Source organism: Collinsella sp. (genome assembly GCF_052346665.1).
Classification (GTDB): domain Bacteria; phylum Actinomycetota; class Coriobacteriia; order Coriobacteriales; family Coriobacteriaceae; genus Collinsella.
On sequence record NZ_DAWDUX010000002.1, the window covers coordinates 31,161 to 73,443 of the forward strand.

General features: G+C 59.9%; 31 protein-coding genes, 1 tRNA gene and 2 pseudogenes. 8 read left to right on the forward strand and 26 right to left on the reverse strand.

What is annotated here, in order from left to right; genetic code table 11:
- Both leuS and ACT8II_RS00745 read right to left on the reverse strand, forming a co-directional pair.
- On the reverse strand, positions 1-2,365 hold a 2,365-nt coding region (gene leuS / locus ACT8II_RS00740; RefSeq protein ID WP_443812791.1), incomplete at its 3' end, for a leucine--tRNA ligase.
- Positions 2,366-2,548: 183 nt separating this feature from the next.
- Positions 2,549-4,060 carry an IMP dehydrogenase gene (locus ACT8II_RS00745; protein WP_412108131.1) on the reverse strand — a complete coding sequence of 504 codons (1,512 nt, stop codon included), beginning with the start codon at positions 4,058-4,060 and terminating at the stop codon, positions 2,549-2,551.
- A 228-nt stretch (positions 4,061-4,288) separates the two neighbouring features.
- Between ACT8II_RS00745 and ACT8II_RS00750 the strand changes: the two genes are divergently transcribed.
- Positions 4,289-4,624 (forward strand): winged helix-turn-helix domain-containing protein, encoded by a 336-nt coding sequence (locus ACT8II_RS00750; protein ID WP_118653709.1) that lies wholly within the window; start codon positions 4,289-4,291, stop codon positions 4,622-4,624.
- Positions 4,625-4,831: 207 nt separating this feature from the next.
- On the opposite strand, the gene ACT8II_RS00755 is transcribed toward ACT8II_RS00750, so the two are convergent.
- The 8 genes from ACT8II_RS00755 to ACT8II_RS00790 all read right to left on the reverse strand — a co-directional run bounded on the left by ACT8II_RS00755 (position 4,832) and on the right by ACT8II_RS00790 (position 14,708).
- Complete coding sequence (locus ACT8II_RS00755; protein WP_443812792.1) at positions 4,832-5,791, reverse strand: hypothetical protein; 960 nt, start codon at positions 5,789-5,791, stop codon at positions 4,832-4,834.
- Between the two features lie 571 nt (positions 5,792-6,362).
- Positions 6,363-6,938 (reverse strand): manganese efflux pump MntP, encoded by a 576-nt coding sequence (locus tag ACT8II_RS00760; protein ID WP_443812793.1) that lies wholly within the window; start codon positions 6,936-6,938, stop codon positions 6,363-6,365.
- Positions 6,939-7,142: 204 nt separating this feature from the next.
- Positions 7,143-7,952 (reverse strand): PLP-dependent transferase, encoded by an 810-nt coding sequence (locus tag ACT8II_RS00765; protein WP_118653712.1) that lies wholly within the window; start codon positions 7,950-7,952, stop codon positions 7,143-7,145.
- Positions 7,953-8,138: 186 nt separating this feature from the next.
- A complete protein-coding gene (gene thrS, locus ACT8II_RS00770) occupies positions 8,139-9,899 on the reverse strand; it encodes a threonine--tRNA ligase (protein WP_294121924.1) in 1,761 nt (586 codons plus the stop codon).
- 217 nt (positions 9,900-10,116) lie between these two features.
- Positions 10,117-10,548 (reverse strand): double zinc ribbon domain-containing protein, encoded by a 432-nt coding sequence (locus tag ACT8II_RS00775; RefSeq protein ID WP_294121923.1) that lies wholly within the window; start codon positions 10,546-10,548, stop codon positions 10,117-10,119.
- A 458-nt stretch (positions 10,549-11,006) separates the two neighbouring features.
- Positions 11,007-12,449 (reverse strand): glycoside hydrolase family 1 protein, encoded by a 1,443-nt coding sequence (locus tag ACT8II_RS00780; protein WP_294121922.1) that lies wholly within the window; start codon positions 12,447-12,449, stop codon positions 11,007-11,009.
- Positions 12,450-12,453: 4 nt separating this feature from the next.
- Positions 12,454-13,830, reverse strand: coding sequence for a PTS transporter subunit EIIC (locus tag ACT8II_RS00785; RefSeq protein WP_006721515.1), 1,377 nt, complete (start codon positions 13,828-13,830; stop codon positions 12,454-12,456).
- Between the two features lie 38 nt (positions 13,831-13,868).
- A complete protein-coding gene (locus tag ACT8II_RS00790; RefSeq protein WP_294121921.1) occupies positions 13,869-14,708 on the reverse strand; it encodes a PRD domain-containing protein in 840 nt (279 codons plus the stop codon).
- 169 nt (positions 14,709-14,877) lie between these two features.
- Between ACT8II_RS00790 and ACT8II_RS00795 the strand changes: the two genes are divergently transcribed.
- The 5 genes and pseudogenes from ACT8II_RS00795 to ACT8II_RS00815 all read left to right on the forward strand — a co-directional run bounded on the left by ACT8II_RS00795 (position 14,878) and on the right by ACT8II_RS00815 (position 21,100).
- Positions 14,878-15,726, forward strand: coding sequence for a hypothetical protein (locus ACT8II_RS00795; RefSeq protein WP_443812794.1), 849 nt, complete (start codon positions 14,878-14,880; stop codon positions 15,724-15,726).
- A gap of 141 nt (positions 15,727-15,867) precedes the next feature.
- A pseudogene (locus ACT8II_RS00800) lies at positions 15,868-17,289 on the forward strand (NAD(P)/FAD-dependent oxidoreductase); the annotation flags it as partial.
- Positions 17,290-18,876, forward strand: coding sequence for an NAD(P)/FAD-dependent oxidoreductase (locus ACT8II_RS00805; RefSeq protein ID WP_294121918.1), 1,587 nt, complete (start codon positions 17,290-17,292; stop codon positions 18,874-18,876).
- A 3-nt stretch (positions 18,877-18,879) separates the two neighbouring features.
- Positions 18,880-19,464 carry a DUF1667 domain-containing protein gene (locus ACT8II_RS00810; RefSeq protein ID WP_294121917.1) on the forward strand — a complete coding sequence of 195 codons (585 nt, stop codon included), beginning with the start codon at positions 18,880-18,882 and terminating at the stop codon, positions 19,462-19,464.
- 469 nt (positions 19,465-19,933) lie between these two features.
- Positions 19,934-21,100: a septal ring lytic transglycosylase RlpA family protein gene (locus ACT8II_RS00815; protein WP_294121916.1), complete on the forward strand. Its 1,167-nt coding sequence runs from the start codon at positions 19,934-19,936 to the stop codon at positions 21,098-21,100.
- 516 nt (positions 21,101-21,616) lie between these two features.
- Here the strand turns inward: ACT8II_RS00815 and ACT8II_RS00820 are convergent.
- The 8 genes from ACT8II_RS00820 to ACT8II_RS00855 all read right to left on the reverse strand — a co-directional run bounded on the left by ACT8II_RS00820 (position 21,617) and on the right by ACT8II_RS00855 (position 30,642).
- A complete protein-coding gene (locus ACT8II_RS00820) occupies positions 21,617-23,080 on the reverse strand; it encodes a sulfatase (protein WP_294121915.1) in 1,464 nt (487 codons plus the stop codon).
- Between the two features lie 78 nt (positions 23,081-23,158).
- Positions 23,159-25,084, reverse strand: coding sequence for a beta-glucoside-specific PTS transporter subunit IIABC (locus ACT8II_RS00825; RefSeq protein ID WP_443812795.1), 1,926 nt, complete (start codon positions 25,082-25,084; stop codon positions 23,159-23,161).
- Between the two features lie 15 nt (positions 25,085-25,099).
- Positions 25,100-25,933 (reverse strand): PRD domain-containing protein, encoded by an 834-nt coding sequence (locus tag ACT8II_RS00830; protein ID WP_294121913.1) that lies wholly within the window; start codon positions 25,931-25,933, stop codon positions 25,100-25,102.
- Positions 25,934-26,261: 328 nt separating this feature from the next.
- Positions 26,262-26,564, reverse strand: a complete 303-nt coding sequence (locus ACT8II_RS00835) for a PTS sugar transporter subunit IIB (protein ID WP_443812796.1) — start codon at positions 26,562-26,564, stop codon at positions 26,262-26,264.
- On the reverse strand, positions 26,557-26,889 hold the full coding sequence (locus tag ACT8II_RS00840) for a PTS lactose/cellobiose transporter subunit IIA (protein ID WP_407495489.1): 333 nt from the start codon (positions 26,887-26,889) through the stop codon (positions 26,557-26,559). Before ACT8II_RS00840 ends, ACT8II_RS00835 begins: the two co-directional genes overlap by 8 nt.
- Before the next feature lie 8 nt (positions 26,890-26,897).
- Positions 26,898-28,388 (reverse strand): sulfatase-like hydrolase/transferase, encoded by a 1,491-nt coding sequence (locus ACT8II_RS00845; protein WP_302742841.1) that lies wholly within the window; start codon positions 28,386-28,388, stop codon positions 26,898-26,900.
- Between the two features lie 6 nt (positions 28,389-28,394).
- A complete protein-coding gene (locus ACT8II_RS00850; RefSeq protein WP_118653725.1) occupies positions 28,395-29,693 on the reverse strand; it encodes a PTS sugar transporter subunit IIC in 1,299 nt (432 codons plus the stop codon).
- 181 nt (positions 29,694-29,874) lie between these two features.
- The gene (locus ACT8II_RS00855) at positions 29,875-30,642 is read right to left on the reverse strand and encodes a MurR/RpiR family transcriptional regulator (RefSeq protein ID WP_118653726.1); all 768 of its coding nucleotides are present in this window, start codon (positions 30,640-30,642) and stop codon (positions 29,875-29,877) included.
- 115 nt (positions 30,643-30,757) lie between these two features.
- Between ACT8II_RS00855 and ACT8II_RS00860 the strand changes: the two genes are divergently transcribed.
- Positions 30,758-31,846 (forward strand): radical SAM protein, encoded by a 1,089-nt coding sequence (locus ACT8II_RS00860; RefSeq protein ID WP_443812797.1) that lies wholly within the window; start codon positions 30,758-30,760, stop codon positions 31,844-31,846.
- Positions 31,847-31,957: 111 nt separating this feature from the next.
- On the opposite strand, the gene ACT8II_RS00865 is transcribed toward ACT8II_RS00860, so the two are convergent.
- The 8 genes from ACT8II_RS00865 to ACT8II_RS00900 form a co-directional block, all read right to left on the reverse strand.
- Entirely contained in the window at positions 31,958-32,758 is an 801-nt protein-coding gene (locus tag ACT8II_RS00865) for a sulfite exporter TauE/SafE family protein (protein WP_118653728.1), read from the reverse strand.
- Positions 32,759-32,905: 147 nt separating this feature from the next.
- Positions 32,906-34,276, reverse strand: coding sequence for a bifunctional folylpolyglutamate synthase/dihydrofolate synthase (locus tag ACT8II_RS00870; protein ID WP_443812798.1), 1,371 nt, complete (start codon positions 34,274-34,276; stop codon positions 32,906-32,908).
- 9 nt (positions 34,277-34,285) lie between these two features.
- Positions 34,286-35,095 carry a formate/nitrite transporter family protein gene (locus ACT8II_RS00875; protein ID WP_443812799.1) on the reverse strand — a complete coding sequence of 270 codons (810 nt, stop codon included), beginning with the start codon at positions 35,093-35,095 and terminating at the stop codon, positions 34,286-34,288.
- A 191-nt stretch (positions 35,096-35,286) separates the two neighbouring features.
- Positions 35,287-37,998: a valine--tRNA ligase gene (locus ACT8II_RS00880; protein WP_330006412.1), complete on the reverse strand. Its 2,712-nt coding sequence runs from the start codon at positions 37,996-37,998 to the stop codon at positions 35,287-35,289.
- Positions 37,999-38,020: 22 nt separating this feature from the next.
- Positions 38,021-39,439 (reverse strand): ATP-dependent Clp protease ATP-binding subunit ClpX, encoded by a 1,419-nt coding sequence (clpX, locus tag ACT8II_RS00885; protein WP_118653732.1) that lies wholly within the window; start codon positions 39,437-39,439, stop codon positions 38,021-38,023.
- The gene (locus tag ACT8II_RS00890; protein WP_118653733.1) at positions 39,439-40,059 is read right to left on the reverse strand and encodes an ATP-dependent Clp protease proteolytic subunit; all 621 of its coding nucleotides are present in this window, start codon (positions 40,057-40,059) and stop codon (positions 39,439-39,441) included. The genes clpX and ACT8II_RS00890 overlap by 1 nt, the downstream gene beginning before the upstream one ends.
- 229 nt (positions 40,060-40,288) lie before the next feature.
- Positions 40,289-41,584 carry a trigger factor gene (tig, locus tag ACT8II_RS00895; protein WP_443812800.1) on the reverse strand — a complete coding sequence of 432 codons (1,296 nt, stop codon included), beginning with the start codon at positions 41,582-41,584 and terminating at the stop codon, positions 40,289-40,291.
- Positions 41,585-41,653: 69 nt separating this feature from the next.
- Positions 41,654-41,737: transfer RNA gene (locus ACT8II_RS00900), tRNA-Leu, on the reverse strand.
- A gap of 121 nt (positions 41,738-41,858) precedes the next feature.
- Between ACT8II_RS00900 and ACT8II_RS00905 the strand changes: the two are divergent.
- Positions 41,859-42,283 (forward strand): annotated as a pseudogene (locus tag ACT8II_RS00905) (hypothetical protein); the annotation flags it as partial.

Sequence of the window (42,283 nt, forward strand, 5' to 3'; positions counted from 1 at the left end):
CGGTGTAGACACTCCCCTCGCGGCCGAGTGCCGCGTGCCAGAGCTCCTCACAGGCAAACGGGCAGATCGGAGCCAGGACCGAGACGATGTCGCAGGCGACGAGTGCGGTGAGGGCGACGTCGCGCTCGGTCGCAGGCACAGCGTTGAGGTAGGCGTTCGCGGCGTTCACGAGCTCCATCATCGCCGAGATCGCGGTGTTGAACTGGCCGCGGTCGAAGTCCTCGGTGCACTTGGCAAGGGTGCGATGGCGTTCACGGTAGAGCTCGAGAGCGGGCTTGGAAAGCGTCGACTTGTCGAGAGCAGTCGCATCGCCGGCGGTTTCGGCGAGCTGCCACACGGTGCGCCACGCGCGCTTGATGAAGCGGTTCGCACCCTCGACGGCGTTGGGGTCCCAGTCGAAGTCCTTCTCGGGCGGGGCGATGAACAGGATCGCGAGGCGCATGGTGTCGGCGCCAAAGGGCTCGATGACCGAGCTCGGCGGGACGACATTGCCCTTCGACTTGGACATGGTGTCGCCGTTCTCGTCCTTCACCATGCCCTGGCACAGCAGGTTGGTGAAGGGCTCATCGACGTCGAGCAGCCCCATGTCGCGCAGAGCCTTGGTAAAGAAGCGGCTGTAGAGCAGGTGCAGGATAGCATGCTCGATGCCACCGATGTAGTTATCGACCGGCATGAAGCGGTTGGCGGCCTCGCGGGAGAACGGGAGCTCGGTGTTATGTGGGTCGGTGTAACGCAGGTAGTACCAGCTGGAGCACGTGAAGGTGTCCATGGTGTCAGTCTCGCGGCGGGCCGGGGCTCCGCACACGGGGCAGGTGGTCACGTAAAACTCGCGGCACTCGGCGAGCGTCTCACCTGCGCCGAGGTCGAGGTTCTCGGGCAGGGTCACCGGCAGCCGGTCCTCGGGCACGGGGACGATGCCGCAGTGCTCGCAGTGGATGGCCGGAATGGGGTTGCCCCAGTAGCGCTGGCGGGAGATGAGCCAGTCGCGCAAACGGTACTGCACGGAGCGGCGTCCGGTGCCGGCAGCCTCAAGGTCGGCAACGATGGCGGCCTCGCCCTCGGAATGCTTGCCGCCCGTCATGCCGGTGTACTTACCGGACTGCACCAGGGTGCCCTCGCACGTAAGTGCCTCGTCCCAGTCGACGGAAGTCACGCGCGTGGCGCGCTCGTCCTTGAGGTCCCCGTACAGCGGGTCGTCCTCGGTGAGGATGATCGGAACGATGGGAAGGTCGTACTTCTTGGCGAACTCGAAGTCGCGCTGGTCGCCACAGGGAACAGCCATGACGGCGCCGGTGCCGTAGTCGGAGATGACGTAGTCGGCCACCCACACGGGCACCTTCGCCCCGGAGACGGGGTTGACGACGTAACGACCTGTGAACGCGCCGTGCTTCTCGAGGGTGCCCTGGGCGCGCTCGACGGCGGAGATGTGCTTGGCACCCTCGACGACCTCGCGGACGGCTGCCTCGTACTCGGTGCCCTCGACAAGCTCCATAAGGCCCTTGTACTCGGGGGCGAGCAGGAAGAACGTGTTGCCGAACAGTGTGTCGGCGCGCGTAGTGAAGACGGTAATCTTACCCTCGTCGCCCGGGATGGGGTCACCCTCGGCATCGCACAGGGTGAAATCGACCTCGGCGCCCTCGGAGCGCCCGATCCAGTTCGCCTGCATCTGCTTGACGCGCTCGGGCCAACCGGGCAGCTTCTCGAGGTCATCGAGGAGCTCCTGGGCGTACTCGGTGATCTTGATGTACCACTGCTCGAGGTCGCGCTTCTCCACCTCCGAGTCGCAGCGCCAGCAGCGGCCCTCGGTCACTTGCTCGTTGGCGAGCACGGTCTCGCACGTGGGGCACCAGTTGACTGGGTTCTTCTTGCGATACACCAGGCCGCGCTCCCACAGCTTCTCGAAGATCCACTGGCCCCAGCGGTAGTAGTCGGGGCTGCAGGTCTTCACGAGACGGTCCATGTCGTAGGAGAAGCCCATACGCTTCATAGTGGCGAGAGCCTGGTCCATGTTCTTGTACGTCCAAGCCGCCGCCTGGGTGTTGTGCTTGATGGCGGCGTTCTCGGCGGGCAGGCCGAAGGCGTCGAAGCCGATGGGATGCAGCACGTCGTAGCCGCGCATACGAGCCTGACGGGCCATGGCGTCGCCGATGGTGTAGTTGCGCGCGTGCCCCATGTGCAGGTCACCGGAAGGATACGGGAACATCTCGAGGATGTACTTCTTCGGCTTGGTGGAGTCGGTGTCCACGGCAAAGAGATTCTGCTCCTCCCAGGACTTCATCCACTTCTCCTCGATGGCCCGAGCGTCGTAGAACGGGATCTCCCCCGCCTGGCGCTCGGTGCCGCAATGCTCGTGGCAATCGCACATGGTTGGCTCCTATCGTTCAAGCGCAGCGGTCAATCAAGACCCGCCGCGCCGCGTCGGTAACGCTCAAGATTCTAACAGGTCTTGCAGGTGAGACCGACCTCACCCGCTCCCCTATCACAGCGGGGCCCGCGCAGAACTTGTCCGCGCGGGCCCCGCTCGTGGTCCGTGTCGTCGATCGGCCGCTTAGTTGTAGCTCACCGTCTGCTGCGAGTCCTTGACCACGACGTCGTGGGCACCGCCCTCGACGATGGAGGTGGCGGACACGAGCGTGAGGCGAGCCTTGTCCTGCAGCTCGGGGATGGAGAGCGCGCCACAGTTGCACATAGTGGACTTGACCTTGTACAGGGTACCGTTCACGCCATCCTTGAGCGAGCCGGCGTAAGGCACATAGGAGTCGACGCCCTCGACGAAGGACAACTTCTGGGCGCCGCCCAGATCGTAGCGCTGCCAGTTGCGGGCGCGCGCGGAGCCCTCGCCCCAGTACTCTTTCATATACTGGCCGTTGACGTTCACGCGGGAGGTCGGGGACTCATCGAAGCGGGCAAAGTAGCGACCGAGCATGAGGAAGTCGGCGCCCATGGCGAGCGCAAGGGTCATGTGGTAGTCGTAGACGATGCCGCCGTCGGAGCACACGGGCACGTAGACGCCGGTCTCCTCGAAGTACTCGTCGCGGGCGCGGCAGACGTCGATCAGCGCGGTGGCCTGGCCGCGGCCGATGCCCTTGGTCTCTCGGGTGATGCAGATGGAGCCGCCGCCGATGCCGACCTTGATGAAGTCGGCGCCGCAGTCGGCCAAAAAGCGGAAGCCGTCGGCGTCGACGACGTTGCCGGCACCGACCTTGACGGAATCGCCGTAGTTGGCGCGAATCCACTCGATGGTGCGCTTCTGCCACTCGGAGTAGCCCTCGGAGGAGTCGATGCACAGGACGTCCGCACCGGCCTCGACGAGCAGCGGCACACGCTCGGCGTAGTCGCGAGTGTTGATGCCGGCGCCGACCATGTAGCGCTTGTTGGCGTCGAGCAGCTCGTTGGGGTTGGTCTTGTGGGAATCGTAGTCCTTGCGGAACACGATGCCGACGAGATGGTCGTTGTCGTCCACGACGGGCAGGGCGTTGAGCTTCTTGTCCCAGATGAGGTCGTTCGCATCCTTGAGGGTGATGTCCTTGTCGCCCACGATGAGCTCGGCGCGGGGCGTCATGAACTCGGCGACCTTCTTGGAGTGGTCGTCGCGGCTGGGGCGATAATCGCGGCTCGTCACGATGCCGAGCAGCTTGCCGCGAGGCGTGCCGTCGTCGGTGACGGGCATCGTGGAGTGGCCGGTCTTCTCCTTGAGGGCGATGACCTGCTCCATCGTCATGTCGGGGGTGAGGGTGGAGTCGGACTCGACGAAACCCGCCTTGTGGTCCTTGACCGCTTTGACCATGGCGGCCTCGGACTCGGGGGTCTGAGAGCCGTAGATGAAGGAGATGCCGCCCTCGGTGGCAAGGGCGACGCCCATGTCGACGCCGGAAACGGACTGCATGATGGCGGAGACCATCGGGATGTTGAGAGTGATCTCGGGCTCCTCACCGCGCTTGAAGCGCGTCAGAGGGGTCTTGAGGGAAACATTATTGGGAATGCACTCCGAGGATGAGTACCCGGGGACGAGCAGATACTCAGAGAAAGTGTGGGACTCACCAGGGAAAAACGTTGCCATGTCGCTCCTTCGACTCATTGCTACCGGCTGACCAGACGATCCTCACATCGCCCGTGCCTTTGGCGCCCGATATAAGTGGAAGGTATTGTAGCGCAGGGGCGCTGCTACAATGACTGTCGTTGCCAGACTTCAAAGGGTCTGCCCATCTCGGCCCTTCGCAGGCGCGCGAGCGCCGCGTTTATCCGCGAGCCGCTGCAAACAAGCCCGCCCAACACACTTGGAGATTCCATGCCGCTGTCCGCCCATGCCCGACTCACCATCTCCGACGACGCGCGCGACCTCCCCGGCGCGTTCGGGGGCGGTTGCGCGGCGCTGCTCGAAGGGGTGGCGGAGGAGGGCTCGCTCAACCGTGCGGCGAAGCGCATGGGTATGGCCTACTCCAAGGCTTGGCGCATCGTGCGCGAGGCGGAGGGGCATCTGGGCTGCGAGCTCTTGGTGCGCGACGGCGCGCGTGGCTCTCGCCTCACGCCCGAGGGCGAACGCGCACTCCTGGCATATCGGACCCTCCAGAGCGAGATCGATGAGCTCATTTTGATGCGCATGCCCGAGCTGTTTAGGTCCTGACCGGAAATCATCAAAGCATCATCGCGAAATGTTGCAGTGAAATTGGGGGGCGCTGAGATATCACCCTTAATCCACTCATTGAAAGTGCAGGTAGGCAGCGCACCGACATTATACGCAATCAACACGTCCCTGCTTTACTGCAACATTTCTCCAACCTTCGATCCGAATGTGCCGCACACTTGTAATCGCTCCCGCGGTCACGCCCGATCAAAAACGAAATGCCATCACCTGACGATGGAGCTCCTTCCGCTGTTCGCAGAACGCTCGAGTCCGTGGAGCCTCCCGAAATCCGAGGACATCGGCGAACGACAGGCAAATCGTCTCGAAGCTCTCGAAATCGTCCATCTGCTCATACGCCACGTCCAAAACGCGATAGCCCATCGCCTCCAACGCGGCGCGACGGCCAGACTCGAGGGAGAATCCGCGCTCATCTGCGTGGAATGCGACGCCGTTCAGCTCGATGTCGACCTTGAGATCTGGCCACAACTCGTCGCAAGAGCACCAAGACCTGCCCGCCAGCTTCCTGAGCTCGGGCAGGAAACTCACACGCCTGTTCAGGAAGGGCCGAGGCCACGAATCGCCGCCGAGGGACACGGGAGCGAACTGCATGATGGCGAATTTCGCCTCGAGCGGCGACGCGGCGCCGTCGAGCACGAGCCTTGCCGCCTGGAGGGCCTTGCGCGCAACCGGGACTCCCCGCTCGACGCAGCGAGCGAAGTACCCCGTCAACTCATCGGCCGTCGTCAAAGGAGGGCGCGCCCACATATCGGAGCGCCGGCCGGTCGAGGTCGTCGCTTGGCGCCAGGAGTGGGACTCGCCGCCGGCATCGATAAACAAGAGACGTTTACCAGACTCGTCGTAGCAAGCATTGCAGTATGGCCCTGAACTGGCGGCGTAGACGGCACGCCCTCCCCTCTCGAGTTCGCCCTCGGCGTCCCGCAAGGCGTTGAGCACGGCACGGGACTGGGGCGTCTCATGAAACACCGCGAACAAGCCACAGGCTTCCATCATGAGAAGCCCGAGCTCCACCACGCTCCGTCCGCGTGCCAGCTCGAGAAACAGCTGCGGTACGGACGGTACCATCAAACCGCCGCCGAGGGAGATAAGCTCGTCTGGATCCTGGTGTCTGGGAAGTCTGCGCGGAATGACGAGCCCATTCGGACGCATCGAGGACGGCTCCGTCGGACACAGCTCCAGTGGCAGTGGAATTCCCATCAAGTCGCTTTCTGCCCGCAGGCGGACCATGCGCGTCGCATGGCTCTCATTCGGGCAGGGCCTGGTCAAAAGTCGATAAAGCCGCTCGCCCTCCTCCGAGCCGTCGTGGAAGACCGCTGGGTCGACCCGAGCGTGCACCACCTGCAATGGCGTCCGATAATACGAAAGCGCACTCATGCCATGCAGTACCGGCATACATTCCCCAATCCCCAAGCACTTAAAGCGCAAAGACCCGCGAGCACCCGATTGAGAAGGCCCGCGGTCGAGATAACGCACGGCAATGAGAAATGTTGCAGTTAATCAGAGGGAGGCTACGGGCAAAAGGCCGGCAGCTCGACATTATCGCAGGTAGTCGATATGCAGGGAAACGCGTGTACCTGAAAGGACGTCCATTCACTGCAACATAACGAAATATGCCGAACCGCACAGAGCCGCAAGCGCTCCCAATAGGAGTCGTATACCCGGTTCGTGAGGTGCGAAACGGAAGAATCGTGCGACGCGGTAAAGGAAAGTGCGCCCCTCGCTAGCGCCCGAGGAAAGCCTTGAGCCCAATAAAAACGAGCACGCCGCCTCCGGCGATCTCCGCACGCGGTCCGAAACGCTCTCCCAGCCTTCGGCCGACAGCCAAAACGAGCAGGCAGCATAGAAGCGTGGCCAAGCCAATCATTCCGCAGTAGAGCACAACATCTTTCCCCTCCGCGGCGAAGCTCACGCCCACCACGAACGCGTCGATCGCCGTAGCGACCGCCTCCAGGCCGATCGTTGCCCAGGTGAGCCTCGTGGCGGGGCACGACTCGGGCTCACGCAGCTCGCGCACCGACTCGACAATCATCTTGCCGCCAACAAATACGAGAATGACAAGGGAGACGATGCCGGCATAGCGCTCGATGTATTCGGCAATGAGGGTGCCGCCGAGATACCCCAAGACGGGCATACCCATCTGGAACAGGGCGAACGCGATGGGCATGCCGAGCTTTTTCGACATCGGCATGTCGGGTTCGCACAGGCTGTTGGACAGGGTGACCGCCATGGCGTCCATGGCGAGGGCGATGCCGAGGACAGCTGCCTCGATGAGGGATGCAGTGGTGATGGCAGGCATGGGAGACCTCCAAAATACACAGGCGGGTAATCGAGAAACGATGATTGGTAGCACACGTCGATAAAACTTCGCGAATCAGTGAAGCTTTATCGACGTGTGCTACCAAGGGAGCGAGACAAGCAGGCAACCGAGCTCCGCGATAGCAAAGTCGGACTGAATTCAGCCGATCAATCGGCCCGCTTGCGCTTATCTCGCCCGCCCGATTTACGGCTCAGGGGGATTGCAGAACCAGCGCATCGCCTGGTCGAGGTCATCGGCAATCACAAGAGGGTTGTCGAGACCGGCAAATATGCGAACCGCCCGACCATCCGCCCCATCGCGCGCATGGAGGCGGGTGTGACGCCCACCGGCGGGACGGGCTCGCCCGTTGAGTTCGCAACGCTCGATGAACTCCCCCGCCGTAACGCCCCACTGCTCCGGAAGCTCGAAATCGACAGCCGGGCCAAAGCCGTGCATGAGGACCCGAGTGGCCAGATCATGATCGGGGTGACACAGCAGGCCCGGATACGCAACCGAGCCGAGTCCCTCGCAACATGAGAGATATTCCGCAAGGGCGCGGGCGTGGTCGAAATGCCGCTGCATGCGCTCGGGTGCCGAATCAAGCCCTTGGGCAATTGCATCCAGATCCGCGGCGGAAAGCCGGTCCCCCGCAACGGGCAGCACCCCTCGTGAGGAAACGGCAACGACCTTGCGGCTCAAGCATCCGGCAGCAATTCGATCGAGCCCCTCGAGCTGCACATCGGCGCCAAGATCAAACGCGTGGCACCCGAAATGAGACGGCACGGTGATGTCCGCGAACAGCCTGCCGCCTGCATCGTGGACATCGGCGGCAACGGAACGAACGTCCGCCACACGCAGCCCCGCACCGCCAATCATGTCAATCAGCACGTCGCCGGAACCCATAACACCAGAGTGAGCGCAGAGGCTCGCAACATGATCGGCATAAACAAAAGCGGCGGCCTTAGCAGAGACCACCCCCGCATACCGAGCCTCGAGCTCCAGCTGGGTCGTCACTGCCAAGACCGCCTTTCGCGACACGCCGTTAAATGAGTGGACAGTATACCCCAAGCCCCACGCTGGTGAGGTCGCGGGAACGATACCTTCGATTCGAAGCACCCTTAATCGGCCAAAACGCATGCGGGCGCCAGGTGAACGCATGCCCACCGGGCGCCCGTAGAGCGAAATCTATGAACCTAACTTCTACGCGCGGGTGTCGATCTCCTCGCGAACCTTGGCGATGAACTCATCGACGCCCATGGGGACCGTCTCGTTGGAGCGGTCGCGCACGGAGATGTTGCCGGCCTCGACCTCCTTCTCGCCCAGGATCAGCATGTAGGGCACGCGGTCGGTGCTGCGGGCCTCGCGGATCTTGTAGCCGATCTTCTCGTCGCGGTTGTCGCACACGGCGCGGATGCCGGCGGCCTCGAGCTTCGCCGTGACCTCGTTCGCGTAGTCGCGGCTCTTCTCGGAGACGGGCAGGACCTTGACCTGCATCGGGGCAAGCCACACGGGGAACTTGCCCGCAAAGTGCTCGATCAAGATGCCGATGAAACGCTCGATGGAGCCGAAGCATACGCGGTGCAGCATGATCGGGCGCTTCTTCTCGCCGTCGGCATCCACGTAGGTGAGGTCGAAGTTCTGCGGCATCTGGAAATCGAGCTGCACGGTGCCGCACTGCCAGGTGCGGCCGAGGGAATCCTCGAGGTGGAAGTCGATCTTGGGTCCGTAGAATGCGCCATCGCCCTCGTTGACCTCGTAGTCCATGTGCAGCTGCTCCAGAGCGGTGCGCAGGCCCTCCTCGGCGCGAGCCCAGTCCTCGTCGGAGCCCATGGAGTCCTCGGGGCGGGTGGAAAGCTCAACGTGGTACTTAAAGCCAAACTTCTGGTACACGGAGTCGATGAGGTTGACCACGCCCACGATCTCGTCGGTCAGCTGGTCGGGACGCACAAACAGGTGGGCGTCGTCCTGGTTAAAGCAGCGCACGCGGAACAGGCCGTGCAGGGCGCCGCGCAGCTCGTGACGGTGCACCAGGCCAATCTCGCCGGCGCGGATGGGCAGCTCGCGGTAGGAGTGCGGCTTGGAGGCGTACACCAGCACGCCGCCCGGGCAGTTCATGGGCTTAATGCAATACTCTTCGTCGTCGATGACGGTGGAGTACATGTTGTCCTTGTAGTGATCCCAGTGGCCGCTGGTCTTCCACAGCTGCTTGTTCATGATGAGCGGCGTGGAGATCTCCACGTAGCCGGCCTTGTGGTGGATCTCGCGCCAGTAGTCCAGCAGCGTGTTCTTAAGGATCATGCCGTTGGGCAGGAAGAACGGGAAGCCGGGGGCCTCGTCGCGCATCATAAAGAGGTCCATCTCGCGGCCGATCTTGCGGTGGTCGCGCTTCTTGGCCTCCTCCAGCATGGTGAGGTGCGCCTCGAGCTCGTCCTTGGTGGCGAAGGCGGTGCCGTTGATGCGGGTGAGCATCTTGTTATTGGCGTCGTTCTTCCAATAGGCGCCGGACACGCCGGTGAGCTTGAACGCCTTGAGGGCCTTGGTGTAGGTGAGGTGCGGGCCGACGCACATGTCGATGTAATCGCCCTGCTGGTAGAAGGTGATACGGGCATCGTCTGCAAGGTCGCCGATGTGCTCGACCTTGTACTTCTCGCCGCGCTCCTCCATGAGGGCGATGGCCTCCTCGCGGGGCAGCTCGAAAACCTGGAACTTGAGGTTCTCCTTAACGATCTTCTTCATCTCGGCCTCGATGGCGGGCAAATCGTCCTCGGAGAGGGTCTTGTCGCCGAGATCGACGTCGTAGTAGAAACCGTTGTCGGTGGCGGGGCCGTAGGCGAAGTCGGCCTCGGGATACAGGCGCTTGATGGCCTGGGCCATGATGTGGGCGGCGGAGTGGCGGATGACGTGCAGGGCCTCGTCGCCCTCGACCTCGGCTACAGAGCCGTCGTTGAACAGAGCCTTCATATGAGTACCTTCCTTATAAGGTGTATTACCTGAATGGCTGTCTAAGTGTACCCGTTTTCATATGGGGATGCGTTTCCAAACGAAGACGTCATGCGCAAGCCGACTTCTCCCCTATTAGCTCCCCCATTTGAAAGCGCACCCGCCATCGGGATGCGATGACGGGTGCGGATCGGCGCGCGGCAAGAGACCCCATGCGCTACATGGGGCGCAGACGCGCCTATTGGATGTGAGTACGGCAGTACGGGCAAACTTTCCAATGAGCCTCGAGCGGCTTCTTGCAGGTGGGGCATACGTTGCGAACCTGCGTGTTGCAGACGGGGCACACGATAAAGTCCTTCTCGATGGTGGTACCGCAATTGGGGCAGTTGCCGTACTGGGCAAGCTGACGCTCGCGAAGAGCCATCTCGAGCTCCTGCTCCTCGCGATCGGAGGCGTACATGCTGGGACGCATGACCAGGTAGGCGATCAGACCGACAAACGGAATGAGGGCAAGCAGGCCCCACGCCCAAAATGCCTGAACACCGCGACGTTTGGCGTCGATGAAGACGTAAGCGACGGAAAGCAGGTAAAGGGCGACGACGAACGCGATGAAAACATAGACGACCATCATCAATTGAGGCGACATAAGCTCCTCGATGTACTTGGACATGCGGACATACCTTTCAGCCGGTTGCGCACGGCGCAAAGCTGGTCACAATCGTTCGGTATTGTATACCCATGCTCAGTTTCATGCACCCTTCGGATAACGCCGCGTAACGTCTCGCACGTTAATGACATAGCGAACGAGCCGGAACACCAACGTAACGTTGATTGCCCGAATACAATGGCAACCCCATATGCGGCGCTCTCAATACCTCGCCCTTCTTTAATCCCGCAAATGCACCTCGAGAGTTAACTCTCGAAGAGAAATAGACGTCAGCTCAGTGAAATTCGGCTCCGAAAGTTAACTCTCGGAGCCGAATGCCCTCACCGCCCATTGTGACCACCAAGAAGTGGCACACCTTTGAGGAAAGAGGCCCTACGCGGCAACGCCAAGGCACAACGAGCCAGCCTTGACAGTACGTATCGAAGACATACAGCGTCAACGCCCCAGAAACAGCAAGGTGCCTAGCTCAAATCCTCGCCGTTAGTCGCAATGACGCGCTTATACCAATAGAAACTGTCTTTACGAAAACGATCGAATGTGCCGTTTCCTTCATCATCCGCATCAACGTAAATAAACCCGTATCGCTTTTTCATCTCACCTGTCGACATGCTCACAAGATCGATGCAACCCCACGGCGTATAGCCAATAAGGTCCACGCCATCATCAACAGCTTTCCTCATCTCCTCAATGTGACGACGAAGATAGTCAATGCGATATTGATCGTGAATCGACCCATCAGCCTCAAAGACATCAACAGCGCCAAGACCGTTTTCCGTGATCATTACGGGAACTCGATACCGGTCGTACACCTTATTCAACGTATAGCGCAAGCCAACCGGATCAATGGGCCAATCCCAATCCGTAAGCTCCAGGTACGGGTTGCGGACACCTCCCATGATGTTGCCACCCGTCTGATCTCCAAACTCCTCAGCACGCGTTGTCTGACAGATGCTCTGGTAATACGAAAACGTGTAGAAATCGCACGTGCCTGCTTTGAGATCCGCGCGCTCCTTGTCAGTGAGTTCGAGCTCGATACCGTGCCTGCGGAAATAAGTCCAGGCATAGTACGGGTACTCGCCCCGCAACATCACGTCAGAGCACATGCAATTGCGATAGAGATCGTCCATCTGGACGAGAAGCTGGTCCTCTGGACAACACGTGCGCGGATACTGCGTGATGTGGCAAATCATCGTTCCAAAACTGAAATCACGGTTAATATCTCGACCCATCTTCACCGCTCGGGCGGAGGCAATAAGGATGTTGTTGAGAGCATTCATGCGTTCATTTGGATAATCTGGCTGCTCAGTGAAAGATTCCGTCCCATCATGATAGATACCGCCCTGACCGAATGCGCTCATCGGGAGCAGCATGTCATTGACTTCATTGAACGGAAGCCAGTACTTTACCAGCCCTCGATATCGAGAAAAAACGGCCGAGCAATAACGTACGTAAAACTCTATTACCCGCTTATTTCTCCACCCTCCATATTTTTTCACAAGGTTAAGCGGCATTTCGCTGTGCGAAAGCGTTACCACCGGCTCAATATCATGTTCGCGAAGCGCGCTGAGCAAACGTTCATAGTGGTCAAGACCAGCTTCATTTGGCTCGGCATCGTCACCATGTGGAAAGATGCGACTCCAATCGATCGAAAATCTATAAGCCTTGAACCCCATTTCCGTAAATAGCTCTATATCTTCCTCAAAACGACGGTAGCAGTCCGATCCCCATTCCGAAGGAAATGCATAAGCCGGATCTCTGTCAAGACAAATCCGACGCGGGCTGTGATGAGAGCCGCTAGATACGACATCCGAGACGCTCAGGCCCTTTCCATCGAGATCAAAGGAGCCCTCACACTGACTCGCAGATGTTGCACCACCCCACAAAAAACCTTCTTTGAATCCCATCAGATTACTCCTCATCCGTAAAATTCAAGACGCGCATAGAAATAACCGCGACGACCATCGAGAGGCATACGCCAATCATGTAGTACGGGAATGTCTCGGTCATCGCCAGAGGAAGCGTGCCAAATGGGACAAATCCAAATGAAAGATATTGCACGGTAAATAAGCCCATCACAACGCCACCGGCGGCACCGCCAATAATCGTTGCAATCATCGCCTTGCGATACTTCGCAATGAGTCCAAAGAAAACCGGCTCAGTCACGCCAATCAGAGCGGTGACACCAGTGGAGGAGCCAATCGACTTGATGTTTTTGTTCTTTGCAGTAAAGAAGATATACAATGCGCAAGCTGCCATAGCGGCATTAGAAGCAGCCGTGCAGGGATAGATGAAGTCGTATCCGAGCGTAGCCAGATTCTGCACGGTAATGGGAGACATTGCGACTTGCATACCAGTCGCAAGCATGAAGGGGTAGACGGCAGCACAAATTGCACCGCCGACGGGGCCGAGCGAAGTGTAGAGCCAAAGTATTCCCTCAGCGACAAAGGTCCCCAAGAAATTGCCCGCAGGCGCAAGGAGCGAGAAGCCAATAATTGCTGCGACCAAAAACGTTACGAACGGGGTAACGATGATGTCCAGCATTGCCGGGACCACCTTCTTGCAAGCACGCTCAATCCATGAGGCAACATACACGGTCAAAATTGCAGGAACGACCGTAGAGGAGTAATTCGCGAACGTGATAGGTATAACCCCAAACAGCTCAATGGTCTCGCCGGACATTCCGGTAAACGTAGGATGAATAAGAACTGCGCCAAGCGCCGCTGCCACATAAGGGTTGCACTTAAATCTCTTTCCAGCCGAAAATGCGATCAGTACCGGCATGAAATAGAAAGCGGTATTTGCGCAGGTGTAAAAGAAATTATATTCAACCGAATCAGCGCTAATCCAACCAAATGTCTGGATGGAGTACAAAACTCCCTGGAGCAGGCCACAAGAAACTATTGCTGGAATAAACGGGGCAAAAATGCCTGATAGCGTATCGAAAAAAAGATCGAACATATGCCTCGGCGAAAAATCGCGCTTGCCAGTGAGATTCGAGTCGAGATTCTCGTCGATTGCGTCCTCGCGCGCCAGGCCGCTGCGATCGCAAATCGCAGCATAGACCTCGCCGACCTGCTGGCCGACAATAATTTGAAGCTGGTCGCCCGACCACTGAGTGCCAATTACACCCGAAAGGCCATCAAGCTCGCCCTTATTCGCCAGACCCTTATCCTTAAGGTTGAAACGCAACCGCGTAACACAGTGAGTAAAGTAGCTGATGTTGTCCTTGCCACCCACCAAATCGATAACTCGATTGGCGAGCTCGTCGTACTTTTTCGAACCCATTCCAAGCTCCCTTGTTCGAAACCTGGGGACAGGCAGCCTTACCGTCCCGTCCCCTTAATGCAAATCCTGCTTACATGGATCACGAGATACAAACGCTCCTCATCAGTCAGATCGGCACCCCATGCATCGTGAATGTGGTCGCAAATCTTCCGAACGCATACGACCCCCTCGGGAAATTGGTCGTCCACGCCCTGATATCCACTGAGACCCTCAGCGGGCAGCACCTCGTCACTATGAATTCGAGCAAAGAGGTAATGGAGATGTGTCGCATAGCGAGAGAACGCAAACGAAGCTCGATCGACTGTTACGCCAAAGTGGTTCTCAACAATCTCAGTAATGTCCTCGAGCATGTCTTCATCTTGACGCGCCCTCGTCAGCTCCTCCTCGGTCGCAGCAGATGCGCGTGCGTTAACCAAGCTCATTGCTATACCACTCGCTTCATCATCGCGAAGTGTCACGCCGAACTCACGACATATCCTACGAACCAGCTGACGGCCCAACCGAAATTCGTCTGGATAGCTCTGCTCAACGTCATAGGCGAGTGGCATCCGAACCTGGATACCCTGCTCCGCGCGTCTAATGGCAAACGCTATGTGGTCCGCAAGAGTGAACGTGAGATTGGGGCTCAGCTGATATGGAAGCTGTCCACGAACCCTATCGACCGCAGATGCCGCAAAAGCAAGAACCTCTTGGGGAATATCCTTGACTCCCTCAAGTTGACGTTCATCTACGCAGTAATAGGTATGAGTCACCTTCGAAAGCTCAACCTCATGCGGCATCTTACCGTAGCCAATCCCCTTTCCCATGGCGATGCACTCTTGCCCTGCGCTATCTACGCACACGGCAATATTGTTGTTGATGCTGCGAATGGCTTGCATACCGGCCTCCCCTCAATTCCCTCCCGTGCATATGAACGGACTCATTCCTACGTACGCTCAAAATGAAAAACTCTCCGAAGCAACCACCCCGCGCACTTGCGCGGCTCAAACGGTGTATGCCTCGAAGAGTAACATCCCGGCTTCATATGCAACTGTAAGCAGGTGCTCGGTGCAGGCCCAAACAGGTAACCTCTCGAACGATTACGAGTATAGAACGACCTCCTTAAAACATGGGGCCACACCCGACAAACGGTTTGTATCGCTCCGCCAGTGGATTCAAGACAGCCGCCAAATGCACGAAAGCGAACAAGGCAAAGAGGGATGCAGAAAAACGACTCTACGATATGCGGACTTCCTCTGGAGGACCTGGAACCTCATCCTTGAATACGACAGCGATGCATTTCATGCATCGAAAGATAGACTGGGTTTAGATAGCGCGCGTCGAGCAGAGCTTCAAAGGGAGGGCTTTTCCGTAATCACGCTCACCAATCACCAGCTATCCTCTGTTGAGGATTTTTCCGTCGTCACAGATGCCCTCCTTGCAAAGATGAACAGAGCGGATAGGACCGCACGCATTGAACACTATGGAAACATCGAAAAGCTCTACGCAAACAAGTCTTCTCCTTTGACCCAAACCGAATCGGAATGGGATGACAGGCCTGTTCATCCACTGATGCCAATTTTGCCGCACCGATTGCAAGCATCTGCGAACCGTACGGCCCATCCCCCAACCATCGAGTCCACCACAAAATCGCTTCGAAAGTTAACTCTCGAAGCGATGTTCGGCGCAAACGACGCCAAAACTGCGGCGAAAGTTAACTCTCGCGCTTCAAAAGTGAAGGCTGGAGCAGAAGCGTCGTCCGATCACACACCGCAGTCATCCCATAATTGCCATGCAATCCTCACCTGCAGCCCAACCCACCGCAATCGCGTCCCCCAAAGCTCTGCCCTGCACCGTTGGCGGGGTGTTCGGAGCGTTCGACCGATTGGATGTGGCAAAGAAAAGCGACAGGCGTAGCATTGCTGTTGACGCTTTGTCTACAACGCCGGCCACGCATCGTCGCAAACAACCGTAATCGACCGAGCGCCGGCACGTGATAGGAGTAGGCACCATGGCAGAGAGCTTTGACATTGCCATCGTGGGCGCGGGCATCACCGGCTGCGCCATCGCACGGCAACTCGCACGCTATGAAAACTCGATCTGTGTCATAGAGGCAGGAAACGACGTCGCCCTCGGCGCATCAAAAGCCAATGGCGGACTTGTTCATGCTGGATATGACCCCGCACCAGGAACGGTAAAGGCACAGGTAAACGCACGTGGCTGCGAACTCTACTCGCAGTGGTCCAGCGAGCTGGGCTTCCTCTTTAACCGCACCGGCTCCATGGTCCTGGGTTTTTCCGCCGATGATCACGCCGCACTCGAGCGCCTCGTGCAAAACGGTCGCGCCAACGGCGTCCCCAAGCTCGAGATCGTAGGCCCCGAGCGTATTCGCCATCTGGAGCCGCGCGCTAACGAGCAGGCAACGTGCGCCCTCTGGTGCCCGTCAACCGGATACGTCGATCCATTCGACGTCGCAATCGCATGCGCGGAAAACGCCACGGCAAACGGCGTGACTTTCCTACGCGAGGCCCCCGTACAGGCCATCGACACGCTTTTGGGCAACGCCCCCTTACCCGTAGGGTCGCGCCGCCTGTCCGACCAACCCGAACGCTTTGCCATTCACACGCCCAAGGGAACCGTGCGCTGTCGCATCCTCATCAACGCCGCGGGCAACGGAGCCGCCTTGATCTCGCACATGGCGGGAGCCGAGGAATTCAAGCTCGTGTGGCGCCAGGGCAACATCGCCGTGCTCGACAAGGAGCCGCGGGCCCTCATGCCCCTCTACCCCGCGTCATCGTCACGGGAACCGTGCACGGTAACACCGTCATCACCGCGACGGCGGCGTTGCGCGAGCCCGGCGACCGCGACACCTACGCGGCAGATGTCGAGACGCTGCTCAACGGAGCCCGCAAGCTCGTGCCCGACCTTGATACCCGACGAGTCGTGCGCACGTTCGCAGGTGGCCGTGCGGTCATCGAGGGTCTGAACGATTTCATGATCGGCCCCTCCGTCGTCCTTCCCGGTATGTTCCATGCCGCGGGCATTCAATCCCCCGGCGTCGCCAGCGCGCCGGCCATCGCGGAGCACATGGATTGCGTCCTGCATGACACGGGCCTTGACCTTGAGAAACGCCCGGATTGGAGCCCCATGCGCCGCGCACCCGAGGATTTTGACCGGTCGAGCCCTCAACACCAAGCGGAGCTTATCGAGCACGACCCCGCATGGGGGCGCATCGTTTGCCGATGCGAAACCGTCCCCGAAGCGGAAATCGTGCGAGCTATCCACCGCTCACCCGGAGCTGTCTCGGTGGAAGGCGTCAAACGCCGGTGCCGTGCAGGAATGGGCAGGTGCCAAAGCGGTTTTTGCCAAAGCCGCGTGGTCCACATCCTCGCACGAGAACTCGGATGCGAACCGAGCGCCGTGCCTCTGGAGGACCGCGGCTCATGGATTGTCGACGGCACACTCAAGGAGGGCCGATAGATGGGAAGCATCCCAGCGCGCGACTTTGACGTCGCTGTCATCGGAGGAGGCCCCGCAGGCATGGGAGCCGCACTCGCGGCGCACAAGGCGGGAGCCAACGTCGTCATCATCGAGCGCAATGATCATCTCGGCGGCATCTTGCGCCAATGCATCCATCCCGGTTTTGGACTCACGCACTTCAAAGAGGAGCTCACCGGGCCCGAATATGCACAGCGCTTTATCGACCAAGTCGCTCAAACGGATATCGAGGTCATGCTCGGCAGCATGGTGCTATCGATTGATGGAACCTCCGAGGAGCCAATGCCTGGGACATCCGGCTGCGAGGCGCCCACACGCAGTAGCCGAAACCCCCGCGAGGGCGATACCCGCGCGGGGAAGCCGAGGTGCAGTGTGGACGCCCACGGGGCAACCGCGCTAAACGTGACCCACGCAGAGGCCGATGCAAGCGAACTCATGCGCACCACCGGGCACACCGTCCGCGTCATGGCCGAATCGGGTATGGTCGACGTGCACTGCCGCTCCGTGGTGCTTGCCATGGGTTGCCGCGAACGCACGCGCTCGGAAATCAAGATTCCCGGTAGCCGCCCGGCGGGCGTGTTCACCGCGGGCCTCGCCCAGCGTTACATCAACATCGAGAACCTGCGGCCCGGGCATCGCGTGGTCATTTTGGGATCGGGCGACATCGGCCTCATCATGGCACGCCGATGCGCGCTCGAGGGCATCGAGGTCGAAGGCGTCTACGAGCTTATGCCCTACGCCAACGGCTTGCACCGCAACGTCAAAAACTGCCTCGAGGACTTCGATATACCCCTGCACCTCTCCACCACCGTCACGCGCGTCATCGGGCGCAACCGCGTGGAGGGCGTCGAAGTGACGCACGTCGATGAGAACCTCGCCCCTATCCCGGGCACGGAGCGCATCGTCGCATGCGATACGCTACTGCTCTCGGTGGGCCTCATTCCCGAAAATGAGATCGCCTGTGCCGCAGGCGTTGAGCTCGACCCGCGTACCCGCGGCGCACGCGTGGACCAGGACCTGCAGACGAACGTCCCGGGCATCTTCTCCTGCGGAAACGTCCTGCATGTCCACGACCTTGCGGACAATGTGACCGCCGAAGCGGAACGCGCGGGAGCCGCCGCCGCAGCTTGGGCGGCAGCATGCACCGAAACGCAGGGCACGAACACGGACACAGAGCCCTGTGCGGTTCGTGTGGAACAGGCGGACCGGCGCGCATCGACCGATTCCGCGCCCATAGAAGAACAGTCTCGCACGGCAAACGAGAGGGCGACCACGCCGACCAAGCACGACGAGTTCCGTTCACCATTGACTGTTGAGGCTGCGGGGATGGCGGGCTACGTTGTTCCAGCTCGCATCTCCGCATGCGCCAACACCAAGCTGTTCTTCCGCGTCAAACGCCCCGTTGGCACCGCGCGTATTGTGATTTCCAGCGGAGACGAGGTTCTTTTTGCGGGAAAGCCCCGCTCGTTCAAGCCAAGCATTATGGAATCGGTGCCCCTCACGCGGCGAATGATCGAGCGAGCCGCGGGCAACATCACTCTTTCCGTCGACCCCGTCGAGGAGGTGTAGAACATGGAAAAGAGGACTGGCATAACGAGCGAAGAGACGGCTGATATGACGAGCGCAAACAACACGGCGGGTGCGTGCAAACAGGCTTACGAGGAGCATACACAAGGCGCATGTGCAAGCGGCGTTAACGCCGATGGTGCAGCAACTGACATTAACCCCGATGGAGCCGAAACCGACACGACTACTACCGCGAGCACGACGCGCCATTTCCACTGCACCACCTGCCCCTCAGAATGTGCCCTCACCATAGATACGAGCATCGATGAAAACGGGGTTGAACACGTTCTCTCTGTCCAGGGCAACCGTTGCGCAAGAGGGCGCAAGTTTGCCGAGCAAGAAATTATCCGACCCATGCGTATTCTCGCGACGACCATCGTGGTCCGCGAAGGCGATGAAAAGCTGCTTCCCGTGCGAACCGCGCGCCCCATTCCCCGAGACCTTCACCTGCGCGCCATGCGAGATATTCGCCATGCGAGCATCACCGCACCTGTGCGCATGGGAGACGTTGTGATGAGCGATCTTTTGGGTACGGGCGTCGACCTTGTGGCCAGCATGAACGTTGACGCGCAGAAGCTTGCCAGCTGTTGAGGATATGAACGATCGGAAGATATGAACTGCCTGGAGTGAAGGCCGACCCGGGCTGAAGGTCTGCCCGAGGATATGAACGACCTGAAGTAAAGCTCGGCCCGAGGATATGAACGACCTGGAGTAACGGTCAGCCTAATGATATGAGTGACGTGAGGATGCGGGCGATCTGAGGATATGAACGGTGCAAGGATATGAGTGATTTCCTTGGCGCAACTGGAGGATATGAACGAATCGTTCATATCATCCATTCTTGTTATAGGTATTTACCTGCGGAAATAGTGCCGAGAAGAATCACTCTCAACATGGAGTCATTCATATCCTAAAACCGTTCATATCCTCAAATATCGCTTGCGCGCACGAACCCCATCACCCAGAACACCGTCTTCGCATATGCGAAAACCTTGAAGCTCAACTTTAAGGTGAGACTTGAACTATACTGAATGCCGTCAGCAACCTAAGGCGGTTTTACATGGCTCTCGATACGCATCGGCACAAACGCGCGCGCACGGCGCGCCTTGCATGCACCATCGGTCTGACGGGCGCACTTGTGATGTCCGGCGCCACACAGGCGCTCACCCTCTCCCCCACCCCCGCGTACGCCGCGTCCTCCGAGACGCTCGCCGAGCTCAATCGTCTGCAAGGGCAGCTATCGAGCGCCTCATCCACCTACAGCGAGGCGACCTCGAACGCCGCCGAACTCAACGCACAGGTTGCCGAAATCGCGGACGAGATCCTTCACATCGAGCAGGACCTGCTCCCCGCGCGCCAACAACGCGCGGCGGACGCAGCGAGTGACCTGTATAAGACACACTCCTCAAACGGAGGCACCATCAGCCTGCTGTTGAATGCCGAGTCATTTGCCGACTTCATCAACCTTTCAAAATACCTGGGGACCGTTCAGGACGCAAACGTCTCTGCCCTCAATGAGCTCAACAAGCTCGAGGATGAGCTGAACGGCAAACTTGACGAATTGGGACGAGCCAAGGACCAGGCGGATGCCGAACTCGCACGCGCTTCCGAAGCGTATGCGCAAGCGCAAAGCGCCGCCGCAAAAGTGCAGGCAAAAGCGAATGCGGAGGACGCCGCCGAGGCGGAGATCGCCCGCAAGGCCGCCGAGCAGGCAGCGCAACTCCAAGCCCAGCAAGACGCTCAACAGAATGCCGCCAACCCCAACGGCGAGTCCACAACTCAGCCTGAGAACGGCGGGTCCGGCAATGGATCGCAAAGCGAGCAGAACGGCGGAACCAATACCCAGGGCAACGGGTCCGGCAATTCGAACAACTCTAACGGTTCGGGTGACAGCGGGAACTCGGGCTCGTCCAACTCGGGCTCATCCGAGTCGACCGGAGGCTGGCTGACGGGCGTCGCATCCTACTACGGCATCGGCGACGGGTTTATGGGCGGAACCACCGCCAGCGGCGAGAAGGTCACCGAGACCTCGATGGGCATCGCCATGCTCAACGTGCCCCTTGGCACGCGCGTCGAGATTCGTTACGGGGGACGCTCGGTCATCGCCTATGTGAACGACCGTGGACCCTATGCGCACGGCCGCGTGATCGACATGCAGCCAGCCGTCGCACGCGCCCTGAATTTTGTGAGCGTCGGCGTGGGTACGGTCCAATACCGTTTCCTGTAAGGGAAGCCGGGCATCAATCAACGACATGCGCGGTCCGGCCACAGGCAAACCAGCAACGCGTACAGTTCAGCCGCACGCAAACCAACGGTGCACGCAATCCGGGACCACGCAAACCAACGGCATGCGTGGTCCAGCCACACATAAAAAGGCTCGCGCCAATAGGAGAATCGAAAGAAATTCCTATTGGCGCTTTTTCATGTCGATGTATCCGGATGTCGAGGATCAGAAGAGCCGAAAGCCAAACAATTCCTCAATCACCCGTGCGCCACAAGCGCATAGGTCGCACGCGCAGATACGCTGCCATACGATGCACCCTGCAAGCCGTGCACGTGCAGAAACTCGGTCATATGGAGAACTCCACGAACCGGGTACATACAGGCAGGTCACCATGCGAGGAATCTCGCTAGTCACAATGTGTCGCGTACATACATGCAGGCCGTTATGCGGAAAACTCGGCAGCCCGCACACACGCAGGCGCCCTATCCGGTGAGCCCGCGACCCCCGCGGGCAACCACCTTACACGCCGAGCCCAAGCCTCGCGAACTCCTCCTCCGGCGCCTCGACCCTTCTCATTTCCTCAACGAGCGCAGAGAGCAAACGCGACTCAATCTCAGCGTCCTCGATGCATTCCTCCCCTGAGCGCACGTCCCAAAGGGAGCTACCGAACGTATACGAATTCATATACGTGCGCGAACGGCATTTTAGGTATGGCCAGCCGTTGGTAAAGCGGCAACCTGTCACCAACTCGGCAGAGTTAAGCTGCTCGCGTGAAAAAAACCCGCGTATGTTCGTTGGCATGAGCGTGCACTCCACGAAGGGCTCATTGTCCTCGCGCGCGGCGGCGCGCATGTACACGTAGTCGCCGTCGGTAACGCACACGTGATTTCCGTGGGCCCCGAACAGGGCATATGCATGGCCCGCCGCGCCATCTCGCACTACAGGAAGCAAAGAGCGACCGTCCATCTCGACATCCGCATCGACGCCGAACCAGTCGAGCAATGTCGGCGCAAGGTCGATCGTCTGGCAGAGCGCCGAGCAACGAGTGCCCCCATCAACCCCGGGCACGTGCAAAAAGAACGGCGTGTGAATGATCTCCTGGTGCATGGGCCAAAAGTTCTTACCCAAATACCCATGTTCACCCAGCAAAAACCCGTGATCGGTATTCACGATAAGAAGCGTGTCTTCCCATAGGCCGTACTCATCAAACGCATCGAGCACACGGCCGAGCTGCGCATCGCACAGGGCGACCAATGCCGCATACTCACGACGGCATTCATCGAGCTCCTCGACATGGGCGTCCACATCCACGGCCCCATACGCCGGCCAGTTGAGCCGAGGCGCATCGGACAAGCCTGCGGCAGCGCGATACTCCTGCGGCACGTCAAACGGCTCATGGGGATCGAAGCACTCTATCTGAACGAACCAGTTGTCGCGCTGTGCGTGGGAAGAAAGGAACTCCAGCCCCGCCGTCACTGTTCGCACCGTCGACATATCTTCCTCACGGGGCTGACGACGCTTATTCGCCTCATGCTGAATGGGGCTGGGCCCCTTGACCTTTTGCAGCGGGGACATATGCACCGGAAGTCCCTCAACCACATCGCGCGGAGCCCACCGATCACCCTCTTGGCCTCTAAATCCCTCCCAGGAGCTATAACGATTGTGGTACGTGGCGCCCCCGTCCTCCCAATAGTGAGAATGGTCGGTGATGAGGTGCGCATACACGCCGGAAGCGTCGAGCGCCTGGAAACACGAATAGTCGAACGGCTCAAGCGGTCCCCAGCTGCGGTGCAAAAAGTTATAGCGCCCGGTATGGAGCTCGCGGCGGGCCGGCATGCACGGCATGGAGCCGCCGTAGAAGCGATCGAACGTGCAACAGTGCTCTGCAAGCCGCGCGAAATTTGGCGTGAGCGCAGCGTCCGAGCCGTATGGAGACACATACGCCCGAGACAGGGTATCGAACATGAGCATAACCGCACGCATGCGTGGGACTCCTTTCAGCCGCCTGTGGCATGCGGGGCCGACGGCGCAAAGCCGGCGACCCCGCCCAACTATTTTGATCTAGACGAGCACCGCGAGCAGCTCGCGATCGGTGCGCGCAGCAGCCTCCTGCGAACGCACGACATCCTGGAAGTTTCCGGCATTGGACACCACAAAGATAACGGTGTCGTCATAACCCTCGGAGGTCAAGAGGGCGCGGTCGAACGTCACGAGGGGCTGGCCCTTCTTGACCACATCGCCCGCCTTGACCTGAGGCGTGAACCCGCGGCCGTTGAGCTGAACCGTATCGATGCCAATGTGGATGAGCAGCTCGGCGCCAGAGGCGGTCGTGATGCCCACGGCATGACCGGTCTTGAAGAGCATCGTCACCTCGCCATCGGCAGGCGCCACAACGGTGCCCTCGGACGGCTTGACGGCAACGCCCTTTCCAACGGATCCCGATGCGAACACCTCGTCATCGACGTCCTCGAGCGCGACGACCTCGCCCGCCACCGGCGCCACGAAGACCTCCTGCTTGATCTGGCCGTCGGCCCCCACGTCAGACGTAGCATCGGCGACATTGCGAGCCGTAGCATGAGCAGGAACGCCAAAGAAGAACGTGAGCAGGAAGCCCATTGCCATGGCAACGCCGATAGCGATGAACACGCCGTAGAACGTCATATCGAGTTCGGGAGCGGTGGGATTGATGAAGGCAGGAATATTGAAGAACCCAAGACCACCCTGCGTGTAACGCATGCAGCCAAACATGCCAAGGATGGCACCGCCCACAGCGGAAGACACGAGAGTGAAGGCGAAGGGACGCTTGAGAGGAAGCGTAACGCCATAGATGGAAGGCTCGGACACGCCAAAGAAGCTCGAGATGGCAGCGGGCAGAGCAACGGACTTGAGCTTTTTATCCTTCGTGCGCAGGTACACGGCAAGCACCACCGCCATGGTCGTGAACGGAACGGCGGCCATGTAGCATGTAAGGTTCTCGTACCCCTGAACCATCAAGCTATTGAGAGCAATGGGCGTAAACGCATGGTGTAGGCCGAACACAACAAGAACCTGCCAAAGACCGCCCACCAGCACACCCGTGAGAACGGGGCTGAACTTTTGAACCGCGGTAATGCCCGCAGCGATGAGCTGGCTCGCCCACGTAACAACAGGACCGACAAGGAGTAGGGTGAGAACGACCGTTATCGCAAGCGTGGCAGCAGGCACGACGAACATCTTGACGACATCGGGCACGATCTTCTTGAAGAACTTCTCAACGCGCGCACCAAAGAAAGTGGCGGCGATGATGGGCATAACACTCGACGTATAGCTCACCATCAGCACCGGAATTCCCAGGAACGTCGTCGTCACGTTCGTCGCGATGGGGGAACCCTCAAAGAGCGTGAACAGGGGCTCGGCGGCCTTCAGGTTCACGATGGTGGGGTGCACGAGGGTGGCACCAATCGCCATCCCAAGGAGTTTGTTCATGCCAAACTTCTCGGCCGAGGTGTATCCCAAAAAGACCGGGAAGAAGTAAAACAGGCTGTCACCGGCTGCAGACAAGATCTGCGCAAAGCCCGAAGTCGGGTCGATCCATTTGAGCGCCGTGCAGAACGCAAGAAGACCCTTGATGATGCCACAACCTGCCAGCAAGGGAATCACGGGGGTCAGGATGGACGAGATCATGTCGACCAGACGATCAAACAGGCTCTTACCCTCGTCGTCGGCCACCTTGGCGTCCTCAGAAGCGCCCGCGAACTTGCCGAGCATCATGACTGCATCGAATGCGTCCTCGACGTCGTTGCCGATAACGACCTGGTACTGGCCGCCCTTCTGAATGACATCGATAATCCATTCATGGTTTTTGAGTGCCTCGGTGTCGGCGCGACCCTCATCCTTAAGCTTGAAACGCAAGCGCGTGACACAGTGCCGCAGCGACACCACGTTCTCGCTGCCGCCCACATGATCCAAGATGAACTTGGCGAGGGCATCGTAGTCTTTTTTAGCCACGGGTTCCTCCTAGCCTCATGCTCTATCGAGCAAACGTGCGATGTGGATAATGAGATAGGTGATCTCCTCATCGCCAATCGAGCGCGCGAGCTTCCCCTCAACGAATGCGCGCACATGCTCAGCCACGGAATACGCCTCCGGATAGCTCTCCCGCACCATCTTGAACAGCGCGCTGGGCACTTGGGAGCGCTCCCCACCCAGCACGCGCTGCGCAAAGAAACGCACGTGCACAACCAATCGCTGATAGTCAAGATCGCCCTCGCTGTACACGAGATGCGCCTGATACCGAATGATCTGCATGACCTGGTTCATGAGCTTGAGCTCTTCGATTCCCTGCCGAGAACCTGCCTCCTCTTGCTCCGCGTTGATAAGATGCAACGCAATGGAAGCCGCCTCGGCATCGCCGAGCAACGCACTCGTTCCGTCAAGCTCATCCTCAAGGAGCTCGACGACCTTCTTGCCCACCTCGAACTCTCGGCGATAGTACTGGCTGATCTCCCAGGTCAGCGAATTCTTGGGAAGGAGCCCCTTCTGCGCGCGCTCATGCACGTAGGCAATATGATCGGTGAGCGCGATGTAGATGGAGTCGGCAAGACGAACGCCGAGTGTGCTCTGAGCGTAGTCCACGATTTCCCGGGCCAAGTCGAAATAGCGTTGCGGAATCGACTCGACGAGCTGATAGAGCTGACTCTGCTGCTCGACGGACGAAAAGACGCGCTCGACCTTTTCCTGGGGAATCTCGGCACCACGCTCAACGTAGCCAACGCCCAGTCCGATGACTACGAACTCGCAGCCATTGTTATCCTGCGCGACGGCGACGTTATTGTTGAGCGTCTTGGTGAGCTTCACGACCAAACTCCTCCCCAGCTCGATATCACGGTCTTCAAAACGAAAAACCCGAGTTGATAGAACAATCCCTGTGAGGAATGATTCTATCAACCCGGGTCCTGCCTGCTCGAAACAGTTACACGCCCTGTTGACGCGTGATATGCGATTGAACGTTTCTTTTTTACACCTTTGACTCTATGATTCGCAAGAATGGGCAGCGGCATTGCGGCCAACGGTCAAATCGCCCCGACGAGCGGTGAGCTGGAAAGGCGAAGAAATCTGGAACGCGAAACCGGACCAATGACCTTGGAAAGCAATTGACCCGGGTAAACGCAGGCCGCCCTCGTCGCTAGTCTCCAAGGACCTCGCGGACATGATTGATCACGCCGACGCCGTTCATGGTGCCGTACATGACCGTATCAATCGCCTCAACCGGCTTATCCGGGAACAAGGCCTTGACACGGTCGACCTCAAAGCGAACCGGCGGGCCAAGCAAGATGAAATCCGCATCCCCGCCGAGCTTGGACGCCTCGGCGACGGCATGGGCCGCAATCTCGACCTCATAACCCTGGTCAGCGGCGGCCGCTTTCATACGCTCTACCAGCATGCTTGTGGACATGCCCGCGGCACAGAACAACTTGATGTTACGCATGGATACAATCCTCCATCTTCTTGTAAACGTTCACAATCTTACGGGCAAGGATCCCAAAAGCCTCAGCGCTCATGAGCTGGTCCTCGGCGTGCATGAGGATGAGCGCGAACTCACTCGACTCCCCCGCCGCCTCTTTCTGAATCAACCCAAAATGTGCGTCATGACCGGCGCGGAACTGTTCCTCGCCCTCCTCTATAAGCTTCTCGGCACCCTCGAAATCACCCCGCTCGGCGCAATCAATCGCCTGGATGTAGCAAGAGCGCGCGGTGCCGACGCTCGCGATGATCTGGAAGCTGACCAGCTGCACCTCTTCGGATACGGCCATTGGTCCTCCTAACGCTTGTCGAACTTGGGCGGCACGTAATCGGCCGTCTCCATGTAGAACCTGAGCAGCCTGTCTCGAAGCTGCGCGGCGGATTGGGCGTATGCCGGATCATCAACAAGGTTGACGAGCTCCATGGGGTCCACCTCAAGGTCGTAGAGCTGGTCACCCTCGTACAGGCGCATGACGTACTTGAGGTTTCCCATGCGCACCATCGCGCCCTTGGTGTGTGCAGGTCCCTCCTCGTGTTGTGCGGATATACGCGGCCAGTATGGTGACTCGGGTCCATGTTCGGGCTCCATTGCTTGCCACTCACCGTGGATACGCCCGCCCTCGCAGAACATCGCATCATGCGGCGTGTCCTCACCGGAGATCGCCCCCATCAGGGAGCTGCCGAACTGCACGTATCCCAGGTCCACGCCGACAATCTCCGCAACCGTCGCGGGAAGGTCGATCAGACCGACAAGGCCGTGGCGCACGCCCGGCTCCACCGGCACCGACGCCGCAGGCTTGACCACAAGGGGCACGTTCGTCAAGGGGTCCTCGAAGGAGTTCTGGCACTTCTCTGCGATGCCGTAGTCTCCCGTCAGGTCGCCATGGTCGCTGAACGCGAAGACGTTCGTGTCGTCGTACAACCCGCGCTCGCGCAGCTTGTCGAGCACGAGGCCGAGCATGTGGTCCCAGCGCGCCACCATGCCGAGATACACCGCGCGCATCTCGTCATACTGGGGCTCGCCCCATCTCTTCATATCTTGGCGGTCACGAATGGCACTCAAGATACTCGCCTTGCCCTCCAGCGTCTCCACATTGGGGCGACGCGGCGGAAGGGCCGTACGATCGACAAGCGAATACCATGGCTCCTCACAACCGTACGGGGGATGCGGGAACGACAGCGTGCAGTAGATGAAGAAGGGCTTTTCCTGCTTCTCGGGGTCGATGGAGTCCAAGAACGCCAGGGCGGCATTCACGCAGTTCCAGTCGAAGTCGCTATTGAGCGAACCCTCGGGGTACTTCCCCTGGAAGAAGGAGTACTTGAGATCGTGCCCCTCGAAGACCTCGGGCACCTCGGGCGTGGGGAAGTTCTTCCCGCCGAAGTTCATCTTGAGACCCTCGACGCCCACCTTGTCGACTAGGTCGGTTCCATCGAAGAAATGGTCGCAATACGCCTCCTTGCTCCATGAGCCCGGGATGAAGTCGTTGCGACCGATCCACACGACCTCATACCCGGCCTCCTTCATGGTCTTGAGGATATTGGGATCCTCGCGATGCATCATGAAGTGCATCGTGCGGTGACCAAGCGTGTGGGGGTACAGGCCGGTCAAGAAGCTGCAGCGGCTCGGAACGCAAACGGGATTCTGGCAGTACGCGTCCGCGAAGGACACGCCCTCCTCCGCCATGGCGTCGAGGTTGGGGGTGCTCGCCGCCGGATTGCCCAGATGGGCCATTGAGTCCGCGCGCATCTGGTCCGCGACGAACCACACGATGTTGGAGCGATTGTCCATCAGCGCTTACGCCTCCTTGGCGGCTGCCTGCTCGTCGGCATATGCCTGCTTGTCGAGCATCTTGAAGAACGGGAAATAGATGGCGAACTGGAGGGCGACGAGAACCGCCTGCCAGATCATTGCCCGCCAACCGCCCGTAAGGAATCCGGACAGGAGCACAGGGGTACCGGTCTGCAGCTGCATTCCATTCAGAACGGGAACGAGCCCGATGGAAGTCACCGCGTAGGAAAGAACGAAGCTCAGGAGAGGCGTCAGGATCATGGGAATGAACATCATGACGTTGAGCATGAGGGGCATACCGAAGACGACGGGCTCGGAAACTCCGCAGAGCGCCGGGGCGATTGCCATCTTACCGAGGGACTTGTAGCGCTCGCTCTTGGCCACGAAGAGCATGCACAGAACAAGGCCGATGATGCCGCCGGACCCGCCGAGCTGGACGAAGGTGAACCACCACGTGTTGGTGAGGATGTTGGGCAGGGCCGCGGCGCCCGCTGCAAACGCATCGAGGTTCTCGAGGGCGGCGGGCATGTACAGCATGGTGATGAAAGGCATCGTGACCATACCGCCATGGATGCCGAAGAACCACAGCAGATTGCACAGAAGGACCAGGAGGCCGAAGGTGAGCGGGCTCTCGCTCAACGAGGCGAGCGGGGCCTTGAGCAAGCCATAGATCATTCCGTCAAAGGAACCAAAGGGGGTCAGGGCGCAGAGCTGGCGGACGATGACAAACAGGATGGTGATGCACAGCACGGGGATGATGCCGGCGAAACCCTTGGAAACGAACGGAGGGACGCCATCGGGCATCTTGATGGTGATGTTCCTCTTAATGAAGACCGCGTAGATGGCGGGAACGACGATACCGAGGATCATCGCGGAGAACAAGCCGGCAGACCCAAAGTAAGTCATGTCGATCATGTTGGCGACCGCGGTGCCGTCGGCAGCAATGCCGGAAGGAATGAGCAGCAGGAACACGAACAGCGAGGCTATTCCGATAATGGAAGACTGACCCTCGCAGTCAAGCTGCTCGGCCATGCATTTGCCTATGGCGAATGCGGCATACAGGGACAGCATGTTCGTCGTATACGTGGTCACATACGAGAACACCGTCTTGAGGCCATTCGCGGTGATGAACTCCTGATAGGGCGTAATGCTCAAGCCGGCGAGCAGCGACGCGATGGCGCCGACCATGATGATGGGCAGCAGCATGCCGAAACCGCCCGAAATGGCCTTCAAGACCTTGTTGTTGGAGAGCTTAGTCGCAAACGGGACGAGCGTCTTCTCCATCAGAGCTTGGAACTTCTCCATCTCTTCCCTCTTCTCTCGGTGCAGAAACACGGGAGCGATTCGGGCCCGGAACCGCTCTTCATCTTATAGAGTAGTCGATTTGGATATATGTCCGTTCTCTATTGGATATTTGTCCGTGAGTGGATAGTTTTCCACGATGAACGGCATGCTATGGATAGTTATCCATTTCATGCCGTTCACACTAGGAGAAATTTCGAGAGATGTTCAACAGGAGCATCTCTATGAACATGTAAACGATTACCTGGTCTTCGTAGAAGTTTATCGAGTCATCATGGCTGATCCAGGGAAGCACATATACCTCGGAAGCGTGCGGAACGAGGCTCGACCTGCCGTCCATGGTCACCAGATGCACATCGACCCCGCGCTCGCGCATCACATCCATATCCTCGCCATACATGCAATTACCTCGACCCTGCATGCTCAAGACGATGCAAACGTCTCCGCTCTCTAATATCGCTGCATCATCGGACATGACGATGGCGTCATCAGTCGGTTTATTGAAAATACCGAGTCTCGTCAGACGATGAGAAAGCTGCATCGCGCTCTGAAACGTCCTGTTCGACCCCCAAATTACAAGCCGCCTGGCCTGAACGATCGCCTCGGCGAGGGCGTCGAATTGCTCCTTGGAGACACACTGGGGAATCAGATGCATATATCGAGCATACGTGTCGACGAGCCTATTCGAATCGTCGTGATCCGCTTCCACAGAGGGGCTCTCAGCTGCCATCATGGCCCGGTTGAAGGAGAAGCGGAATTCGGCGAACCCATCATATCCGAGCTTTTGGCACATGCGGATAATCGCGGAGTTGGATGAACCGGTGAGCTTTGCCAGGTTGGTGATGCTGCTGCCCAACATGATATTCGGGTCGTTCAGGATCCGCTCGGCGGCCTTCAATTCTGATTTGGTGAGTGTAGGCAGAGCTCGACGCAGTTCATCAATGGGATTCATGGCCACTCCTCAAATTGGATATCTCTCCAAATAGTGTACCGCGCCCGAAGCCCTCGAAGCTCAAATCAACATGGTAGACTCCTCATCAGACCACAACGACCCGCTGCGAGGACCCATGAAGCACATCTCGTTTCTCATCAAACCCGCCAGCTCGACGTGCAACATGCGCTGCCGCTATTGCTTCTACGCGGATGTCGCAGAGCACCACGAGACGGCGAACCACGGCGTCATGGAGGCCCCATGCGCCGAGGCCATCATCGATGCTGCATTCGCGCTCGGCCCCGACACCGAGGTGACCTTTGCCTTCCAGGGTGGCGAACCCACCTGCGCGGGGCTCGAGTTCTTCCGCTCGTTCTGCGCGCACGTCGATGAGGCTCGCGAGCGCCAGACGGTCCACTACGCCATCCAGACCAACGGTTACGTCATCGACGACACCTGGGCCGAGTTCCTCGCCGAGCACGACTTCCTCGTGGGCGTCTCCATCGACGGCTATCCCGAGATGCACGACTGGCTGCGACCCGATGCGCGCGGCGTGGGCACCATGGGCCGCGTGCTGGATGCTATATCGGCGCTGAGGCGGGCAGGCGCGGAATTCAACATCCTCACCGTCCTCACCGACCAGCTCGCCCATCACCCCCAAAAGCTCTACCGCTTCTACAAACAGCACAAGTTCGGCTTCGTCCAACTCATCCCCTGCCTGCCGGGACTCGATGAGACGAACGACGAGTACTCGCTGGAGCCCGAGAGCTTCGCGAGCTTCTACAAAACGTTCTTCCGCATGTGGCTCGAGGACTTCAAGCGCGGCGACCGCATGAGCGTGACGCTCTTCGACAACGTGATACCCCTGTTCGCAGGCGTTTGGCCCCAGCAGTGCGGCATGCTCGGGGCATGCGCACCGCAGTTCGTGGTCGAGGGCAACGGAGATGTGTACCCCTGCGACTTCTACGTGCTCGACCGATATTGCCTGGGCAACATCCGCGAAAACTCACTGGAGGACATGGCCACCTGCGACGCGCTCCGCACGTTCATCGCCGAACCCAGGCGCGATTGCACCCTGTGCGCGGACTGCCCCTTCGAGCGCATCTGCCACAAGAACTGCAAGCGCCTCAATACCTGCTACTATCGCGAGGACTATTGCGGATACCGCGACTTCCTCGAATACGCCGCCCCCGACATGATCGCGATTGCGCGCACGTTGCGCTAAAACGCTTCCAAGGGTTCGAGCACCCCACCTGTCGCCCGAACCCCAAAGCGGGCCCTTCCCCGTGTGGAGAGGAGCCCGTCTCTTCAGTGCGAGGCGATGGTGCCGAGCGATTTATGCCAGCACAGTGTACTTCGCGATGTTGTAGACATTGATAAGGATGATAACGACCATGAGGCCGATGAACAGTTTGTCAACTCGCTCGGAATCGATGCGCTTGTTCATAGCACGACCGGCGACGCCGCCCAAAATGCCACAGGCAACCATGCCCGCAATCAACGCAATGCTAATGCTCGCAAGATCCATCGTGAGGATGCTGCGAACAGTGCTCGCAGCCTGTGAGAACAGGATGATATACAGGGAGTTCTGCGCGGCCTCCTTGGTTTCCATGCTGAAGAAATAATAAAGGACGACGAGGTTGATGGGACCGCCGCCGATACCGAGGAAGCTCGACATGATGCCGAGGAACAGGCCGATGACCGCGCACGCAAGGGCCCCGCTGACCCGCTTGGTGGCGATCTTCTCCTTATTGACGGTGTAGACGAGGGTTCCGATGGTGATGACCATGAGCACCGCGGCCTGCACCGCGCCGGCGGTGTTGGGCGTGTCGAACAGGCCCTCGACCATGCTGAAGAGATCCTTGCCCACCAGGCCGCCCACTGCCGCGCCGATGGCAAGCGGCGTGGCGGTCTTGAAGTCGATCTGCGAGGCACCGGAGACGCGGGAGCGCAGGACCGAGTAGGCGGTCATGGACAGGACCGTGCATCCCGAGAGGAAATTGATGGTCGAAACAGGGAACACCCCGAGTGCGTCGAGCACGGGCTTGATGATGACCCCGCCGCCGATGCCGCAGATCGCGCCGATGATCGACGAGAAGAAGCAGACAGCGAACACTGCTGCGTAGATGATTGCCATCGATTGCCTCCGAACATATATACACACATTTCGAACATTATCGAACACATCGACAGATGATACCACTCATCGCACGAGGCGTGTCGGAATTCGCCGCGCGGCGGCCACGATGCAACGCGCAAGCCGCCGCGCGGAGAATCGGATGGCCTAACGCCGCAGAAGGCCGGCGACTTCCCCCGCCAGCGTGATGGTACCAGCCGCGACCAGCTCCAGCCCGGAAGCAGTTGCCCAATCGAGCGCAGATGCGACGTCCTCAAAGACGGAAAGCACATCCCCCTCATCGCGACCCAGTGAGCCGAGTTTGGCTCGCACGAGATCCGCGAGTTCCCCCGCGGGCATCGCACGGTCGCTCGCGGTCTGCGCGATGACGATTTGAGGAAACGCCGGCACGAGCACATCGACGATGCCCGACACATCCTTGTCGGAAAGAGCGGCGATGAGCAGGGCGGGTCGATTGGACATGCAGGGCTCCACCTCGTTGAGTGCGCGCACAAAGTTCTCGCAACTCTGAGGATTGTGGCAGGCGTCGACGAGCACCAACGGGTCGGTGCGGGCCACATCGAAGCGGCCCGGTATGGGACAGGAGTCGAGGCTTCTCTCGAGCGCGCCGACGTTCAGAGCGCATCCAAGGTATCCCTCGGCCAACGCGATGGCACACGCGGCGTTTTGCGGCTGATATGCAGGTTTGCGCATGTCCACGCGATATTCCGCGCGGGGGGTCCGGGTGCGAAACGACACGACGCCCCCAATGCGATCGGGCTCGCGGAGCGTCTCGTGCGAAACGACCCAGGGCGTCACGCCACATGCAGCGCAGCGCTCGTTCATGACGCGCTGGACCTCCGGCACATGCGTACCCTCGCCCAAAACCACAAAGCGACCCGGCTTGATGACCGCCGCCTTCTCGCACGCGATCTGCCCGAGCGTGTCACCCAGAATACGCGTATGGTCGAGGCCGATGCCCGTGATCGCGACGGCAACGGGATCAGTCGCGCTCGTGGCGTCCCAGCGCCCGCCCAGGCCGACCTCGAGCACCGCCACGTCAACGCGGGCCTCCGCGAACACCACCATCGCCGCCACGGTCAGCAGGTCGAACGGCGTGATCGTGTAGGATGGCTCCCCGGCGGCGACGCGATGCGCGTTCACCCGACGACCCGCCTCAGCCGCGACGGACACGCCATGTGCGAACTCTGAGGGCTTGACCACGGCGCCGTCGACCTCCATGCGCTCCTCGTAGCGCACCAGCTGGGGAGACGTGTACAGGGCGGTTCGCTTGTCCTCGCCACGCAGGATGGCCGCGGCAAAGCGCGTGGTGGATGTCTTGCCGTTCGTTCCGGCGACCTGAATGCAATCGAAGTGCTCATCGGGGCGCTCAAGCTCCTCGAGCATATCGACCACCGTCTCGAGCAGCGGGCCCGCGTCGCCGGAGATCTTGCCGGTATCGGCAGCGATGGCAACCGCGTCATCATAGGCGAGCTCGGCCACTTCGAACGGAACGCTATAGACTCCCTGGCGCTTCATGCAGCCCTCCTAATTGCGATCTTCGCGGCCGTACACAAACCAGTACGCGGCAGCGATCGCGACGCCGCCCACGATATTGCCAAGCGTGACGAACACGAGATTAGAGGCAACCCCCAGCACCACCACGGACGAACCGCCCCACAACGCCTCGATAACCAAGCCAAGCGGGAGAAAGAACATGTTCGCGACCGAGTGCTCAAAACCCAGGACCACAAAGGCGACCACGGGCAGTATGGCGGCAGCGAGCTTGTCACACACCGTCTTGCCAGCGCTGCCCATCCACACGGCAAGGCAAACGAGCACGTTGCACAGGATGCCGCGCGAGAACGCGACGACCGGACTTAAGGACGCCTTAGATGCCGCGACCGAGCAAGCAAGCTCGCCGACGGCTCCTCCCTGCATCTCGGCAAAGCCCGAAACGAGGAGCAACACGACCACCAAAAGGGCTCCCACGGCGTTGCCCGCGTACACAATCGCCCATTTACGCAGCATACGAACGAGCGGATACCGCCCATCGAGCGCGCCGATAACCATGAGGCAGTTACCGGTGAACAACTCGGCACCGGCAACGAGCACCAAAAACAGGCCCAGGCAGAACGCGAGACCGCCCAAAACGAGCGAGATGGTCGGGGAAAGCGACACATCGGACCGTACCATGAGCATGAACGACGCGCCCAGGGCCACAAATGCGCCGGCTAGGATCGCCAAAACGAACGCCCGACCGCGCGTGAGACGCGCCTTGGCAAAGCCGATATGGACGAATGCCTCTTGCGTCTTCGCCGGTGGAAGCATCACCGTGCCGTTTTCGTTATCTGACATATGTGCCCTCCCCATACTACCGGCACTGGCCCCAATTGCATCCGGGGCGCAGCTGGGGAGTAACCTATCTCAGTTGTATCCATGTCTAGGGTTTTCCAGGTGCCCCAAATCCGGCCGAACGTAAAGGCGCGGTGTACGGACGTACATAAGCCTTTAGGTTCGACCGGAGATGGGGTGTCTGGGAAAGCCGACTATGCGAAGTCCTCAAGCTGCGCCTTGATGGCAGCGATGGTCTCCACCAGCTCAGCGGCACGCTCGCGCTTCTTGGCAACGACCTCGGGGGCGGCCTTCGCCACAAACCCCTCGTTGCCGAGCATACGCTCGGCGCCTGCGAGCTCCTTCTCGGCAGCCTTCAATTCCTTCTCCATGCGGGCGCGTTCGGCGTCGAAATCGACAAGATCACCCATGACGACGTAGGCGTCGAAATCCGGACCAGCGAGAGCGATGGCCTTCTCGGGCTTCACGAACTCATCGGCCGTGAGAACCACGAGCTCGCTCACATTGGCCAATCCGCGGATGAAGTCGGCCATGCCGATAATGTCTTCGGCAACCTCGGCAGTGCCGGCCTTGACCTCGCAGCGCAACTCCTGCTTGGGGGAGATGCGATAGCGGGCGCGCGTGGAACGAACATCGGACACGAGTGCGCGCGCAAGTTCGAACGTGCGCTCGGCGGGCTCGTCGATGAAACGGGCGAGGTCCGCAGGCTCGGGCCAGGAGGCGATCATGAGAGCCTCGGCGCGCTCAATCGAACCGTCCTCGTTCACGTCGAGCCAGCTTGCGGGCATCTGGTCCCAAATGGCCTCGGTCACGAACGGCATGAGCGGGTGCATCAGGCGCAGAGAGGCGTCGAGGACGAACATGAGGTTGCGCTGGGCCTGGAGGCGCGCCGCGTCATCCTTAAGACGGGTCTTGGTGACCTCGACGTACCAGTCGCAGACCTCGTTCCAGAAGAAGTTCTGAACACCGCGCGCCATCTCGCCGAACGTATAGTGCTCAATGCCCTCGGTGACGAGTTGGGCGGCCTTCGCGAGGCGGCTGAACATCCAGGCGTCGGCAGCGGTCTCGGCAACCGGCTCGCCCGGGGTGTAGCCATCCATGTTCATAAGCAGGAACCGGCTCGCATTCCAGATCTTGGTGACGAAGGAGCGGGCCTGTTCGGTGCGGGCGGAACCCTTGAGTGCCTTGGTCTTCTTGTCGATGTCGGCGTCGAACTTGACGTCCTGGTTGGTGGTGCACAGCGTGAGCAGGTTGAAACGCATGGCGTCGGCGCCGTACATGTCGATGAGGTCCATGGGATCCACACCGTTGCCCTTGGACTTGGACATGCGGCTGCCGTCCTTGGCAAGGATCGTCGGGTAGATCACGACATCGTGGAACGGCACCTCGTCGAGGAAGTACAGGGAGCTCATGACCATGCGGGCAACCCACAGCGCGATGATGTCGCGTGCGGTGACGAGCGCCGTAGTGGGGTGATGACCCTCGAGCTGCTCGGGGTGCTGCGGCCACCCTTGCGTGGCAAAGGTCCACAGCTGGGAGCTAAACCAGGTGTCGAGCACGTTCTCGTCCTGGTGAACGTGGGTGCAGCCGCACTTGGGGCAGACGGTGACGTCGTCCATGCAGGCGTCTTCCCAACCGCATTCCTCGCAGTAGAACACGGGGATACGATGACCCCACCACAGCTGGCGGGAGATGCACCAATCTTTCAGGTTCTCCATCCAGGTGGTGTAGGTGTCGGTCCAGCGGGCGGGGTGGAAGGTCACGCGACCGTCGCGCACAGCGTCGAGCGCAGGGGCCTTCAACTTGTCGACCGCGACGAACCACTGCTCGGAGAGCCAGGGCTCGAGCGTGTTATCGCAGCGGTAGCAGTGCATGACGGAGTGATCGTGCTCTTCGATATGGTCGAGCAGGCCGTGCTCCTCGAACCAAGCGAGGACAGCCTCGCGGCACTCGTCGCGGGTCATTCCGGTGAACTCACCGTAGCCCTCGACCACCACGGCATGCTCGTCGAAGATGTTGATCTTCTCCAGGCCGTGGGCCTCGCCCATCGCGTAGTCGTTGGGGTCGTGCGCCGGGGTAACCTTGACGAAGCCGGAGCCGAAGTTCGGATCCACATGCCAGTCGTCGAAGATGGGAATCTCGCGGTCCACGATCGGGAGTTTGACGGTCTTGCCCACGAAGGCAGCCTTCTCGGGATCCTTGCTGGACACGGCGATACCGGTATCGCCCAGCATGGTCTCGGGGCGCGTGGTGGCCACGACGATGTACTCCTGGCCGTTGACGGGCTCGGTCAGCGGGTAGCGGAGGTGCCACAGGTGGCCCTTCTCGTCCTTGTACTCGGCCTCATCGTCGGAGATGGCGGTGGTGCAGCTGGGGCACCAGTTAACGATGCGCTTGCCACGGTAGATCAGGCCATCGTGGTACCAATCACAGAAGACCTTGCGCACCGCCTCGGCGTACTCGTCGTCCATGGTGAAGCGTTCGCCGTCGAAATCGACGGAGCAGCCCATACGCTTGATTTGCTCGACGATGGTGCCGCCGTACTCGTGCGTCCAATCCCAACAGGCATCGATGAACTTGTCACGCCCGATCTCCAAGCGGGAGATGCCCTCGGACTTGAGCTTCTTATCGACCTTGGTCTGGGTGGCGATACCCGCGTGGTCGGTGCCGAGAATCCAACGCGTGGAGCGACCGCGCATGCGGGCCATGCGAACAATGGCGTCCTGAATGGAGTCGTCGGTGGCGTGGCCCATGTGAAGGATGCCCGTCACGTTGGGCGGCGGGATGGTGACGGTGCAGTCGCCCACGCCCTCGCGGCGCTTGTAGTAGCCGCCATCGAGCCACTTCTTGAGGATCGCCGGCTCATTGACCGCCGGATCGTAATTCTTGGGCATCTCTTCTGCCATGAGTGTCCTTCCTATGGATACGTTAGTCCAGGTCGATGTCGGATCCCTCGTAAACGCGGCGGGGTTGCTCGTCACCATGAACAGCGGCGGCGGTCACCACAACCTGGCTCACGCCCTGCTCGCTCGGCAGGTCGAACATCGTCTGCTGGAGCAGCTCCTCGCAGATGCTGCGCAGGCCGCGAGCGCCCGTCTTGCGGGCAAGTGCCTTCTTGGCGATCTCGTGCAGAGCCTCGGCCTCGAACACGAGCTCGACGCCCTCCATGGCAAACATGCGGCGATACTGCTTGACCACGGCGTTCTTGGGCTCCGTGAGGATGCCCACCAGGTCATCTTCGGAGAGGGCCTGGGTCTGGGTGATCACCGGAGTACGGCCAATGAACTCGGGGATCATGCCAAAGTTGTTGAGGTCCTCGGGAAGCACCTGCTTAAGGAGCACATTCTCGTCCTTTGACGTGGGGCCGGCGATCTCGGAATTGAAACCGACGCCCTGGTTTCCCACGCGGTCGGAGATGATCTTGTCGAGTCCCACGAACGCGCCACCGCAGATGAACAAGATGTTTGTGGTGTCGATCTGGAGCAGCTCCTGCTGAGGGTGCTTGCGTCCGCCCGTGGGCGGGACGCTCGCGACGGTACCCTCAAGGATCTTGAGGAGCGCCTGCTGCACGCCCTCACCGGAGACGTCGCGCGTAATGGAGAGGTTCTCCGCCTTGCGTGCGATCTTGTCGATCTCGTCGACGTAGATGATGCCGATCTGCGCGCGATCGATATCGCCGTCGGCGGCGGTGATGAGCTTGAGCAGGATGTTCTCGACGTCCTCGCCCACATAGCCCGCCTCGGTGAGCGCCGTGGCATCGGCGATGGCGAACGGGACCTCGAGCACGCGGGCGAGCGTCTGGGCGAGCAACGTCTTGCCGGTGCCGGTGGGACCGAGCAGCAAGATATTGCTCTTGGCAAGCTCGACATCTTCGTCCAGGGACGCAGCGTGGGCACCACGGGCAGCGGCATCCGACGCATCCCCCTCGAGCACGCGACGATAGTGGTTGTACACCGCCACGGACATGGCGCGCTTAGCGTCCTCCTGACCCATGACGTACTGCGACAGGGCATCATAGATCTCATGCGGCGTGGGAACACGCGTAATGAGCTTTGAGGCAGTCTCGCGCATGGTCGGCGCGGGAGCCTCCTCTGCCGGAGGCTCCACCGTGGCAGCCCCATCCTGTTGAGCAGCGTAAGCGGCCCCAAAGGCGCGCATCATCTCGTCCTGGGCAAAGGACTGCTCGAGAATCTCATTGCACGCCTCAACGCACTCGTCGCAGATGAACATGCCGTCGTGTCCGCGCACGAGCTTGCGCACCTGATCTTGCGTCTTGCCGCAGAATGAGCAGCGGACCGGAACCTCACCATCGGAGCCCGGCGTACGGCCAAAGTCCTCCCCCGCCATTAGCGCTCGCTCCCGGAGTCGTTGCGGGAGGTCACGATGCGGTCGATAAGGCCGTATTCGAGGGCTTGATCGGCGCGAAGGTAATGATCACGCTCGGTATCCTGTTCAACCTGCTCAAAAGGCTTGCCCGTGACATCGGCCAAAATGTGGTTGAGCGTGGTGCGCGTCTCGCGGATCTCGCGGGCGGCGATCTCAATCTCGGTCTGCTGGCCCTGGGCACCGCCGCTGGGCTGATGGATCATGATCTTGGAATGGGGCAGGCAGAAGCGCTTGCCCTTGGCACCGCTCGCAAGAAGAACCGCAGCCATTGACGCCGCCATGCCAACGCAGATGGTGGAAACATCGGGCTTGATGTAATTCATGGTATCCAGAATGGCAAGGCCCGAATAAACCTCACCGCCCGGCGAGTTGATGTAGAGCGAAATGTCCTTCTCGGCATCCTGGCTCTCAAGATGCAGCAGCTGGGCGATCACGAGGTTCGCGGTCACCGAATTGACCTCCTCGCCCAAAAAGACGATGCGGTCGTTGAGCAGGCGCGAATAGATGTCGTAGCTGCGCTCTCCGCGAGGAGTCTGCTCGACGACGTAAGGCACGAGCGCAGAGTCGATGCGATGGATCATATGGCTCCCTTCGGGATAAGACGCCGCGAATCGGCGCCTGAAGATGCTGTTTGGTCGTCATCGAGTGAACGCTGAAGAACATTTGGCACTCGATAGAAACGTACGGTGCCCAATCCCGCCGAGCGCGATGGGCACCGTACGCAAATCAGCCGTACAGCCGCTTATGATACGCCATTTTTGCCGAAGGCCATGCGAGAGCACAGAGTCCGGCGGGCGTGACGCAGATACGCTACTCGGCCTTGGCCTCAGCGGCGCGAGCGGCCTCGTCGACCTCGGTCACCTTGGCGTTCTCGACCAACCAGTCGACAGCCTTGGAACGACGAATGGAATCGCGAATAGCGGGCATGCGGCCCTCGGCGAGGAACTGAGCCTTGGAGGCTTCGACGTCCTCAACACCAGCGCGCTCGAACTCGCCGTTGACATCCTCGTCGGTGACCTCGACCTTGAGCTCGCGAGCGAGCGCGTCGAGGGCGAGGGACTCGCGGGCAACGTCGTTGGCCTGACGGTGCAGGTCGGAGATGAACTCCTCGGAGCTGATGCGGTTGGCCTGCAGCCAGCCGTCGAGGCTCATGCCACGAGCGGAGAGGCTCTGCAGGAAATTCTGACCGAGCTCCTGGAAGACGGACTGCTCGTAGTCCTCGTCCATCTCGTCAAGCTGAAGACGCTCGGCAAGTTTGGCGACGGCGCGATTCTCCTTGAGCTGCGGGAGCTGGGAAGACTTGTCAGACTCGATCTCGAGCTTCACGGCGTCGCGCATGGCGTCAATGCCATCGAAGCCGAAGTTGGTCTGTGCGAACTCATCGGTAAGCTCGGGGAGTTTGCGCTCCTTGACGCTCTTGACGGTGACCTCGACGGAAGCCTCCTCGGCACCCTCGACCTCTGGCGTCCAAGAAATGGTCTTGGTCTCGTCGACGTTCATGCCCATCAAGCCCTCGTCGAACTCCTTCGGCAGATTACCGGAACCCATGGCGATCATGCGGCCCTCGCCGGCGAGCGCCTCGGCGTTGGCGACGTTCTTGATGTCAACGGTCACATAATCGGCGGCCTCGACGCCACGCTCGACGTCCTCAAACGTGGCGTGGTAACCCATGAGCATGTCGACCTGCTGGTCGATCTCGGCCTCGGTGACCTCCGCGGGAGGCATCTCGATCTCAACGGCATCGTAAGAGGAGAGCTCGGGGGTGGGGCGCAGGGTGAACTCGACCACATAGGTGTAGTCGGTGCCATCGACGCACAGGTCGATCTCCTGGTAATCGCCCTCCTTGACGGGAACGATGTCAAGCTCGTTGAGGACGTTGCCCTCGTTGGCGCCGATCAGCTCATTGGTGGCCTGCGCGAGCACGGCCTCCTTACCCAGGGCGGAGTCGATCACGGGACGCGGGGCCTTGCCGGCGCGAAAGCCGGGGAAACGGTACTTCTTGGCAGCCTCCTTGTAGGCCTTCTTGATGGCCGCGTCGACGTCGGCAGCCGGAATGGTGACCGTGGCGGTAAGCTTGGCGTCCTTCACGTCAGAAGTGATGTTCAACGTTCCTCCTCTAATACATGCCCGGCATATGTGGGTGCCGGGGTCCCTTTGGTACCTTGTGTGCGTGTGTGGTGCGGGCGAAAGGACTCGAACCTTCACGGGAACCCCACTGGAACCTAAATCCAGCGCGTCTACCAATTCCGCCACGCCCGCAGCTAGTCACACAGGCGAACATAATAGCAAAAAGAACGGCTACGCGCTTGTCTGCAACAAGAAGCGTCAAAAACCCGCATCACAGCTGCACATACCCCTGCATACATCTCCAGCTGCGCTCGTGTGCGATTTAGCGGGAGAGCTGACTTTTGCCGAGCAGCTCACCCTTATTGAAGAACTCACCGGATCGTGGTCTCTTCCCGAACGCAATGTTGCCGAAGAAGATGACGATGGGCTGGACTTCATCGGCAAGGCAAGCGGATATTATGATTGCGAGCCCGCTACCTCACTTGAGGAAATACGCAAGTACCATTCCGATTCAAAATGGGTTGCGGGAAGAGAGGCGGCACGCCAAGCCATATCCGTTGCAACGGGCTCAAGTCGTTCGCCCATGGAGGCAATCATGTACTGCATGTTTGCCCTCCCCCACTCTCTGGGCGGATTTAATTGCGGTCCACTTAAACCGAATTACAAGATTGTACTGACAGGAAAAGCCTCCATGCTGTCGGGATTGCCGTATGTCATAGCCGATGCATATCTTCCTCG

Bases quoted from the DNA above. Each gene is read 5' to 3' on its own strand.
- ACT8II_RS00745 (WP_412108131.1), bottom strand. From the start codon at position 4,060: ATGGCAACGTTTTTCCCTGGTGAGTCCCACACTTTCTCTGAGTATCTG.
- ACT8II_RS00750 (WP_118653709.1), top strand. From the start codon at position 4,289: ATGCCGCTGTCCGCCCATGCCCGACTCACCATCTCCGACGACGCGCGC.
- ACT8II_RS00755 (WP_443812792.1), bottom strand. From the start codon at position 5,791: ATGCGTCCGAATGGGCTCGTCATTCCGCGCAGACTTCCCAGACACCAG.
- ACT8II_RS00760 (WP_443812793.1), bottom strand. From the start codon at position 6,938: ATGCCTGCCATCACCACTGCATCCCTCATCGAGGCAGCTGTCCTCGGC.
- thrS (WP_294121924.1), bottom strand. From the start codon at position 9,899: ATGAAGGCTCTGTTCAACGACGGCTCTGTAGCCGAGGTCGAGGGCGAC.
- ACT8II_RS00775 (WP_294121923.1), bottom strand. From the start codon at position 10,548: ATGTCCAAGTACATCGAGGAGCTTATGTCGCCTCAATTGATGATGGTC.
- ACT8II_RS00780 (WP_294121922.1), bottom strand. From the start codon at position 12,449: ATGGGATTCAAAGAAGGTTTTTTGTGGGGTGGTGCAACATCTGCGAGT.
- ACT8II_RS00785 (WP_006721515.1), bottom strand. From the start codon at position 13,830: ATGGGTTCGAAAAAGTACGACGAGCTCGCCAATCGAGTTATCGATTTG.
- ACT8II_RS00790 (WP_294121921.1), bottom strand. From the start codon at position 14,708: ATGCAAGCCATTCGCAGCATCAACAACAATATTGCCGTGTGCGTAGAT.
- ACT8II_RS00805 (WP_294121918.1), top strand. From the start codon at position 17,290: ATGGGAAGCATCCCAGCGCGCGACTTTGACGTCGCTGTCATCGGAGGA.
- ACT8II_RS00810 (WP_294121917.1), top strand. From the start codon at position 18,880: ATGGAAAAGAGGACTGGCATAACGAGCGAAGAGACGGCTGATATGACG.
- ACT8II_RS00815 (WP_294121916.1), top strand. From the start codon at position 19,934: ATGGCTCTCGATACGCATCGGCACAAACGCGCGCGCACGGCGCGCCTT.
- ACT8II_RS00820 (WP_294121915.1), bottom strand. From the start codon at position 23,080: ATGCGTGCGGTTATGCTCATGTTCGATACCCTGTCTCGGGCGTATGTG.
- ACT8II_RS00835 (WP_443812796.1), bottom strand. From the start codon at position 26,564: ATGCGTAACATCAAGTTGTTCTGTGCCGCGGGCATGTCCACAAGCATG.
- ACT8II_RS00840 (WP_407495489.1), bottom strand. From the start codon at position 26,889: ATGGCCGTATCCGAAGAGGTGCAGCTGGTCAGCTTCCAGATCATCGCG.
- ACT8II_RS00845 (WP_302742841.1), bottom strand. From the start codon at position 28,388: ATGGACAATCGCTCCAACATCGTGTGGTTCGTCGCGGACCAGATGCGC.
- ACT8II_RS00850 (WP_118653725.1), bottom strand. From the start codon at position 29,693: ATGGAGAAGTTCCAAGCTCTGATGGAGAAGACGCTCGTCCCGTTTGCG.
- ACT8II_RS00855 (WP_118653726.1), bottom strand. From the start codon at position 30,642: ATGAATCCCATTGATGAACTGCGTCGAGCTCTGCCTACACTCACCAAA.
- ACT8II_RS00860 (WP_443812797.1), top strand. From the start codon at position 30,758: ATGAAGCACATCTCGTTTCTCATCAAACCCGCCAGCTCGACGTGCAAC.
- ACT8II_RS00865 (WP_118653728.1), bottom strand. From the start codon at position 32,758: ATGGCAATCATCTACGCAGCAGTGTTCGCTGTCTGCTTCTTCTCGTCG.
- ACT8II_RS00870 (WP_443812798.1), bottom strand. From the start codon at position 34,276: ATGAAGCGCCAGGGAGTCTATAGCGTTCCGTTCGAAGTGGCCGAGCTC.
- ACT8II_RS00875 (WP_443812799.1), bottom strand. From the start codon at position 35,095: ATGTCAGATAACGAAAACGGCACGGTGATGCTTCCACCGGCGAAGACG.
- ACT8II_RS00880 (WP_330006412.1), bottom strand. From the start codon at position 37,998: ATGGCAGAAGAGATGCCCAAGAATTACGATCCGGCGGTCAATGAGCCG.
- clpX (WP_118653732.1), bottom strand. From the start codon at position 39,439: ATGGCGGGGGAGGACTTTGGCCGTACGCCGGGCTCCGATGGTGAGGTT.
- ACT8II_RS00890 (WP_118653733.1), bottom strand. From the start codon at position 40,059: ATGATCCATCGCATCGACTCTGCGCTCGTGCCTTACGTCGTCGAGCAG.